The 57,671-nt window shown below is 37.3% G+C and carries 61 protein-coding genes, 1 pseudogene and 1 other annotated feature (1 of these 63 running past the window's edge); of the genes and pseudogenes, 4 read left to right on the top strand and 58 right to left on the bottom strand.

The window, feature by feature from the left end; all coding sequences use genetic code 11:
• The 41 genes and pseudogenes from carB to GX497_15085 all read right to left on the bottom strand — a co-directional run.
• A protein-coding gene (carB, locus tag GX497_15285; protein HHY74554.1) for a carbamoyl-phosphate synthase large subunit crosses the window boundary here: on the bottom strand, positions 1–1,335 show its start. It extends 1,878 nt beyond the left edge of the window; 1,335 of the gene's 3,213 nt are visible here — the first part of the coding sequence; its start codon is at positions 1,333–1,335; its stop codon lies beyond the left edge, outside the window.
• On the bottom strand, positions 1,320–2,420 hold the full coding sequence (carA, locus tag GX497_15280; GenBank protein ID HHY74553.1) for a glutamine-hydrolyzing carbamoyl-phosphate synthase small subunit: 1,101 nt from the start codon (positions 2,418–2,420) through the stop codon (positions 1,320–1,322). Before carA ends, carB begins: the two co-directional genes overlap by 16 nt.
• Positions 2,420–3,706 (bottom strand): dihydroorotase, encoded by a 1,287-nt coding sequence (locus GX497_15275; protein HHY74552.1) that lies wholly within the window; start codon positions 3,704–3,706, stop codon positions 2,420–2,422. The genes carA and GX497_15275 overlap by 1 nt, the downstream gene beginning before the upstream one ends.
• A gap of 44 nt (positions 3,707–3,750) precedes the next feature.
• Positions 3,751–4,659 carry an aspartate carbamoyltransferase catalytic subunit gene (locus GX497_15270; protein ID HHY74551.1) on the bottom strand — a complete coding sequence of 303 codons (909 nt, stop codon included), beginning with the start codon at positions 4,657–4,659 and terminating at the stop codon, positions 3,751–3,753.
• 155 nt (positions 4,660–4,814) lie between these two features.
• The gene (locus GX497_15265; protein HHY74550.1) at positions 4,815–6,128 is read right to left on the bottom strand and encodes a uracil permease; all 1,314 of its coding nucleotides are present in this window, start codon (positions 6,126–6,128) and stop codon (positions 4,815–4,817) included.
• Between the two features lie 35 nt (positions 6,129–6,163).
• On the bottom strand, positions 6,164–6,709 hold the full coding sequence (pyrR, locus tag GX497_15260; GenBank protein ID HHY74549.1) for a bifunctional pyr operon transcriptional regulator/uracil phosphoribosyltransferase PyrR: 546 nt from the start codon (positions 6,707–6,709) through the stop codon (positions 6,164–6,166).
• A 204-nt stretch (positions 6,710–6,913) separates the two neighbouring features.
• Entirely contained in the window at positions 6,914–7,828 is a 915-nt protein-coding gene (locus tag GX497_15255) for an RluA family pseudouridine synthase (protein ID HHY74548.1), read from the bottom strand.
• Complete coding sequence (lspA, locus tag GX497_15250) at positions 7,821–8,300, bottom strand: signal peptidase II (GenBank protein ID HHY74547.1); 480 nt, start codon at positions 8,298–8,300, stop codon at positions 7,821–7,823. Before lspA ends, GX497_15255 begins: the two co-directional genes overlap by 8 nt.
• A 30-nt stretch (positions 8,301–8,330) precedes the next feature.
• Positions 8,331–8,711: a molecular chaperone DnaK gene (locus GX497_15245; GenBank protein HHY74546.1), complete on the bottom strand. Its 381-nt coding sequence runs from the start codon at positions 8,709–8,711 to the stop codon at positions 8,331–8,333.
• A gap of 120 nt (positions 8,712–8,831) precedes the next feature.
• Complete coding sequence (gene ileS, locus GX497_15240) at positions 8,832–11,597, bottom strand: isoleucine--tRNA ligase (GenBank protein ID HHY74545.1); 2,766 nt, start codon at positions 11,595–11,597, stop codon at positions 8,832–8,834.
• Between the two features lie 43 nt (positions 11,598–11,640).
• Positions 11,641–11,894 (bottom strand) — a binding site (T-box leader).
• Between the two features lie 72 nt (positions 11,895–11,966).
• Entirely contained in the window at positions 11,967–12,470 is a 504-nt protein-coding gene (locus GX497_15235) for a DivIVA domain-containing protein (GenBank protein HHY74544.1), read from the bottom strand.
• 87 nt (positions 12,471–12,557) lie between these two features.
• Positions 12,558–13,331, bottom strand: a complete 774-nt coding sequence (locus GX497_15230) for an RNA-binding protein (protein ID HHY74543.1) — start codon at positions 13,329–13,331, stop codon at positions 12,558–12,560.
• Between the two features lie 67 nt (positions 13,332–13,398).
• On the bottom strand, positions 13,399–13,659 hold the full coding sequence (locus GX497_15225; protein HHY74542.1) for a YggT family protein: 261 nt from the start codon (positions 13,657–13,659) through the stop codon (positions 13,399–13,401).
• Positions 13,660–13,663: 4 nt separating this feature from the next.
• Positions 13,664–14,095 (bottom strand): cell division protein SepF, encoded by a 432-nt coding sequence (locus tag GX497_15220; protein HHY74541.1) that lies wholly within the window; start codon positions 14,093–14,095, stop codon positions 13,664–13,666.
• An 11-nt stretch (positions 14,096–14,106) separates the two neighbouring features.
• Complete coding sequence (locus GX497_15215; protein HHY74540.1) at positions 14,107–14,784, bottom strand: YggS family pyridoxal phosphate-dependent enzyme; 678 nt, start codon at positions 14,782–14,784, stop codon at positions 14,107–14,109.
• Positions 14,785–14,809: 25 nt separating this feature from the next.
• The gene (pgeF, locus tag GX497_15210) at positions 14,810–15,637 is read right to left on the bottom strand and encodes a peptidoglycan editing factor PgeF (protein HHY74539.1); all 828 of its coding nucleotides are present in this window, start codon (positions 15,635–15,637) and stop codon (positions 14,810–14,812) included.
• Between the two features lie 80 nt (positions 15,638–15,717).
• Positions 15,718–16,011, bottom strand: coding sequence for a YlmC/YmxH family sporulation protein (locus GX497_15205; GenBank protein HHY74538.1), 294 nt, complete (start codon positions 16,009–16,011; stop codon positions 15,718–15,720).
• Positions 16,012–16,109: 98 nt separating this feature from the next.
• On the bottom strand, positions 16,110–16,886 hold the full coding sequence (gene sigG, locus GX497_15200) for an RNA polymerase sporulation sigma factor SigG (protein ID HHY74537.1): 777 nt from the start codon (positions 16,884–16,886) through the stop codon (positions 16,110–16,112).
• Positions 16,887–17,098: 212 nt separating this feature from the next.
• The gene (sigE, locus tag GX497_15195; GenBank protein ID HHY74536.1) at positions 17,099–17,818 is read right to left on the bottom strand and encodes an RNA polymerase sporulation sigma factor SigE; all 720 of its coding nucleotides are present in this window, start codon (positions 17,816–17,818) and stop codon (positions 17,099–17,101) included.
• Positions 17,819–17,854: 36 nt separating this feature from the next.
• Entirely contained in the window at positions 17,855–18,772 is a 918-nt protein-coding gene (spoIIGA, locus tag GX497_15190; protein ID HHY74535.1) for a sigma-E processing peptidase SpoIIGA, read from the bottom strand.
• A gap of 212 nt (positions 18,773–18,984) precedes the next feature.
• Positions 18,985–20,130 (bottom strand): cell division protein FtsZ, encoded by a 1,146-nt coding sequence (ftsZ, locus tag GX497_15185; protein HHY74534.1) that lies wholly within the window; start codon positions 20,128–20,130, stop codon positions 18,985–18,987.
• Between the two features lie 40 nt (positions 20,131–20,170).
• On the bottom strand, positions 20,171–21,448 hold the full coding sequence (gene ftsA / locus GX497_15180; protein ID HHY74533.1) for a cell division protein FtsA: 1,278 nt from the start codon (positions 21,446–21,448) through the stop codon (positions 20,171–20,173).
• A 94-nt stretch (positions 21,449–21,542) separates the two neighbouring features.
• A complete protein-coding gene (locus GX497_15175; protein HHY74532.1) occupies positions 21,543–21,893 on the bottom strand; it encodes a small basic family protein in 351 nt (116 codons plus the stop codon).
• On the bottom strand, positions 21,894–22,622 hold the full coding sequence (locus tag GX497_15170; GenBank protein HHY74531.1) for a DUF881 domain-containing protein: 729 nt from the start codon (positions 22,620–22,622) through the stop codon (positions 21,894–21,896).
• A 27-nt stretch (positions 22,623–22,649) separates the two neighbouring features.
• The gene (locus GX497_15165) at positions 22,650–23,351 is read right to left on the bottom strand and encodes a DUF881 domain-containing protein (protein HHY74530.1); all 702 of its coding nucleotides are present in this window, start codon (positions 23,349–23,351) and stop codon (positions 22,650–22,652) included.
• Positions 23,335–24,114: a cell division protein FtsQ/DivIB gene (locus tag GX497_15160; GenBank protein ID HHY74529.1), complete on the bottom strand. Its 780-nt coding sequence runs from the start codon at positions 24,112–24,114 to the stop codon at positions 23,335–23,337. The genes GX497_15165 and GX497_15160 overlap by 17 nt, the downstream gene beginning before the upstream one ends.
• 151 nt (positions 24,115–24,265) lie before the next feature.
• Positions 24,266–25,174: a UDP-N-acetylmuramate dehydrogenase gene (gene murB / locus GX497_15155; protein ID HHY74528.1), complete on the bottom strand. Its 909-nt coding sequence runs from the start codon at positions 25,172–25,174 to the stop codon at positions 24,266–24,268.
• A gap of 107 nt (positions 25,175–25,281) precedes the next feature.
• On the bottom strand, positions 25,282–26,382 hold the full coding sequence (gene murG, locus GX497_15150) for an undecaprenyldiphospho-muramoylpentapeptide beta-N-acetylglucosaminyltransferase (GenBank protein ID HHY74527.1): 1,101 nt from the start codon (positions 26,380–26,382) through the stop codon (positions 25,282–25,284).
• A gap of 185 nt (positions 26,383–26,567) precedes the next feature.
• Positions 26,568–27,668 (bottom strand): stage V sporulation protein E, encoded by a 1,101-nt coding sequence (gene spoVE, locus GX497_15145; GenBank protein ID HHY74526.1) that lies wholly within the window; start codon positions 27,666–27,668, stop codon positions 26,568–26,570.
• 46 nt (positions 27,669–27,714) lie between these two features.
• Complete coding sequence (locus tag GX497_15140; protein HHY74525.1) at positions 27,715–29,073, bottom strand: UDP-N-acetylmuramoyl-L-alanine--D-glutamate ligase; 1,359 nt, start codon at positions 29,071–29,073, stop codon at positions 27,715–27,717.
• Positions 29,074–30,048: a phospho-N-acetylmuramoyl-pentapeptide-transferase gene (locus GX497_15135; protein ID HHY74524.1), complete on the bottom strand. Its 975-nt coding sequence runs from the start codon at positions 30,046–30,048 to the stop codon at positions 29,074–29,076.
• 17 nt (positions 30,049–30,065) lie between these two features.
• Complete coding sequence (locus GX497_15130; GenBank protein HHY74523.1) at positions 30,066–31,424, bottom strand: UDP-N-acetylmuramoyl-tripeptide--D-alanyl-D-alanine ligase; 1,359 nt, start codon at positions 31,422–31,424, stop codon at positions 30,066–30,068.
• Positions 31,421–32,899: pseudogene (locus GX497_15125) on the bottom strand (UDP-N-acetylmuramoyl-L-alanyl-D-glutamate--2,6-diaminopimelate ligase). The gene GX497_15130 and the pseudogene GX497_15125 overlap by 4 nt, the downstream one beginning before the upstream one ends.
• A gap of 170 nt (positions 32,900–33,069) precedes the next feature.
• Entirely contained in the window at positions 33,070–34,986 is a 1,917-nt protein-coding gene (locus GX497_15120) for a stage V sporulation protein D (protein ID HHY74522.1), read from the bottom strand.
• Positions 34,987–35,047: 61 nt separating this feature from the next.
• The gene (locus GX497_15115; protein HHY74521.1) at positions 35,048–37,306 is read right to left on the bottom strand and encodes a PASTA domain-containing protein; all 2,259 of its coding nucleotides are present in this window, start codon (positions 37,304–37,306) and stop codon (positions 35,048–35,050) included.
• Positions 37,307–37,328: 22 nt separating this feature from the next.
• Positions 37,329–37,688 carry a cell division protein FtsL gene (gene ftsL / locus GX497_15110; protein ID HHY74520.1) on the bottom strand — a complete coding sequence of 120 codons (360 nt, stop codon included), beginning with the start codon at positions 37,686–37,688 and terminating at the stop codon, positions 37,329–37,331.
• Positions 37,689–37,709: 21 nt separating this feature from the next.
• A complete protein-coding gene (gene rsmH, locus GX497_15105; protein ID HHY74519.1) occupies positions 37,710–38,642 on the bottom strand; it encodes a 16S rRNA (cytosine(1402)-N(4))-methyltransferase RsmH in 933 nt (310 codons plus the stop codon).
• Positions 38,643–38,690: 48 nt separating this feature from the next.
• Complete coding sequence (gene mraZ / locus GX497_15100) at positions 38,691–39,122, bottom strand: division/cell wall cluster transcriptional repressor MraZ (GenBank protein ID HHY74518.1); 432 nt, start codon at positions 39,120–39,122, stop codon at positions 38,691–38,693.
• Between the two features lie 163 nt (positions 39,123–39,285).
• Positions 39,286–40,911 carry a bacillithiol biosynthesis cysteine-adding enzyme BshC gene (gene bshC / locus GX497_15095; GenBank protein ID HHY74517.1) on the bottom strand — a complete coding sequence of 542 codons (1,626 nt, stop codon included), beginning with the start codon at positions 40,909–40,911 and terminating at the stop codon, positions 39,286–39,288.
• An 81-nt stretch (positions 40,912–40,992) separates the two neighbouring features.
• The gene (locus GX497_15090) at positions 40,993–41,376 is read right to left on the bottom strand and encodes a DUF3397 domain-containing protein (GenBank protein HHY74516.1); all 384 of its coding nucleotides are present in this window, start codon (positions 41,374–41,376) and stop codon (positions 40,993–40,995) included.
• Positions 41,369–42,283 (bottom strand): 2-dehydropantoate 2-reductase, encoded by a 915-nt coding sequence (locus GX497_15085; GenBank protein HHY74515.1) that lies wholly within the window; start codon positions 42,281–42,283, stop codon positions 41,369–41,371. Before GX497_15085 ends, GX497_15090 begins: the two co-directional genes overlap by 8 nt.
• A 202-nt stretch (positions 42,284–42,485) precedes the next feature.
• On the opposite strand from GX497_15085, the gene GX497_15080 reads away from it, so the two are divergent.
• The gene (locus tag GX497_15080) at positions 42,486–42,959 is read left to right on the top strand and encodes an N-acetyltransferase (GenBank protein ID HHY74514.1); all 474 of its coding nucleotides are present in this window, start codon (positions 42,486–42,488) and stop codon (positions 42,957–42,959) included.
• Positions 42,960–42,991: 32 nt separating this feature from the next.
• On the opposite strand, the gene GX497_15075 is transcribed toward GX497_15080, so the two are convergent.
• The 4 genes from GX497_15075 to GX497_15060 form a co-directional block, all read right to left on the bottom strand.
• Complete coding sequence (locus GX497_15075) at positions 42,992–43,627, bottom strand: RsfA family transcriptional regulator (GenBank protein HHY74513.1); 636 nt, start codon at positions 43,625–43,627, stop codon at positions 42,992–42,994.
• 110 nt (positions 43,628–43,737) lie between these two features.
• Positions 43,738–44,499 carry an enoyl-CoA hydratase/isomerase family protein gene (locus GX497_15070; protein ID HHY74512.1) on the bottom strand — a complete coding sequence of 254 codons (762 nt, stop codon included), beginning with the start codon at positions 44,497–44,499 and terminating at the stop codon, positions 43,738–43,740.
• A 153-nt stretch (positions 44,500–44,652) separates the two neighbouring features.
• On the bottom strand, positions 44,653–44,826 hold the full coding sequence (gene rpmF / locus GX497_15065; protein ID HHY74511.1) for a 50S ribosomal protein L32: 174 nt from the start codon (positions 44,824–44,826) through the stop codon (positions 44,653–44,655).
• Positions 44,827–44,849: 23 nt separating this feature from the next.
• On the bottom strand, positions 44,850–45,374 hold the full coding sequence (locus GX497_15060) for a DUF177 domain-containing protein (protein ID HHY74510.1): 525 nt from the start codon (positions 45,372–45,374) through the stop codon (positions 44,850–44,852).
• 114 nt (positions 45,375–45,488) lie between these two features.
• On the opposite strand from GX497_15060, the gene GX497_15055 reads away from it, so the two are divergent.
• Complete coding sequence (locus GX497_15055; protein ID HHY74509.1) at positions 45,489–46,724, top strand: nucleotidyltransferase; 1,236 nt, start codon at positions 45,489–45,491, stop codon at positions 46,722–46,724.
• An 80-nt stretch (positions 46,725–46,804) separates the two neighbouring features.
• Here the strand turns inward: GX497_15055 and GX497_15050 are convergent, their stop codons facing one another.
• The gene (locus GX497_15050; GenBank protein ID HHY74508.1) at positions 46,805–47,884 is read right to left on the bottom strand and encodes a PDZ domain-containing protein; all 1,080 of its coding nucleotides are present in this window, start codon (positions 47,882–47,884) and stop codon (positions 46,805–46,807) included.
• Positions 47,877–48,668, bottom strand: coding sequence for a patatin family protein (locus tag GX497_15045; protein ID HHY74507.1), 792 nt, complete (start codon positions 48,666–48,668; stop codon positions 47,877–47,879). The genes GX497_15050 and GX497_15045 overlap by 8 nt, the downstream gene beginning before the upstream one ends.
• A gap of 152 nt (positions 48,669–48,820) precedes the next feature.
• Here GX497_15045 and ylbJ point away from each other — a divergent pair, with 152 nt between their 5' ends.
• Positions 48,821–50,047 carry a sporulation integral membrane protein YlbJ gene (gene ylbJ, locus GX497_15040; protein ID HHY74506.1) on the top strand — a complete coding sequence of 409 codons (1,227 nt, stop codon included), beginning with the start codon at positions 48,821–48,823 and terminating at the stop codon, positions 50,045–50,047.
• A gap of 12 nt (positions 50,048–50,059) precedes the next feature.
• Here the strand turns inward: ylbJ and coaD are convergent, their stop codons facing one another.
• The 3 genes from coaD to GX497_15025 all read right to left on the bottom strand — a co-directional run bounded on the left by coaD (position 50,060) and on the right by GX497_15025 (position 52,897).
• The gene (gene coaD, locus GX497_15035) at positions 50,060–50,542 is read right to left on the bottom strand and encodes a pantetheine-phosphate adenylyltransferase (protein ID HHY74505.1); all 483 of its coding nucleotides are present in this window, start codon (positions 50,540–50,542) and stop codon (positions 50,060–50,062) included.
• A 25-nt stretch (positions 50,543–50,567) separates the two neighbouring features.
• The gene (gene rsmD / locus GX497_15030; protein HHY74504.1) at positions 50,568–51,143 is read right to left on the bottom strand and encodes a 16S rRNA (guanine(966)-N(2))-methyltransferase RsmD; all 576 of its coding nucleotides are present in this window, start codon (positions 51,141–51,143) and stop codon (positions 50,568–50,570) included.
• A gap of 290 nt (positions 51,144–51,433) precedes the next feature.
• On the bottom strand, positions 51,434–52,897 hold the full coding sequence (locus GX497_15025) for a hypothetical protein (protein ID HHY74503.1): 1,464 nt from the start codon (positions 52,895–52,897) through the stop codon (positions 51,434–51,436).
• A gap of 151 nt (positions 52,898–53,048) precedes the next feature.
• On the opposite strand from GX497_15025, the gene GX497_15020 reads away from it, so the two are divergent.
• Entirely contained in the window at positions 53,049–53,438 is a 390-nt protein-coding gene (locus GX497_15020) for a methylthioribose kinase (GenBank protein ID HHY74502.1), read from the top strand.
• A gap of 56 nt (positions 53,439–53,494) precedes the next feature.
• On the opposite strand, the gene GX497_15015 is transcribed toward GX497_15020, so the two are convergent.
• The 8 genes from GX497_15015 to GX497_14980 all read right to left on the bottom strand — a co-directional run.
• Positions 53,495–53,773, bottom strand: a complete 279-nt coding sequence (locus GX497_15015) for a YlbG family protein (protein HHY74501.1) — start codon at positions 53,771–53,773, stop codon at positions 53,495–53,497.
• A 103-nt stretch (positions 53,774–53,876) separates the two neighbouring features.
• Positions 53,877–54,317, bottom strand: coding sequence for a YlbF family regulator (locus tag GX497_15010; protein HHY74500.1), 441 nt, complete (start codon positions 54,315–54,317; stop codon positions 53,877–53,879).
• A 105-nt stretch (positions 54,318–54,422) separates the two neighbouring features.
• On the bottom strand, positions 54,423–54,788 hold the full coding sequence (locus tag GX497_15005; GenBank protein ID HHY74499.1) for a hypothetical protein: 366 nt from the start codon (positions 54,786–54,788) through the stop codon (positions 54,423–54,425).
• A 91-nt stretch (positions 54,789–54,879) separates the two neighbouring features.
• On the bottom strand, positions 54,880–55,125 hold the full coding sequence (locus GX497_15000; GenBank protein ID HHY74498.1) for a hypothetical protein: 246 nt from the start codon (positions 55,123–55,125) through the stop codon (positions 54,880–54,882).
• A gap of 23 nt (positions 55,126–55,148) precedes the next feature.
• Positions 55,149–55,559 (bottom strand): hypothetical protein, encoded by a 411-nt coding sequence (locus tag GX497_14995; protein ID HHY74497.1) that lies wholly within the window; start codon positions 55,557–55,559, stop codon positions 55,149–55,151.
• Between the two features lie 72 nt (positions 55,560–55,631).
• The gene (locus GX497_14990; GenBank protein HHY74496.1) at positions 55,632–56,675 is read right to left on the bottom strand and encodes a CAP domain-containing protein; all 1,044 of its coding nucleotides are present in this window, start codon (positions 56,673–56,675) and stop codon (positions 55,632–55,634) included.
• Between the two features lie 128 nt (positions 56,676–56,803).
• Positions 56,804–57,232: a CBS domain-containing protein gene (locus GX497_14985; protein ID HHY74495.1), complete on the bottom strand. Its 429-nt coding sequence runs from the start codon at positions 57,230–57,232 to the stop codon at positions 56,804–56,806.
• A 17-nt stretch (positions 57,233–57,249) separates the two neighbouring features.
• A partial coding sequence (locus GX497_14980; GenBank protein HHY74494.1) for a hypothetical protein occupies positions 57,250–57,671 on the bottom strand: 422 nt, incomplete at its 5' end.

The raw sequence follows: 57,671 nt of genomic DNA, 5'->3' as shown, positions 1-57,671 counted from the left end.
GACTGTAATGCCGCGGCGGAACGCTTCAGCAATGACAAATAGTCGTTCATCGTCAGCCACTTCAATCCGTTTTTGTAATGTCGCGTCATCAAGGTCTGCCATCGCCTCAATTTCGATATGATACACTTTCGCTTCTAGTGAACGAACCGCTTTTAATATGGATTCTTCAAAGCTACGGCCAATCGCCATTACTTCACCAGTTGCTTTCATTTGCGTACCAAGCTTACGATTTGCTGCCTCAAATTTATCAAACGGCCAGCGAGGTATTTTCGAAACAATGTAATCAATCGTTGGTTCAAAGCACGCATAAGTTCTTCCAGTTACTGGATTCATCATTTCATCTAGCGTTAAACCAATAGCAATTTTCGCGGCAAGCTTCGCAATTGGATAGCCTGTTGCTTTTGAAGCAAGTGCCGAAGAACGGCTTACCCGTGGATTTACTTCGATAATATAGTACGTATAGCTATGTGGATCTAGTGCTAACTGAACGTTACAGCCACCTTCAATTTTTAAAGCACGAATAATTTTTAAAGACGCATTTCGTAATAGTTGGTACTCACGGTCAGTTAATGTTTGGACTGGAGCAACAACGATTGAATCACCTGTATGGACGCCCACTGGATCAAAGTTTTCCATACTACAAACGACGATTGCATTGTCATTTGAATCCCGCATCACTTCATATTCAATTTCCTTGAAGCCGGCAATGCTTTTTTCAATTAAACATTGTGTTACAGGGCTGTATTTTAAGCCGCTTGCAACGATTTCCTTCAATTCTTCTTCATTTGCACAAATTCCGCCACCCGTTCCACCTAATGTGAAGGCAGGACGGACTATAACAGGGTAGCCGATTTCTTCAGCAAATGTTAACGCCTCTTTCACCGTATGAATAATCGCACTTTCAGGAATCGGCTCGCCGAGTTCATTCATTAGCGTACGGAATTCGTCACGGTCTTCCGCCTGTTGAATCGCTGATAGTCTTGTTCCTAATATTTCAACGCCACATTCTTCTAAAACACCTGCGTTATGAAGCTCTACCGCCATGTTTAAGCCTGTTTGTCCGCCAAGTGTAGGTAGTAATGCATCTGGACGTTCTTTGCGAATGATTCTGCTGACAAATTCTAAAGTAAGTGGTTCAATATAGACTTTGTCAGCAATTTCTGTATCTGTCATAATTGTTGCTGGATTTGAGTTTACAAGAATAACCTCATAGCCTTCTTCTTTTAAAGCTTGACAAGCCTGTGTTCCAGCATAATCAAACTCAGCAGCTTGTCCAATTACGATCGGGCCAGAGCCGATTACTAATATTCTTTTAATATCTACGCGTTTTGGCATACAGCTTCGCCTTCTTTCTTATGAGTTTCAATTAAGTTCATAAATTCATCAAATAAATAGTTTGAATCCTCTGGTCCTGGGGACGCTTCAGGGTGAAACTGTACCGTAAAGGCTGGATAGTCTAAATGCTTTAAGCCTTCAATTGTATCGTCATTTAGTGCGACATGTGTAACTTCAAGACGTGTATTTGTAATCGAATCGATATCAATTGTATAACCATGATTTTGTGCTGTAATATCAATGGCACCTGTCTTAATATTTTTCACTGGATGATTGCCGCCGTGATGACCGAATTTCATTTTGCTACTCTTTGCACCACAAGCTAAAGCAAATAGCAGATGTCCTAAACATATTCCAAAAATCGGTGCTTTTCCTAACACAGCTTTAATCATTTGAATTGCTTCAGGAACGTTCAATGGATTTCCAGGCCCATTTGATAATAGAATGCCATCAGGTTTTAGGCGTAGTACTTCTTCAGCCGTCACATTATATGGAACAACAGTTATATCGCAATTGCGGCTGTTTAGTTCTCGCAAAATTCCATGTTTCATTCCAAAATCAACGACTACAACACGATGCCCTCTACCTGAACTTGGATACGCTGATTTTGTCGAAACAGTTGCCACTTGGTTCGTTGGTAGTGGCTGTTTTTTTAGATTTGCAACAACCTCATTTACATCAACGTCGATTCCACAAATGGCCCCTTTTAATGTTCCGTGCTTACGAATGATTCGCGTTAATTTTCGCGTATCAATTCCTTGTAAACCTGGGATGTCCTTATTTTTCAAAAATTCATCTAATGTTTCCGTACTTCTCCAATTAGAAGGTGTTTCAGCTACTTCCTTTACAATTAAGCCGTGAATCGAAGGAGTAATCGTTTCAAAATCATCACGATTAATACCGTAATTACCTATTAGTGGATAAGTTAATGTCACAATTTGTGCACAGCAAGATGGGTCTGAAATGACTTCTTGATAACCTGTCATCCCTGTACTAAATACAACCTCACCGCTTGTATCTTTATTGCTACCAAATCCTTTTCCTATAAATACAGTGCCATCTTCTAAAATTAATTGCCGTTTCATTATGCTCGACTCTCCTTCTCCCAAACAATTTTGCCATTTACAATTGTTGCAGTATTCCAGCCCTTGCAATTCCAACCATTGAATGGAGTATTTTTTCCTTTTGATAAAAAGTTTTCGCGATCAATCGCTTCTTCTTGTTCTAAATCAATGATTGCTAAATCAGCAATACTGCCAACTTCTATTTTCCCATACGGTAAATTAAAAGTCTCGCATGGTTTACTTGCTAAGTAATCCACTAATTGTTTTAACGTCATTTTTCCAGATTGTACAAAATTCGTATAAAGCAATGGAAAGGCTGTTTCTAAGCCAACGATGCCAAATGGCGCTTCTGTTATTGGCCATGCTTTTTCTTCTTCTGTATGCGGGGCATGGTCTGTGGCGATGAAATCAATCGTCCCATCTAATAGCCCCTCTATTAAGACGTCACGGTCTTCCTTCCCACGTAAAGGAGGATTCATTTTGTAATTTGTATCTAGACTAGGGATATCTTCATCACATAATAGTAAATGATGAGGTGTAACCTCTGCTGTCACATTGATTCCCGCACGTTTTGCATCTCTGACAACCCGGACGGACTCCTTCGTACTTATATGGCAGACATGATAATGGCAGCCTGTAGCTTCAGCTAACAGTACGTCTCTTGCAATTTGCACTGATTCACAAACAGAAGGAATCCCATTCATTTGATGTTTTTTCGAAAATTCTCCTTCATGGACAGCACCTTTATTAATAAGCGAATTATCCTCACAATGGGCGACAATTGCCATGTCTAACGCCGCCGCATTTTTCATCGCTTGAAGCATCATACCAGCACTTTGCACGCCAACACCGTCATCTGTAAAAGCAAATGCTCCCGCTTCTTTTAATGCTAGAAAATCTGTCAATTCTTCGCCAAGCTCACGGATTGTAATCGAAGCATACGGAAGCACTCTAACATTTGCTGTTTCCTTGATGCGATTGTTTAGCCATTCTATTTGTTCCTTCGTATCTGGTACTGGGCGCGTATTCGGCATGGCGGCAACAGTCGTAAATCCACCTCTTGCCGCCGCTAACGTACCCGTTGCAATTGTTTCCTTCTTTTCGCCGCCAGGCTCACGCAAGTGCACATGTAAATCAACAAAACCGGGAGTGACAAGCTTTCCAACAACATCAACTATTTTGTCTGCATTTTCATGTTGAATTGCATCTGCAATTTGTGAAATCACACCATTTTCAATGAGTAAATCTTTTTTTACAAGCTCTCCAGTAGAATTTAATAATGTACAATTTTTTAATAATAATGACAATCAATACTCCCCCTTTATACCACTTTTTTCCTCTTTTATCGTTATTATAAATAAATTTGCTGAATATCTTCACATAGTGATTGAGTTTCGATTGCCCGTTTTAATACGGCCATTCTTGCAAACACACCATTTTGCATTTGTTTAAAAATACGGGAGCGTTCACATTCAACTAATTCGCTGGCAATTTCAACATCACGGTTAACAGGCGCTGGGTGCATAATAATACTCCGCGGTTTCATCATTTTTTCCCTTTCAATCGTTAAGCCGTAAGCCTGATGGTATTCTTCTTTTGTATTTCCCATCATTCCTTCATGGCGTTCATGTTGAATTCTTAGAAGCATGACTACATCGGCCTCGCGAACGGCATCATCAATTGGAACAAAAACACCGTTATCATCCTGCCATTCCTTTGGACCTGAGAACACTACGTTGGCACCTAATCTTGTTAAAGCATCATAGTCTGAATGCGCGACACGGCTATGGCTAATATCACCAACAATCGCTACTGTCAAATCTTTAAATGTTTGAAATTCTTGTTTGATTGTTAATAAATCTAAAAGGCATTGCGTTGGGTGCTCCCCTGCACCAGCACCTGCGTTAATGATGGGTATGTTCACTTTTCCTACAAGTTCTTGGAAGAAATTATTTTCTGGGTGGCGGATGACTACACCATTCATTCCTATTGATTCCAATGATTTTACTGTATCATATAAAGTTTCACCTTTTTGAACACTAGAGTTTTCCGCGTAAAAATTTAATACATCTAATCCTAACTTCTTTTCTGCTACCTCAAAACTATTCCTCGTCCGTGTACTATGTTCAAAAAACATATTGGCAACAAACATTTGCTTGTCAACCTTCCATTGATCACCGTTTGAAAATCGCTCGGCATCGTAAAGGATTTGCTCAATTTCAGTTAAAGTTAAGCCTGTCATCGTTAATAAATGTTTCATCATTTTTTCCCCCATTTGGAAATATGTGATGCCTTTTTTACAAAAAAAGCACCCAATTTGTATATACAAGGGTGCTTTGAAAAACAGGCACTCATGATCCTGTCATTCCAAAATGAACACCCTTCAAAGCCTCTCTGGACCTTCATTAAAGTGTGTTATTGTTCATTGTTTGCTTGCTTTAAGATTGAATCCTCATTTTGATTCTTTTCTCTACCTGGTAATACTATGTTTAAGATTGCTCCAATAATAGCGGCTAATGCCATTCCTGAAATTTGTACTTGTTCATTTACTTGAATAAAAGCACCGCCAATTCCAATGACTAAAATGACAGAAGCAATCATTAAATTACGATTTTTACTAAAATCAACTTTATTATCAATTAACATTCGCAAACCTGATGAAGCGATAATCCCGAACAAGAGAATAGATACACCGCCCATTACATTTGTTGGTATGGAGCTGATAAGAGCACTAATTTTGCCAACAAAACCGAAGATAATCGCGAGGACCGCAGCTCCAGCAATGACAAACACACTAAATACTCTCGTAATCGCTAAGACTCCGATATTTTCTCCATATGTTGTATTCGGCGGGCCTCCTAATAAGGAAGCCATTGTTAACGCAAATCCGTCACCTGCTATAGCGCGGTGCAATCCTGGCTTAACTAATAAGTTTCGATTAATAACTTTGCTAAGTACCATTTGGTGCCCGATATTTTCAGATAATGTAACAATGATTACCGGCAACATCGCCGCGGCAACACCCCATTTTAACTCTGGTGTGTATGTTACAAATGGGATTAATAACTCTGGTGGTGCAAACCACTTTGCTAGCTTTACTCCTGTAAAATCAACAATACCGACAATCAAAGCATAGCTGTAACCGCCAACGATTCCGATTAAGACAGGTATGACACCAAAGAAACCTTTAAAAAACATCGTAGCGATAATCGTTAGAAAGAGTGTTACCAATGCCACTGAAAAATGTAATGAACTATACGTTGCTGGATCAGTTGGATCGATTCTCATTGCCATATTAACCGCTGTTGGTGCAAGCCCTAGACCTATTACCATAATGACTGGTCCAACGACGATGGGCGGTAAAAGATTTAATAACCATTGTACACCAAATTTTTTAAGCAATAAGGCAATGATTCCATAAACAACCCCTGCCATAAAGCCAACTAGCATCGCCGTACCAGGCCCACCACTAGCCTTTGCTGCCATCACTGGTGCAATGAATGCAAACGAAGAACCTAGGTACGCTGGAATTTGACCTTTCGTAATAAGTAAGTAAGCCAATGTTGCCAATCCACTTGTAATTAGCGCAACTGCGGGGCTTAATTCTACTAGAAAAGGTACTAATATCGTCGCTCCAAACATTGCGAACAAATGCTGAATACTTAGAGAAATCCATTGCAGTGCTTTCGGTCTTTCATTTACGTCTAGAACGATTGCTTGTTTCTCCATATGCTCTACCCCAATCTTCTTGATGTCAACCTAACTTATTCATTTTCGCAAATACTAACTTGATCGATGCCGTCTACCTCTTTTAATTCAACAAAAATAACCTCCGCACCTGAAGTTGGGATATTCTTACCAACAAAATCTGCCCGAATTGGCAGCTCACGATGCCCCCTGTCAACAAGAACAGCTAATTGAATTTGTGATGGGCGGCCAATATCCATAATTGCATCCATTGCTGCTCGTACCGTTCTACCTGTGTACAAAACATCATCAATTAAAATCACCGTTTGGTCTTTAATATCAACTGGTATATTTGACCCATGCAACTCTGGCTCATTATTTGGTGTTGTTTTCGTTAAATCATCGCGATAAAGAGTAATGTCCACTTCGCCAACTGCTATTGGCTTTCCCTCAATTTGGGCAATTCTTTCCGCTAAGCGGTTAGCTAAATAAATACCGCGGGTTTTAATACCAACTAAGAGACAATTTTCTATTCCTTTATTTCGTTCAATGATTTCATGTGCAATTCGTGTTAATGCACGGCGAATTGCTTGTTCATCAAGGACGATTGCTTTTTTCTTCATCAAACATTCACCCCATTTATGAATAGTTTTTCCGAAAAATAAAAATCCTCTCACCGTTTAGCGAGAGGATTTTTTTGCACGCGCAGATAAGAGGATACAACTCCCCCTATTTAAACATCACGTCTTCCTTCTCAGCCTCACGGGACTGTAGTTAAAGGACCTATTCATTTGTTGAAAAAATTATCTCACTACGCGCGAATTTTGTCAATCGGCTTTTCGAAGATTGTTCAGCAATTGTTCGAAATACACTGGAAGCGGTGCCTCAAATTGCAAAAATTCTTTTGTGCGTGGATGGCTAAATCCTAAAATACCGGCATGTAGAGCCTGCCCACCAATCTCAAGTGTTTTCTTTGGACCATATTTCGGATCACCAACAAGTGGAAAGCCAATATATTTCATATGAACTCTGATTTGGTGCGTTCTTCCTGTTTCGAGTTGACATTCGATATATGTATAATCTTTATATCTTTCAAGGACACAAAAATGAGTGACAGCTGTTTTACTATTTTCATCTGTAACGGTCATACTTTGCCGATCATTTTTATCACGACCAATTGGCGCATCAATCGTTCCATTATCATGGGGAATGACACCGTGGACAATCGCTTTATATTTTCTTAGAACAGTTTTGTTAACAAGCTGGTCTACTAATGATTCATGAGCCATATCATTTTTAGCAACCATCAGTAGGCCTGATGTATCTTTATCAATTCGATGAACGATTCCGGGTCTAAGAACACCATTAATACCAGATAAATCCTTACAATGGGCCATTAAACCGTTGACAAGCGTTCCTGTTAAGTGACCAGGTGCAGGGTGAACGACCATTCCTTTCGGCTTATTAACGACAAGAACATCGGAATCCTCATAGTAAATATCCAAATCCATTTCTTCTGGCAAAACATCTAAAATTTCTGGCTCTGGTATATCCACTTCGATATAGTCACCACGTTTACATTTATAATTCCCTTTAACTTCTTTGCCATTAACAGTAACTAATCCTTCCTTAATCCACTCTTGCACTTGGCTTCTTGACCAATCTTCTTGAAGAGATGATAAAACTTTATCTATTCGCTCTTTTTCGTAAGCATCCGTTATTGTTGCTTCAAATCTATCCATTTAATTTTTTCTCCTTTTTGCCTTCCAACAATGTATGTATTAATAATAAGATAACACCAACAACAAGGGCAGCATCAGCAACATTAAAGATTGGATAGTGATATTGAAAGAAATAGAAGTTTAAATAAAAATCAAAAAAATCGACGACTTCTTTTCTAACAAGCCTGTCAATGAAATTTCCAATCGCTCCGCCAAGAATAAGACCGAGCGCTGAGCCTATTAAACGGCTTTCACGAGCTAATTTCCTGATGTAATAAATGATAGCGACAATGACAATAATAGTGATGATATAAAAAAACCACATTTGCCCTTGTAAAATCCCCCATGCTGCCCCGCGATTGCGGTGGGAGGTTAAATAAAAAAACTGATCAATAATTGCAATGCTTTCGGCGAACTCCATATTTTTCACAACAAGCCATTTTGACAATTGATCAATAAAAATAACAATGATTGCAAGTAAATAATAAATCACAATGCCCCTCCAATCTGCCATGAATAAAATTTATTCCTGTAAAATTGTAGCATAATCATTCAAGTTTCCACAACTTTTGGAGAATCTCATATATGGAAATTGCGTCATTGCCTCAGCTTCAGCATTCGTTCTTACAGTCGGGATAATCGTTAAATGTTCATATGGAATCCTTTCTCCCGTTTCTTCGCAAAAACCATAAAGACCAAATTCCATTTTTAATAAAGCCCGTTTGACATCATATAATTCGGCTTGAATATGTTGATTCAAGATATAGTTTTTATCACGTTCAAACAATTCAGCAACTGATTGAATATGTTCACGATCATAACACGAGTCTCTGTTTAATCTTTCCTCAAGCTCTAGTCTCATTAATTCGAGTTCTGATTTAAGCTTTGCATAGTGATCGGTCATTATCAAGCTACCTCCTCGTTCAATTGTAATCTTTATTGTGACCAGTAAAGATTAATTTAGACAGGCAACATTTTCATATGGACAAGAAAAGGCACACATCATGTGCGCCTTTTCTTATTATTAATTTACATAATGTTCTTGCACAATCGTTCCACAGTCTTTACATAGTGTTGGATGCTCTTTCACGGCTCCAACCGTTGGTGTGACAACCCAGCATCGTTCACATGTTTCGCCTTCCGCAGGTTTGACAACAACAGACAATGTATCAAACTTTTGAGCATCTTCTGGAGCATTGTCTTGTGTTCCAGCGATTTCTAAATGCGATACAATAAATAGCTTGCTTAAACCATCAATTTTATCAAGCAATTCCTTGTAGTTCGCATTTGGATATAATGTTAGCTTTGCTGTTAATGATTTACCAATTACTTTTTCATTACGGGCATTTTCTAACGCTTTTAGGATATCATCACGAATCTTCATAAATGTATCCCATTTTTCTTCGATTGCCTTAGCATTTTCAATTTCGGAAGCTTGTGGCATATCAACAAGCTGAACGCTCTCTTCTGTGACACCTGAGATAAAGGCCCAAACTTCTTCAGTTGTATGTGGCAAAATTGGCGTTACTAATTTTGTTAAAGCAAGCAATGTTTCATAAAGAACAGTTTGAATTGAACGGCGATTTTTGCTATCTGCTGCCTCGATATATAAAACATCCTTGGCCACATCTAAGTAGAACGAGCTTAACTCTATCGTACAAAAATTATTGACAGCGTGATAAATACCGGCAAAATCATAATTTTCATAAGATGTAAGCACCTTGTCAATAACTTTATTCAACTTCACTAAAATATATACATCAACCTCACGAAGGTCGCTCGATGCAACTTTATCTGTTGCTGGATTAAAATCACTTAAGTTTCCAAGCAGGAATCTAAAGGTATTCCTAATTTTCCGATAAACTTCTGCTACTTGCTTTAGAATGGCATCAGATACGCGCACATCTGCTTGGTAATCAACAGAAGCAACCCACAAGCGCAAAATATCAGCACCTAATTGATCCATAACTTTATTAGGTACAACAACATTTCCTAAAGATTTACTCATTTTTCGGCCTTCTCCATCAAGAGCAAAACCATGGCTTAAAATTCCTTTATATGGTGCTTTTCCTGTTACCGCCACCGCTGTTGATAAAGATGAATTAAACCAGCCGCGGTATTGGTCAGAACCTTCTAAATAAAGGTCAGCTGGGCGCTGCAATTCTTCCCGCTCAATAAGAACAGCCTGATGAGAAGAACCTGAATCAAACCATACGTCCATAATGTCATTTTCTTTCGTAAATTTACCATTTGGACTATGTGGTGATGTAAAGCCCTCTGGCAATAAATCTTTCGCTTCTCTTTCAAACCATACATTTGAACCAAATTGTCTGAACAAATTCGATACATGTTCAATCGTTTCATCGGTAATAATTGGCTCGCCATCTTCACCATAAAATACAGGGATTGGCACACCCCATGCCCGTTGCCGCGAAATACACCAATCTTCACGCTCTTTGACCATGTTAAATAATCTTATTTCACCCCAATGTGGCACCCATTTTACTTCCTTGATTGCTTGTAAAAGCTCTTCACGAAAATCTTTAATCGATGCAAACCATTGTGCAGTTGCTCGGAAAATAACCGGCTTTTTCGTTCTCCAGTCATGCGGATAAGAGTGCGTAATAAAAGTAAGCTTTAATAACGCGCCAACTTCTTGCAATTTTTCAGAGATAACTTTATTGGCGTCATCATAGAATAATCCTTCAAACCCAGGCGCTTGAGTCGTAAAATAGCCTTTATCATCAACCGGATTTAAAACATCTAGCCCATATTTTTTTGCAACAAGGAAGTCATCTTCCCCGTGTCCTGGTGCAGTGTGAACGCAACCAGTACCGGCTTCAGTTGTAACATGCTCACCGAGCATTACCAATGAATCGCGCTCATAGAACGGATGACGAGCAACAACATGTTCTAGTTCTGCACCCTTTAAAGTTTTAATAACTTTCACATTTTCCCATTCAATTGTTTTTGTTACTTCCTCAAGTAATGCTGAGGCAATGACATATTTTGCATCATCCACTTCAATAACGCTATATTCTAACTCAGGATGTACACAAATACCTAAGTTAGCAGGGATTGTCCAAGGTGTTGTAGTCCAAATGACAATTTTTTCATCGCCGGAAAGGACATCTTTGCCATCTTTAACTGGAAAAGCAACATAAATAGAGGCGGAGCGCTTATCTTGGTATTCAATTTCCGCTTCCGCTAAAGCAGATTCAGATGATGGTGACCAATAAACCGGCTTTAAACCTTTATAAATATAGCCCTTCTTCGCCATTTCACCGAAAACCTTAATTTGTTGGGCTTCATAATCGTTCGTTAAAGTAATATAAGGATTTTCCCAGTCACCGCGCACACCTAATCTTTTAAATTGCTCACGCTGACGGTCAACTTGCTCATAAGCATACTCCTCACAAAGCTTTCGAAATTCCGCGACGCTCATCTTTTTTCGGTCAACTTTTTTGTTTTTCGTCAAGGCCGTTTCAATTGGCAAGCCATGTGTGTCCCAACCTGGTACATATGGAGCATGGTAGCCGCTCATCGATTTAAAACGAACGATGAAATCCTTAATGATTTTATTAAGGGCATGGCCCATATGAATATCTCCATTTGCATATGGCGGTCCATCATGAAGCACGAATAAAGGGCGGCCTTCTGTTCTTGTTTGGACAAGCTTGTAAATATTTTGTTCATTCCATTTTGCTTGGATTTCCGGCTCACGCTTCGGTAAATTCCCTCTCATTGGAAAATCTGTTTTTGGCATTAATAACGTATCTTTATATTCCATTATTTCTTCCTCCTTTATAAAATAAAAAACCTCCTCATCCCAAAATAGGGACGAGAAGGTATTCCCGCGGTACCACCCAAAATTAGCTCAAAAGTAGAAAAAAATCCTACTAAATATGTAAGCCCACTTAATCATTCGTAACGTGAATGAAGCGCCGCCACCTACTTTCATCAAGCAATTTCAGTTTAGGAACTCAAGGGTGATTTTCATCATTACTTCTTCCACCAGGCTTCCACCATCCCCGGCTCGCTTACTAAGAAGAAAACGTAAGATTACTGTCCCTATCATTGTTTACTACTTTATAAACATTTAACCATTATGTTAAAAGATTATATGCAAACACGAGGCTTTCGTCAAGTTCGCAACGATTTAAGCTTCCACTATTTCTTCTGGCTCTTCATCAATATCTTTATACTGCATCAGATGCTCCCAATCATCACTTTCAATCATTTCCAGCTGGGCTTTAATTAACATACGGAAACGATTGCGGAATACTTTTGACTGCTTTTTAAGTTCATCAATTTCAATTGCAATTTTTCGTGACTTCGTTAAGGCTTCATTTATAATTCGGTCAGCGTTTTTTTCAGCTTCTTTTACAATAAGCTTCGCTTCTGTTTGCGCATTTCTTTTTACTTCCTCGGCAGCCTCCTGCGCTACGATAATCGATTTATTTAACGTTTCTTCAATATTAGAAAAATGAGTTAATCTCTCCGTTACATTTTTCACTTTTTCTTCAAGCTCTTTTTTCTCGCGAATAATCAGTTCATAATCTTTGATAACCTGATCTAAAAATTCATTAACCTCATCTTCATCATACCCACGAAATCCGCGGCTAAACTCTTTATTATGAATATCTAACGGTGTTAATGACATTGGTGGCACCTCCAACAGTAAGTATAGTAAACGAAAGTTTTACTACTTTCTTCGACATATTCTTTTTATTTCCTGCTTAATTTTAGATTATTTTCCTTTCACGACCACAATTCGCCATTTTTCTTTCTTCGTTTGACCTTCCATCCTTTTCAACTTACACCTTCCAAACCCCCGCATTGATAGCGTATCACCTTGATGACACGTAAAGGAGGGATCGTCAATTACCTTCCAATTCACTTTCACGAATTGATTATGAATATACGGCAAAACTTTTTGCCTTGAAAGCTTAAAAATCTCTGCCAAAATAACATCCATCCTCATGGATGACACTGTTACAGTTTGTTCCTGCCACTCTTCCTTAACAGTGATGATTTCTGCAAATGGAATTTGATTAAGCGTGATATTCGTTTTTCCGATTTGATTTAAATGAAGCTTTACATATTCAGCAACTTGGCCCGCGACAATGATTTGCACTTTATTGTCAGCAATTAAAATATCACCAAATTTAGCCCGTTTTAAGCCTAATCCCATCATCGAACCAAGCACTTGACGATGCTCTAACGTAACAAACTTAGAAGGAAATTGAAGAGAAAACAAAATAAGATCAAAATCCTCACGGGTTGGTTCATAGTACTCTGGATAAAGGATTACTCTTTTCCGTTCAGCTTGTTCATAGCCGCCCCAAAAGGCACATTTTATATCCTCTTTTGTCCCGATGATGCTTTCTACAATCTCCATTTCACGTGGGTCAAGAAAATCGAGGAGCTTGTATGTATAATTAGCTTTTACTTGTTCTTTCCATTCTATGATTTGATCAATAAAAGCATGCTCTTCCTTCCGGAAATGTTGGTATATTGACATGTAAACCACCTTTTCTATGAAAAAAGCATAAAAACAGGGACCTGCTTGCGATCCCTGCATGTGGCCTTTAAAACATATTAATTAAGAAATACGCTCCAGATCGAGCAAATTGTAAAACTAAAATTGCCACAATTGGTGAAATATCAATCATTCCTAAAGGAGGTATAATCCGTCGGAAAGGATCTAAATATGGTTCTACGATTCTCCCCATAAATTGTCCAATCGACGATTCCCTAGCTCCAGGAAACCATGACATGAAAATATAAATAATAATAATCCAAATATAAACTTCAATGAGCTGTGATATGATTCCAGCAATTACTCCCACTACATCACCACCTATTCTCTGTTGTCTCCAATGTCATATCAGAAATGGAACCTGCTATATCGACATTTTCAGGTGTACATATAAATGTATTCGGACCTAACTTGTTGATATCTCCACCTATAGCATAAACTGTACCGCTTAAAAAGTCGACAATACGCATGCCTTGATCACTATTAACCCTTTGCAAATTGATTACAACGGTCTTGCGGTTTTTTAAATGGTCAGCAACCTCTTGTACTTCATCATATACACGCGGCTCACATAAAATAACCTTTGATGTTTGCTGAATGCTTTGTAGACTGACGACATTTTGTTTGGCAGACCTTGTAACACGGCGGGGGACTTCATGTTCTTCATCTTCATAATTTCGTTCCTCAATATATTCGTCCTCGTCATCTAAAGCGAAAAAACTTCTAAATTTTGACTTAATGCTCATTGTTACACCCCCTAAAATTCCTTTCCGACTAAAGAAGTGCCGATTCTAATCATCGTTGCTCCTTCTTCAATCGCGATTTCGTAGTCATTGGACATCCCCATTGAAAGCTCTTCACATGGAGCATAAGGAAGTTGTAAAGCTTGTACATCTTTTTGCAATCTTTTAATTTTCTTAAAAGTATCTCGGAGCATTTCTTCATCATCAGTAAAAGGGGCCATCGTCATCAGTCCTACTACCTTAATAGTAGGAAAATCCTGTAAACTTTTCACAAATGAAACGACCTCATCGATAGCCAATCCTTGCTTAGACTTCTCATTCGCAGCGTTGACTTGAACAAAACATTGAATGATTTTATTCGTGCGCTTATTTATTTCCTCAGCTAAGCTCAAGCGGTCTAAAGAGTGAATAAAATCTACTTTGTCAATAATATTTTTAACTTTTCTTGTTTGAAGCGTACCGATAAAGTGCCAAACCGCAGCGCTTCCAATAATTTCTCGCTTTTCAAGAAAACCGCTATCGCGATTCTCTCCGATGTGCTTAATGCCAGCATTGATTGCATTTTGAGCTGTTTCAACAGAGACATATTTTGTTACAGCGATAATCTTTATTTCATTTGAATCACGATTTGAGCGACGACAAGCTTCAATTATATTTGCTTGAATTTGTTGTAAATTTTCTTTTACTGACAAAATCTGCTACCTCCATTTTCTTAAATCAGGCACCCCTCATACCGATAAAACTTAGCATTCTTCCTGCTTTCCCTTGATCGCGTCGATGCGAAAAAAATAAGTTTGAATGGCAGCTAGTACAATAATTAGAAACTTCGATATGAGCAGGTATTACTCCAGCTATTTTAAGCAATTCAACATTCACTTGTTTTAAATCAAGCTTATATTGACCGCTAGATATTTTTTCATAAATATGATTATTGATTTCACCATGTAAACGATTTGCCACTTGGTCAATTACATAATCATCGACAACATAGCAGCACTTTCCAATCGAAGGCCCGATGCAAACATATAGATCCTCTATAGAAATATTTTCTTCCCTTTTCCACAGTTCAACCATTTCACCGGCAATATTAGCTACAGTGCCGCGCCAGCCAGCATGAGCAACACCAATGATATTTTGCGATTTTGCAAAAAAATACAATGGGACACAATCGGCATAAACAGTAAAAAGAAATGTATCATTTTCTCTAGTATATAATCCATCCACACCCTTGATGGCCGTTTCCATCTGTATAGAACCTTTGCCAGCATCTTTATTTGTCACTTTCGCTATTTTTGCACCGTGAATCTGTTCAGCACAAACCCATGTAGTTAATGGGGCATCAATAAGCTCGGCAAGTTTTTCCCTGTTACGGGTGACAGCTTTCTTTTCATCATTAACATGTAAACCAAGATTCATGGAATGAAAAGGCTCTTTGCTAACACCGCCTTGGCGCGTTGAAAAACCAGCGACTACATTTTGATTAAAAGAATTCCACGTGTCAATAAATAGTACCGTATCTTTAAGCAAAAATGGTTCCTTTTCCATTTCGAACCCCTTCCCATAAAATGATGACATATTCACTCATATTTTACCATATCAATCTTAAAAGTAGAGAAAAATCTCTTTTAATAATATATTTTTGGTGCATTTGTACTATCTTGAACTGAATCATCTTTATAGGAAGTGCTAAAATAACGAACGAGAATGACGTCTGTACCAATTTTCACGATATTGCTCCAAGGAATAACGACCTCATCATTTCTACCAAATAACCCCATCATTTTTGAACCAGTTTGAATAATAATCGCATCAATTTTTCCTGTCACTAAGTTTATATCAATATCGGTAATATTCCCTAACTTTTTTCCATCTGCTATATTCACGACATCTTTTATTTGAAAATCAGTAATCGTCATCATCAGTCATACCTCCCTTTACCATACAAATATATGTAGCATGAAGCTTGGACTATGAATAGCGTCCAAACAAAAAAAGACTTGCATTCTTGCAAGCCTAATTATTGTATATTTTTATTCATTTGTTTTATTGCCGCTTTTTCTAAGCGTGATACTTGCGCTTGTGAAATTCCAATTTCTTCAGCAACTTCCATTTGTGTTTTTCCTTGAAAAAATCTTTTCGTTAAAATGAGTTTCTCTCGTTCATTAAGACGTCTCATCCCTTCTTTCAGTGCAATTTCTTCAATCCACTGCAAATCTTTGCTCTTTTCATCACTCAGTTGATCCATTACATAAATTGGATCACCGCCATCATTATAAATTGGCTCGAATAATGAAACAGGATCTTGAATGGCATCTAAAGCAAAAACAATTTCTTCGTGTGGTACGTCCAATTCCCTGGCAATATCTTCGGCTGTCGGCTCTCTTGAAGTCATACTTATTAACCTTTCTCTTACTTGCAATGCTTTATAAGCGATATCTCTTAAAGACCTTGAAACACGAATTGGATTATTATCGCGAAGATAGCGACGAATCTCTCCAATAATCATCGGTACAGCATATGTTGAAAATTTCACGTTTTGACCTAAATCAAAGTTATCAATTGATTTCATCAAACCGATACAGCCAACCTGGAATAGGTCATCGACATATTCCCCTCTGTTGTTGAAACGTTGAATTACACTGAGAACGAGACGTAAATTGCCATTCACTAGTTTTTCTCTTGCGCTTATGTCACCGCTTTGCATTTCGCGGAACAATTTGCGCATTTCTTCATTCTTCAATACTGGAAGCTTTGATGTGTCTACACCACAAATTTCTACTTTGTTTCGTGTCATTCTTTCCCTCCTTGCCTAAGAGGTTGCTGTATTAGAAAGACACGGCTTACCGCCCACAATGGCGGAAGTCCCCGCGGGGATGACCTAAAGGCCCTCGATGTCTTTTCTTATACTATCATCCATAAAAATGGAAATAGTGATAGTACAAGTAAAGTATCTCCTCATGAGGGAAATTTATGCACACGGTTTCATATGAAATGTAGACGTAATTTTCAGACCATTTTATTAAATTCTTTACGCAATCGTTTAATAATGCGCTTTTCTAGGCGAGAAATATAGGACTGTGAAATACCAAGCATATCTGCAACATCTTTTTGTGTTTTTTCTTCACCACCTAAAAGTCCAAATCGTAGCTCCATAATTTGTTTTTCACGTTCATTCAACTGCTCTAACGATTTTAACAGTAATTTTCGATCAATGCTCGCATCTAAATCCTTTGTAATAATATCCTCATCCGTTCCTAAAACATCCGAAAGTAATAGTTCATTCCCATCCCAGTCAATATTAAGGGGTTCATCAAATGATACTTCTGAACGAATTTTATTATTTCTCCGTAAATACATGAGAATCTCATTTTCAATACATCTTGATGCATATGTAGCTAGCTTTATTTTTTTCTCCGGGTTAAAAGTATTGACCGCTTTTATAAGACCAATCGTCCCTATACTAATTAAATCTTCAATATTAATGCCAGTATTTTCAAACTTTCTCGCAATATAAACAACTAATCGTAAATTTCTTTCAATCAACATCGACTTTGCCGCTTTATCTCCTGTTGGCAGCTTTTGGAGAAGTTGCTCTTCTTCTTCTTTAGATAATGGCGGTGGTAGTGCTTCCTTTCCACCAATGTAATAAATCTCATCTGCTTTTAAACCAAATTTCATTAATAGTTTGTACCAAATAAGTGTAAGTTTCATTTTTATTTTCGCCAATTTTCTTCCCCCTACTAAAGTTTTTGTTGATTTGTTTTATGCCGATCTATGAGTAGAATTAGTAAACATCTTCGGATGGAGGATGCAATCGTATTCCCCAGTTGAAGATAAAATAGTTTGACCAATACCAACCAAAACTTTTTTTACGATTATTTCCTCTCCACCTGTATGAATCATGACCTTATCAGGTTTTACTGCTAATAAGAATTGCTGTTCGGAGCCAACACCTCTATATGGGATAAGGCGAATTCGCTTCGCCCAATGAGAATCTAATGAGCTATAATCAAGTTGTTCTATTTTTTGTGATTGCATCATAATTTCATCTGGAAAATAAGCTAGTGACTTCTGAACATCAAGAATCATAACTGGCGTTTGTGTCATCGGATCATAAAGCTGATTGCCACTATCAATTAAGCCCTTTACATTCATGATTACTTCACCGATTTTAATTTGAACAGAAACAAGTTGTTCAAAATTAATTTTTGTCATTTCGATTTCTTCAATATGATGCTTTGAAAAATACCAGACAAGTGGAAAACCAATCAGCACCGTTACCCAGCTTACAGGATCGCCAAACCCTGTAGCCCTCGTTATAGTCATACCATTTATGAATGCAATATCTGTTTGGAAAAAATAATGTAACCCCAGCATGCCTCCCCCAACCATAAAAGTAATAAAATAAAAAGTTGTGAGATTTTTAATAAAGGTTCGAAATTTTCGGAATCCAAACGCTGTATATACAATAAATATAGAATAGAGAAGCTTCATCACAGGATGTGTAGCCATTGGTTGAAACGGCGTAAAATAAAAAAGAACGATGGTTGATCCTATAAATGCCCCCAAAAACAAACGCCATTTTTTTATTCTTTGCTTTAAAATAAGCGAAGTTAACAATAGCAATAAACCGTCAAAGAAAAAGTTTAATAACCATATAACATCTAGATAAATGGTCAATAAGTTTCTCCTTTCAATATAGTAATAAACGTATTTTGAGCCGCTATGAAACTAGTATATACACATTCTATTTTGAAGTCTGTCATACCATGACACTTATTCTATAGAGTTTTTGACATGTTTTTTCGCAAATTGTCGACCTAGAATGCGGAAGCACAAAAAAAGAGCACATACCTAAATAGGTACATGCTATCTTCTTATTTTTGATTAAGTTATCGATTACGGTTGCGGTTTCGCAAAAATGTCGGAATATCTAACGTATCCTCAACAGCAAATTGACCATTGTTGCTTACATGCTGCTCTACTTGCTGAATAGGTTCTTCCTTTCTAGCTGGACGGTTTGGCGCAGCACTATTACGATTACCAACAACGCTTGGGCGAGTTGGTTGAGCCTTATTCAATACTGATTCCTTAAATCCTGTAGCAATTACAGTTACAACAATTTCATCATTTAAGTTCTCATTAATGACAGAACCGAAGATCATATTAACCTCTTCATCTGATGCTGATGCCACAATATCGGCGGCCTCCTGAACTTCATATAAGCTTAAGTTCATGCCCCCCGTAATATTCATCAAGACCCCTTGTGCACCATCAATAGATGTTTCAAGAAGCGGACTTGAAATCGCCTTTTTCGCTGCCTCAGCCGCTCGATTTTCCCCAGTAGCAATACCGATTCCCATTAATGCTGATCCCTTATCCGACATAATCGTTTTCACATCGGCAAAGTCTAAATTAATAAGTCCTGGTACAGCTATAAGATCTGAAATACCTTGCACACCTTGACGGAGAACGTTATCAGCTTCACGGAACGCTTCTAACATTGGCGTGTTTTTATCAACGATTTCTAATAATCTATCATTTGGAATTACAATTAAAGTATCTACATTTTCCTTGAAAGATGAAATTCCACTTGCGGCTTGTGTTGATCTTTTACGGCCTTCAAAGGTGAATGGCCTTGTAACAACACCCACTGTTAATGCTCCTAATTCCTTTGAAATTTGCGCAATTACCGGGGCTGCTCCTGTTCCAGTTCCACCACCCATTCCGGCAGTTACAAAGACCATATCAGCACCTTTAAGAGCTTCTTCAATTTGCTCTCGGCTTTCCTCGGCTGCTTTTTTTCCAACTTCGGGATTTGCTCCAGCACCAAGTCCTCTTGTCAACTTCAGACCAATTTGTAGTTTTATTTCCGCTTTTGATAAATTTAAAGCTTGGGCATCCGTATTTACAGCGATGAACTCAACACCTTGAACCCCGTGCTCAATCATTCGATTGACAGCGTTGTTACCGCCACCGCCAACCCCAATTACTTTTATAGTAGCTAACTGATCCACATGCGTATCAAATTGCAACATCTAAAATCCTCCTATATATCCAAATTCCCATCCATATTCCTTATTCAAAAAAGGATTTAAATAAATTTTTTGCTTTCTTTACCATTTCCGCATTGTTCTTTTTCGGCTTTTTTATCACATGTTGAGTTCTTTTTTGTGACCGATCAGCTTCTTGATTAGAAGCTGCAGCAGCAACCTCAGCACCCTGTAGTTTTGCATTTTTAAATGCGTATTGGATTAAACCAACACTAGTTGTATAGATAGGATCCCGAACGCCAATGTAATCAGGCTTCGCAATTCGCAGATTATGTTGAAGCACTAGCTGAGAAAGTTCTAAAAGGCCTGGCAAATTTGCTACACCACCTGTAAAAACATAACCTCCAGGTAAGTCCCTATAGCCTAATTTTTTAATCGTCTCTTGTACCATGAGAAGGATTTCTTCTAATCTAGCTTCTATTATATCAGAAAGATCAAGCTGACTATATTGTTCTTGTTTATCACTTCCGATAACAGGAATAGAAAAGACCTCATCTTCTGAAGCATGATCATAAAAGGCATAGCCATGCTTTATTTTTATTTTTTCTGCCTCTTCTGTCGATGTACGCAGGCCAATCGCAATGTCATTTGTCATATGGTCACCACCTACAGGTAGGATTGTTGTTACTTGCAAGTGACCATGTTCAAAAATAGAAATCGTTGTTTGCCCACCGCCGATATCTACAAGGGCAACACCGATATTTTTCTCATCTTTCGATAAAGCGATGGCACCTGTTGCCAAAGACTGTAAACAAATATCAGTTATATTAAGGCCAGCTTTTTCTACACATCTTAATAAATTATGTAAAATCGTTCTTGATCCTGTAACAATCGTCCCCTCTACCTCTAAACGAACACCAATCATCCCCCGAGGATCATTAATGCCTTCCAACCCGTCAACAATAAACTGGTGTGGAACGACGCCAATAATTTCCCTTTCAGGAGGGATTGACATCACTTGTGCCGCATCTATGACGCGAGCAATATCCTCATTACCAATCTCTCTGTTCTCACTTGAAACAGCAACAACTCCATGGCATGGTATGAGCTGTACATGATTACCAGCAACCCCCACGACAACATGTCTTATATCCATACCTACCATTCTTTCTGCTTGGTCAATAGCCCTTTTGATGGATTGTACCGTTTCATCTATATCAACAATTGAACCTTTTTTTATGCCTTCAGATTTCACATTACCCACACCTATAATGTTTAGGGAATCATTTGACACTTCCGCAATGATTACCTTAACATTGGATGTACCGATGTCCAGACTTACGATTAACTCACTGTTGTTCATACTTTGGCACCTCCTTTAAGTTACTCCTATTTTATTCAACATTAAAATTATTCAACGTGAATGACCATTTCCCTTTAAATTATAATAATTTTTTCTATTTTTCTCGTGATGTTGTCCATTTTGACAAAAGTATTCTCCGAATTACCGCAATATTATTAAACAAACGGACTCCAAATGCAAAGACAGCCGCTAAGTATAAGTCTACACCAAGATGGACACCTAGAAAAGATAAACTTGCAGCAAGTAAAATATTGGAAAAAAACCCTGTCACAAAAACTTTATCATCATACGTATTTTGCAAATGAGCCCGTATTCCCCCAAATAAAGTATCAAAAGCCGCTAAAACAGATATGGAAAGATAATTAGAATATTCTTCAGGTATTCTAATATCTGTTAAAAATCCTAAAAAAATTCCAATAAGTAAGCCTAAAACAGGTAACCACATTTAACCGTTCCCCTTTTCAATATTAGCAGGTTCAACAGGCTCCATAAACTTATTTCTTAAAACCTCATCATAAGCTGGTAATGTAACCTCTTCTTCTAGTGTTGATGTTAATTCCAAATTTTCTAAAGCAAAGAACTCATCAACGATTTGCGAAACCTGCATTTGATTTTGCAGTTTTTCTGCATTCTCTGCTATCACTTTAATTTCTATTGGCAATGGACCTAGTGGGGTATTATTAATATACGTTTTGCCATTAACATCACGAATCGGAGATGTGACAATAATTCTTTCATTGTCAACAGCAAGAGCCAAAGCTTTATAACGGTATAACTCGTTAATTAAACGGATGAGAAGGTCAGGCGGAACAGTTTGATAAGTCTGTCCAACAAGCGACTGATTAAATGATGGACTAATCTTTAGAATAATACCAGAGCCTTTTAGCTCAGTGAGCCCAATTTTTTTCTTCAATTCATTTCGTTGTTCCGTAATTCCTTCGTACTTACTGTTATATGGTGCTTCTTCATATTTTCTTAACGTCTCTTCCTTCGTTCTAATTTCTTTATAAAGCTCTGTAATTAGCTGTTGTTCACGCTCAATATCTTCGCGAATTTCCCAAATATCCCTTGTATCCCGAACGACAGGTTCTTTAATTGTTTGAAATTGTATAGCCATCATAAAACCTAAAATAGCCGTAATAATTGTCAGTGTTACTTTACTTTTGTTCCGCATTCTATCACCCTTTGTAAGTCAAGCAACCTACTCTTGTGTTAACCCAAAATATGGGTCCATTATAATTTCACTTTTTTTTTCGATTTTCACTTCGATATTATCCATCACAAGTTGATCCTTAACTCCATTTAAAATAATTAAAGAACTATATAAAACCCCCTGGTCACCAATAGCAGAAATAATAAAAGGAGCATTATATTCAGTACCGTCCACACTAATGACTGGTCCAATACAGGCAATATAACTATTTTGGACAAGCCTTTGCCCGTTGATAGCAATCGCTTTCGCACCTGCTGTTAGAAGCTCATTGATTACTTTGTGGACATGGCCCTCATGAACAATATAATTATTAGCATTGTCCACAGCCTTCATATAGGATGCGTCCTTTAGCGTTACTTCGACGCCTGGCCCCTTCACTCGAACTTCCCCAGCGAACATGCGAAGCTTTTCAATATCTTCTACTATTGATTTAAATGATTTTTCTTGGTTTGCCAAATTCGCTTCAATATCACGAACACTTTGTTGTTTTTCTGATAATTCCTGCTGTAGCCTTCTTGTCGTTTCTTCCAAGCGAATTAACTTTTCCCGGTATTCAAATTCTCTCTGCCATTGCTTTCCTTCAGCAATTGTACCTGTTTTGCTATTTGTAAATTGATAGGAGAATGAAAGTAAAAATCCTAAAACAATCGCTACGAAAGAGAGAATTACATGTTTACCGCTCACTCTCAATTTCTTCATCCCCTAACTTTTTATATGACTTGAAATAAGAGCCAACTTCAAGGTGAATGACACCATGATGTTCTTCCGACAGCCGTTCAACGATGAGTGGATAATTCTTTATCTTTTCTGAGAAATCACGAATAGTTGCACTCACCTCATGCCCATCATTCATATACAACGTAATATGAAGTGGATCGGAATCTTCCGGGGTGAGATGAATTTCAGAAATTCGATTTAAAATACTCACTGGAACAAGACGGAGCTCTGCAGCCATTTCCTGAAGCTCCTCACTTTGCGACCAATTTAGCAAAATTGGTGCGTCTGCCGGTATATTTTCAAGCTTGTCCTTTTCAAGAATTTTCCCTGTCTCAAGTATCGGATAATAAGATGTCCCTTCTATTAAATACGCTACCCTTGCATACTCGCTTACATGAATGTTTATTTGATTAGGAAACTTCCGAGCTACCTCTGCCTTAGCAATCTGTTCATGTTCCTTGATTTTCTCAGCAACTTTTTCCGGATCTACTTTCCAAAAACTCATTTCTTTTTTAAGACCACTTTCTTCGATAATAGCATCTTGTGTTACGTGAACATTTCCCGAAACAGAGATCTTTTGAACCTTACTTAAAGGGGATTGAAAATAAAGAATGAACAGAACTAGAACAAAGAATAATGAAATATATAATACAAACCTGCGGTTTGCTTTTTGTTTTCGCTGTTGTTTTAATTTTGGAATGCGATCTTCAATATCAATAACTTTACTATTTTTCATTCAATTTCCCCCATAGCGTGAGCCTAAAGCAAACGCCATATTTACCATAAAAGAAACAAGATAAACGGCACATGAAATATGCCGTTTGCGCTAATAAAATAGTTATTTTCTATTATAACAAAGTTTACATTTTTTTTGTTATGAATTCTGTTTAGTTTTTACCAATCACTTCAACCTCAGTTTCAAGCTTTATATCATATTTTTCTAATATAACTTTTTGGATGTATTTTATTAAATGTAACACATCAATGGCAGTTGCTGTACCTGTATTGACAATAAAGTTGCCATGCATTTCCGAAACTTTTGCTCCACCAATTGTATATCCTTTTAATCCTGCTTTTTCAACGAGCTGACCAGCATAATTTGGCAATGGATTGCGAAAGATACTTCCTGCACATGGATAATTCCATGGTTGGGTTTCACGGCGATAATCCTTATTTTTTTGCATTTCTCTAACAATTGTATCGCGGTCACCCGTTTTTAGTTGGAAAACAGCTTCTACGACAATACCCGGTTTTTCCTTCTGCAAAACTGAGGTGCGGTAAGAATATTTCATCTCCTCATTTGATAGCCATTCATAGCTTCCATCACGAAATACAACAAGAGCTTTTTCGAGAATTTTCGAAATATCCGCACCATGTGCTCCGGCATTCATATAGACCGCCCCACCAACAGAGCCCGGAATCCCGCCGGCAAATTCTAACCCAGATAGGCCTTTCTTGCTTATTGTAGAAGCTAATGAGACAAGCGAGTAACCACCACCCACACGAGCAATCGTTCCTTCAATCTCAAGGCGGCTCAATCCTTCGCCAAGTTTCAAGACAACGCCACGTATACCACCGTCTAAAACTAATAAATTAGAACCGCGTCCAATTGGAGTAATCGGTAATCCCGCTTCTTGAATTAGTTTGATAGCTTTGATTACTCCCTCAACACTCGTCGGTTCAATAAAAAGATCTGCAGGGCCGCCTACTTTCATTGTTGTATGATTTTTTAACGGTTCATTTACTAAAACCTTCCCAATATCGGCTTCTTGAAGTTTCTTGATCAGCTCCTCCATGATGCTCCTCCTTAAGACTGTATATATCATGGCCTAACTAGCCATTTGCTCATCCATTTATCATCATGATGTTTTCCCTATAATTTACATTATGCAATGTAGGCTTGTCATGTACGATTTCTTACCAATTCTTCAGCTACGTCAAATAAATTTTTGGCTGCAAGCGGCATGCCTAACAATAAGGAAGCTTGTTTCATTTTTCCTAGCGTTTCCTCATCTAAAAGGATGTGATCAATGTCATTTAAAAGCATTTTACCACTCATATCCTTTTCCAAACGAACAATCGCAGCCCCGTTATTGCCTAATGCGCGGGCATTTTTTTCTTGATGATTATTAGTGACATAAGGGCTCGGAATTAAAATGCTTGGAATACCAAGCGCGGTAATCTCTGCTAAAGTTGTCGCACCTGCTCTAGCAACAATTAAATCAACCCCGGCTAAAACCTCAGGCATATTATGGATAAAAGACTTAATTATTACGTTTTCTGGACTTCCGACCTTTTTTACTGCTTGTAAAACATTTTCATAATGTACTTCACCAGTTACATACAATACTTGATAATCTTTTTTAGCTACAAGTGGTAAAACTTCTAAAAAAGCATCGTTAATTGGCTTTGCTCCCCTTGAGCCACCAACAATTAAAACGACTTTTTTTGCAGGGTCAAGACCGACAGATTGTTTTCCACGATTGCCATCAATCCCTACAACCTCGGATGCTCTTGGATTCCCAGTTAAGACTTGTTTTTCTTCAGGAAAAAATTGGCCTGCTTCTTCAAAACAAAGCGCTACCTTATCAACATATTTACTCAAAAACTTATTTGTTAAACCTGGTACACTATTTTGTTCATGAATCATCGTTGGCACTTTTAGCTTTGCTGCTGCGTAGACGACTGGACCACAAACATATCCACCTGTACCTAAAACGATATCAGGCTTGAATTCTTTTATATATTTTTTACTTACAACCATTCCTTTGAAAAAGCGAATAATCGTTTTTATGTTTTCAAATGATAACTTCCTCTTAAATCCTGTAATTTCTATCGATTTAAACGGAATATTTTCTCGTTCCACGATTGACTTTTCTAAACCATTTGCGGTGCCAATATATAAAAATTCCGCCTTTGGGTCGTGTTTTTTAACCTCTTTAATAAACGCAATCGCAGGATAAATATGACCACCTGTTCCCCCACCACTAACTACTATTTTCATGGCCATCCCCCTATTAGAAAAACACGTTATTTGCCCATAATAGCAAATTACGATGTTTTTTTTATACTTTAATCCTTAAAATTTTATACTTTTTAAAGTGTACAAAAAGATAACCCTGTTTTTCACAGGGTTTTTGCTTCTTTTATTACAACTAAAAATGAATAAATTGTCAATTATTAGTTTCGTTAATATCGAGAATAACGGCTAATATTTAAAAGTACACCAACAGCCATCAGCATTAACGTTAACGATGAACCACCATAACTTAAAAACGGTAGCGTAATCCCCGTAACAGGCATTAGCCCTGTTACAACTCCGATGTTAATAATTACTTGAATGGCTATCATCACAATAATTCCAATCCCTAAAAAACTGCCAAATAAATCTGGTGCACCAAGAGCAATTCTTACACCACGCCATAAGAGTAGACTAAATAATAAAATGACAAAGGTTCCTCCGATGAAACCGAGCTCCTCTGACAAAATCGAAAAGATGAAGTCCGTTTGTGGCTCTGGTAAATAATAATGCTTTTGCCTGCTTTGGCCTAGGCCAATACCAAGTAACCCTCCAGGTCCAATAGCATATAAAGACTGGATAATTTGGAAACCGCTTCCTAAAGGGTCTTGCCACGGGTCAAGGAAAGCTGTAATCCGCTTTATGCGGTAGGGTGCTGACGCAATTAAGGCAACAAAACCGGCTAAACCTAAGAGCCCTAACCCGATAAAATGGCTAATTTTCGCACCAGCTACAAAAATCATCACCACACAAGTTCCGACCATGACAACCCCAGTTCCTAAATCAGGTTGTAGCATAATCAGTCCAAATGCAAAAAACACTAATGCTAAAGAAGGAACTAACCCCTTTCGAAAGGAGGTGACTAGCTTTTGATGTTCCGATAGAAATTTCGCCAAAAAGATAATCATCGCAATTTTCATAAACTCTGAAGGCTGAATGGAAAAAGCACCGATTCCCAACCAACTTCGTGCCCCACCACGAACAAGACCAATGCCGGGGATTAACACAGCAACTAGCAATATAAAACATATGAGCAGGATTGCTTTAGACCACGTGCGCCATGTCCAATAATCAATGTTCATAATTACAAACATTGCAATTACGCCTACTCCCGCAAATAATAATTGCCGTTTTGCAAAAAAGAAGGAATCATCAAATTTAAAATTGGCCCAAACAGCACTGGCGCTATAAACCATAATCATCCCTATTGCGAGTAGGGACATCGTCGCAAGAATAAGAATAAAATCGGGCGTAGATTTATTTATCTGCAACTTACCACACCTCTAATTATTTTCTATGCAGCATATCGTAAGAGGACTAGTCTACTTCCAGTTTATGCACAGAATTTACAAACATGTCTCCCCGTTCTTCAAATGTTTTGAATTGGTCCCAGCTTGCACATGCAGGCGATAACAAAATCACATCACCTTCTTCCGATAAGTTATAAGCCTCCTTTACAGCCTTTTCCACATTATCGACATGTTTTAAAAGATTAATTCCTGCCTTTTTAGCGGCATCCAAAATTTTCTCCGCGGTTTGTCCAAAAGTGATTACGCCCTTCACTTTCTTTAAACTTGGGATTAACTCATCAAAGCTATTGCCGCGGTCAAGACCGCCAGCTAATAATATAGTAGGCTCCTTAAAAGCTGCAATTGCTTTTTGTGTAGCCAGTATATTCGTTGCTTTCGAATCATTATAAAATTTACGTCCATTAATTGTTTCAACATATTGTAAACGGTGTTCTACACCTGTAAAGGTTTGCAGCACTTCTTGAATGGCCGCATTTGATGCCCCGTATAGCTTCACTGCCGCAATTGCTGCCAAAATGTTTTCTAAATTATGCTGTCCAGGTAAAACAATATCATGAACATCAATGATTGGCTCATCGATAAAATATATTTGATCAGCTTTTATATAAGCGCTACTTTCTAAAACCTGTGTGGCTGAAAAAGGAACTAAGTTGGCCTTTGTATCCTTTGTAAGCTCCATAACAAATGGGTCATTTGCATTGACTACGGCAAAATCATCTTCAGTTTGATTTTTGAAAATATTTGCTTTTGCTTTTCCATATTCTGCTTTTGTGCCGTGGTAATCTAAATGTGCATCAAAAAGATTTAATAAAACTGAAATCTTCGGTTTAAATTTTTCCGTGCCCATAAGCTGGAAAGAAGATAACTCCATGACAATGACATTTTCGCTTGTTGCTCTTTCGGCAACTTCACAAGCAACAGTACCAATATTTCCTGAAATGAGTGGGTTTTTATTGGCTTTTTTTAAGATTTCATAGATTAGCGTTGTTGTCGTTGTCTTTCCATTGGAACCCGTGATTCCAATAATGTCTGCTTCGGATATCGTATAAGCTAACTCCACTTCAGTAATGATTGGGATCTTTTTTTCTTTGGCCTTTTGAAGGACTGGATTACTGTATGGGATTCCTGGATTTTTAACAATTAAATCGAGCGCATTTTCCGTTAAATGGGAGGGATGGCCGCCTCCAATGACTTCTATACCATGTGATAGAAGCTCACTACCTTCTGGACTCTCCTCAATTGGTTTTTGATCATTTACTGTTACGGCTGCTCCTAGGCCATTGAGTAATTTTGCCGCCGCAAAACCACTTTTAGCTAAGCCTAGGACGACTATTTTTTTATCTTTATACTCTATTGTCTTTTTCAATTAAATCCACACCTCTAAATAAATTGCAATGCCTGCAAACAACAGCCCCATTAACCAGAATGTTGTCACAACCCGCCATTCCGACCACCCAATAAGCTCATAATGATGATGCAGAGGGCTCATTTTAAAGACACGTTTTCCTGTTGTTTTAAAAGATATAACCTGGATGATGACCGATAGCGTTTCAATGACGAACACACCACCAATAATAACTAGCAATACTTCTAATTTCAAAAGAATGGCAACTGCTGCGATTGCCCCGCCCAACGCTAATGATCCAGTGTCCCCCATAAACACTTTTGCTGGGTGGGCATTAAATACTAAGAATCCTAGCACAGCTCCGACAACAGACACTGAAAATAGAGCGACTTCATATTGGGAGCTGTGCCATGCAAGAAGGGCAAAGGCTCCGAATGCAATCGCTGCGGTTCCAGCCAATAAACCATCTAATCCATCTGTTAAATTTACGGCATTAGAGGCACCGACAAGCATAAAAATTAACAGGACAATATATGTCCAGCCAATGTCTATAGAAAAGTTTGTCCCCGGTATCATTACATATGTAGAAAAACCCATTTTATTTAAAAAGGAAAAGAAAATAATAGCAACGATAAGCTGTCCAAACAGCTTCTGCTTAGACGTTAATCCTAGATTTCTTTTCATGACCACTTTAATAAAATCATCAAGAAAGCCAATAATTCCATAGCCAATCGTAACGAACAAGAGCAAATAAGTTTCCATCGACGGCGCGGAAAACTTTCCTGTCATTACCAATGTTGTAATAATAATCGAAAGTAAAATCATAACGCCACCCATCGTAGGTGTTCCTGATTTTTTCTGATGGGATTTTGGACCTTCCTTACGAATACTTTGCCCAAATTTCAAGCGGCGTAAAAAAGGAATGATGATTGGTGATAATAATGCTGCAATTAGAAAAGCCATGACAATTGTTAGTAACATACTACGTTCAAGCATGCGAATCCCCCTTTCTGCTATACTTTTAACTCATTCACAAGCGATTCTAGCTTAGCGCCGCGTGAAGCTTTAAATAAAATGACAGTGTCCTTTGATAATAATTCCATAATAAAAGGCAGTGCTTCCTCTTTTCTTAAAAAGCTAAAGATATGAACTGGAGTCCCGCGCTCTTTCGCCTCATCAGAAATCCATTTGCCTTTTTCACCAATCGTTATAAGGTCTGTAATTGGGGCTGCAATGGCAGCGGCAACGCTTCGATGCAAAGCTTCTTCATCACGCCCAAGCTCATACATATCACCTAAAACAAGAACTTTTTTATCGTATTCTTGAAAATCTTTTATTGTTTCAATTGCTGCTTTCATTGAAGTAGGGCTGGAATTATAGGCATCATTAATAATGAGCGCATTATTTTTACCAATACTGCGCTCAAGCCGCATTCCCGTTAACTCAATTTCAGAAAGTCCTGCTTGTATTTGTTTTATTGATACATCTAATTGAAGACCAACTGTGATTGCATAGCTGGCATTTTTTACATTATGCCGACCAAGAAGAGGAAGCTCATATTCATTTTCATTAATCGTAAAAAAGTGACGTTCATTTTCAAATTTCACATTGTCAATCACTACATCGTTATGAGATTCAAATCCACTCCGAATGATAGAAATACCTTTTCCATTATCTTTTAATAACGGTTCATCCCCATCAACAATCAGCTTGCCATCTGGCCGTAACCCATCAATCATTTCAAGCTTTGCCTTGGCAATTCCTTCGCGATTCCCCAAAAACTCAATATGCGATTCTCCAATATTTGTTATAATTGCAAAATGAGGCTCAGCAATACGACTCAACAAAGAAATTTCCCCAAAATGATTCATGCCCATTTCTAAAATGAGTACTTCCGTTTCTTCTGGCATCGCTAAAATTGTTAGCGGCAAACCAATATGATTATTGAAATTCCCTTGTGTTTTATATGTTTTATATTTCTTTTGCAAAACAGAAAAAACCAAATCCTTTGTCGTCGTTTTTCCATTTGAACCAGTGATACCAATGACAATAGGCTTAATCTTTTGTAAATAATGTTTAGCCAATGTTTGTAAGCCAGAAGTTGTATCCTTCACTAAAAATAACGGAAAATCATTCGGGACAAAAGCTGGTTTTTCTTTATTTTCCTGCCACAAAGCAGCAATTGCCCCGTTATCAATGGCATCCTTTAAAAAATCATGTCCATCAAATTTGTCTCCGACAATCGGAATAAATAATCCTTTATCCGCTTTTTTCCGACTATCTGTAACGATTTCGTTAATAAAAATCGTCGCAGCTTTAGTCCCTGTGTTAGACGGGAAGATTTCAGAAATCTCAGCTAACGAGAGCCTCATTTTCCTCTCTCCTTTATCGCATCTCGCGCAACTTTTCGATCATCAAAATCAAGAACCTGTTTTCCGATGATTTGGTATGTTTCGTGTCCTTTACCAGCTATTAAAATGATATCATCTTTTTTCGCTTGCAAAACAGCATAGTAGATTGCTTCTTTTCGATCAACGAAAACTTTGTAGTTTTCCCCGTGGACGCCAGCTTCCATATCTTTTAATATTTGGACAGGGTCCTCCGTTCTCGGATTGTCCGACGTAAAAATAGCCTCGTCACTATATTTAACAGCTATTTTTGCCATAATTGGCCGCTTTGTTTTATCACGATCACCGCCGCAGCCGACAATTACAAAAATTCTTCCATTAGCAAACTGCTTCACAGTTGTTAAAGCATTTTCTAAACTATCTGGTGTATGAGAATAATCAACGATAACTGAAAAATCTTGATTCTCATTCACGACCTCGAAGCGCCCTGCCACACCGTCGATTTTTTCAATTGTATTTACAATGATTTGGAGTGAAATATTAGCTGCAAGAGCTGAGCTAACTGCAGCTAATACATTGTATACACTGAACTTGCCAACAAGCTTCATCGAAATAAAGGCTTCTCCAACTGGTGTTGTTAATGTAAACGTTGTTCCTTGTGCAGTCATCTTAATATTTGTTGCTCTTACATCACTATTTGTATCAATTCCATAAGTTAAAATATGGGCACCAGCTATTAATTTCTTATACATGTCTGAGATGGGGTCATCTTGATTTAAAATCGCAAACTTCGGCTTTTTGTAATCAATACAATTGCCAAGCTGACTAAATAAAAGTCCTTTTGCACGGCCATATTCTTCCATTGTTTAATGATAATCCAAATGATCCTGAGTCAAATTAGTAAATACAGCTATATCAAAATCACAGCCACGGACACGGCCCATGTCAAGGGCATGGGAGGAAACTTCCATTACGGCAGTCGAAACATTTTTGGCAATCATCTCGGCGAATGTCTTTTGTAAAACTAATGATTCTGGTGTTGTGTTTTTTACATCAATCGTTTCGTTACCAATTTTTATATACATTGTTCCAATCAAGCCCGTTTGTTCCCCATTGTCTTTGAAGATTTCATCAATAATATGCGTTGTTGTTGTCTTCCCATTTGTGCCAGTAACACCAATTAATCGAAGCTTTCTTGTTGGCTCGTTATAAAAATAATCGGCCAATTGTGCCAACGCTCTTTTTGTATCATTCACAATTATATATGGGATTGTTTGATCGATAGTGATTATTTCCCGTTCTGCCAAAATCGCACTTGCACCATTCCGAAGCGCCTGCTCTATGAAATCATGACCATCAACTGTATAGCCGCTAATGCACACAAATAAACTACCTTTTTGAACTTGTCTTGAGTCCATTTCTATGGTTGAAATAAATGGATTTCCATTATGTATTTTCTTATAATGCGATAAACATGTAAGTAAAGTAGTAAGATCCATTTTGGAGGATTTCCTTTCTATAAAAAATCATTTCAAGAAGTATAAAATCACTTCAACCATTATATCAAAAGAGAGGTTGTCTTTAAAATCTTGTTTTTGAAAAAAAGTGCAAGCGCCTAGCTTTATCCTTGGCTAGGCGCTTACGGCAGATTCCATGGTTTAATACCTTCTTACTCTCCACCTAATAATATGCGAATCGTTGCACCTGATTCAACTTTTTCACCAGGCTCTGGTGTTTGATCTATGACAATCGGACCTTCGCCGCTTTTTTCTATTTTTAGGTTGACAAGATAATTTCGTAGTTCATTTGTTTTTAAGCCGACAATATTCGGAACTTCAACCATCAATGGATCTGGCCATGTATATTTTTTCTCAATTTGGCCACTTCTTTTCTTCACTTTCAGTGCTCGCAGGCTATCCTCTATTATATTGCCGACGATTGGCGCTGCAACGATTCCCCCAAATTGAAGAGTTCCCTTTGGATTATCGATAGCAGTGTAAACAACAATTTGTGGATCATCGGCAGGGGCAAAGCCAATAAATGATACGATATGATTATTTTCCATATACCGGCCGTCTTTAACCTTTTGAGCTGTACCAGTCTTTCCGCCAACACGATAACCATCAACAAAGGCCCCTTTTCCGGTTCCTAAGGCAACAACACTTTCGAGAGAGCGCCTTACCTCATTCGAGGTTTCTTCGGAAATGACCCTCCTTTTCATAATAGGCGTGTTGCGGCTAATAACCTTCCCAGTAGCAGGATCAACCCATTCTTTCGCGATATACGGTTGGTACAGAAAACCGCCATTGACAGCTGCTGCAACAGCTGCCACTTGTTGAATCGGCGTTACCGACACCCCTTGACCAAAAGCAGTTGTCGCAAGCTCTACAGGACCAACCCGGTCCATTTTAAATAAAATTCCTGTCCCCTCACCTTGAAGGTCGATTCCTGTTTTTTGACCAAACCCAAAATTTTTAATATATTGGAACAAGCGATCCTTGCCTAATTTTTGTCCTAACGTTACAAACCCAGGGTTACAAGAGTTTTGCACTACTTGTAAAAAAGTCTGGGAGCCATGGCCACCACGTTTCCAGCATCGTAAAGTTGCTCCTTCCACTTTAATAGCCCCTGGATCATTAAAATGATCATGATCAAGATTGACTAATTTCTCTTCTAAGGCAGCTGCTAATGTAATGATTTTAAAAGTAGAACCAGGCTCATATGTACTCCATACGGGGAGATTGCGATTATATACCTCCTGAGGGACGCTTTGGTATTTCTCAGGATCAAAATCTGGTCTTGAAGACATCCCCAAAATTTCTCCCGTATTAGGGTCCATCGCAATTGCTATCGCACCATCAGGATTGTACGTAGCCTCAGCGATGTCCAATTCGCGCTCAATAATCGTTTGCACCCGTGAATCAATCGTTAACTTCATATTTAGACCATCAATTGGGGGAGTATAAGTATCTGTGGAATTTGGCATTTTCTTCCCCTTCGCATCAGAAATATAAGACACATGCCCTTTTTGTCCACGTAGCTTTTCATCATAAAAAAGCTCTAAGCCCATTAATCCTTGATTGTCAATACCGGTAAACCCTAAAACATGCGATAAATAGCTCCCAAACGGGTAGTGTCTTTTTGAGTCTTCGGCGATATAAACACCTTTCAAATTCAGAGCGCGAATCTCATTGGCTTTTTCATTCGAAATTTTCCTTCCTTCCGGAATCCGTTCATTCAATGAATTTTTCATAATATAACGATAAGCTTTTTCTTCGGACATATTTAAAACAGCCGCTAGTTTTTTGGCTGCATCCGCAGGATTTTCAATTTGTCTTGGTATAACATAAACAGTCGGTGCACTCACATTCGTTGCTAATGGAATTCCATTGCGATCAAGAATTTCCCCCCTTTCCGCTTCGAAAGGAATATTTTTCCCCCAAGAATCCATCGCTTTTTCACTAAGCCAATTGCCCATAATTAATTGGACATATCCTAATCTCACATCTATTACGATAAAAAGCAATAATCCTATTAATAAAACAGTCACTAATCGTTTCCGTACTGTAACATTTGAAACCCTCAAGTCGTCTTACCTCCTTGATTGTAGCTTGTTTCATCATATGCTTGTACGGAACCGATTAGACCTAATCTCTAACACTATTTAACAGCTCAAAAATTTCTTTATCTTCTTTATTTTTTATTTGGAGCTTCTCCTCTATTTCAATAGTTGGCACATTTTCCTGAAATGGAGGACTTAATTCTACCACTAAATAATCATCACGTTTTACTTTTGAGCCAGGTTGTATATTTTGTTTTGTTACATAACCCTTACCAATTACGTTTAGTTTCAAATTTAGAAGCTCTGTCAACTTTGTCACATCTCTTAATGCCCAACCTGATATATCAGGCATAGTCAACTCACCCTCTGTTTTTACTAACACTTTTTCACTTGGCAATACTTTATCATTTGCTATAGGATTCTGCGCTATCACATTCCCGCTTTTACCTAATGGAATCACTTTCAACCCTAGTACAGAAAGATCCTTATTCGCTTTTGTAATCTCTTGGCCAATTACATTCGGCAATTCAATCCCAGTTTTCGCAACTGGTTTTTTATTATTGTTTTTTTCCGAAGGCATAATGTTCATGTAATGCAAGCTATTTTTCATTACGTTTTTAAAAACATAGGCTGCGGGTGCAGAGCCAAGTTCAGTCGCTTCTAATTTTGGTCTTTTTACTGACACATACATGATTAACTGCGGATCGTCCTTTGGCGCAAAGCCTATAAATGAAAAGATATTATTTCCGTTCCCTGTCATATATTTACCTGTTTTTGGATCAGGAATTTGCGCTGTACCCGTTTTTCCAGCAATTTTATAGCCCTCAATTCTGTATGGTTTACCTGTTCCTGCTTCTGATGAAACAACGGTTTCCAATATATCAAGAACTTGTTTTGCTGTTTTTTCTTTTATCGGCTCGTTGACAACGGTTGGCTCTTGCTGTTTAATGACTTCACCTGTTTTTGGGTCGACTATTTTTTTGATGATATAAGGCTTCATCATTTTACCACCATTTGAAATCGCCGTAGCCGCTTGAATTTGCTGAATCGGTGTAACTGCTGTACCTTGTCCATAGGCGGTTGTTATTTTTTCGATTGGGTACCTAAATAAAATATTTCCGGGCACTTCATTAGGTAAATCAATTCCTGTAATTTTATCAAAATGAAATCTTTGTAGATATTCAAGAAATTTATCCGTACCAAGTTTCTCATTGACAAGCTTTGCAAAAGCAACGTTTGAGGATCGTTGTACGCCCTCAAGATAAGTGATGGTTCCCCAACCAGATTTATTGTGGTCCCTAATAGCCTTATCTTTTTTTGAAATTTGATATGAACCAGACATATATGTTTCATTCGCATTAAAAGCACCAGCATCAATCGCCGCGGCTAGTGTAAACACCTTCATCGTTGAGCCTGGCTCAAAGCGCGATGAGATTACCTCATTCATATAATTGGAAATTTCCCTTGTATTTGGATCAAAGCTTGGCCTTGTTCCCATCGCTAATATTTCGCCTGTTTTCGCATTCGCAACAATTCCAATAATATTTTCAGGCTCATACTCTTTATCTGCATAGGTTAAGGCGTTTTCCAAGAAAGTTTGGATTTTCTGATCTAATGTTAAATAAATATCCTTTCCATTTTCTGGTTCTTGAATCATTTCTTTTGGATCTGGAAGCTTCAACCCGCGACGGTCACTTTGGAACGTTAACAGTCCATCCTTCCCGTGAAGAATATCGTCAAACGTTTTTTCAACACCCATCATCCCAACTATTTTCCCATCATCATCCGCTTGCGCAAAGCCGATAACATGGGACGCAAAGATGCCATTCGGATATAAGCGCTTTTTCTCGCGGCTAAAGAAAATGCCGGGAAGATTCAGTTCTTTAATTTTCTCCATTAATTGATGATCGATATTTTTACCTTTTGGCCCTAATTCTACTTGAACGGTATTCGGTTTAGCAGGGTTTAATCTTCTTTCAATCTCAGAAGCTTGCATATTTAATAATGGCGCTAATTTTTCTGCCGTTTCATGTTTATCAATAACATGTTGAGGTTCAACAGCATTTTTGGAATATTTGTCACTAATAACAGCATACAATGTATATGTAGGAACATCTTTTGCAATTACTTCTCCGTTTCGGTCAAGAATTTGTCCTCGAGATGCTTCAATCGTTCGTTCTTTTCCCCATTTTTTTTCCGCTAACACCGAAAGATTATGTCCATCGACTTCTTTGACGGTTTGCAAGTAAACAAACCGCCCCGTCAAAATAAAAAAGAGGAGGACAAATAGCAATGACAATATCCTCGCTCCTATCTTAATATGTACAGTTTTTCCTTTATCCATATTCTCACCACGCTAAATGAAACTAGTTGCCGATGACCTGAACATTATTATCAATAATCGTTAATCCTTGTTCACCCGCAATTTTTAAAATGCGTTGTGGTCTCGATAACTCCGTTATTTCCTCTTCTAAACCACTATTAATCCTTTGTTGATTTGTAATATTTGTCCCTAATGCTTGAATATCATTATTTAGCTCATAAATGGCTGCTTGCTTCGATATAATCATTATACAGCCTATTGTACCTAAAATGAAGAATAGCGTAACTAGTATTTTTTCTCCAGTGGTAATACGACTTTTCTTTTTTACTTTAACTTTTGGCTTTACGTTTGGTCGTTGTTGCTCGTGTCTTTTTGGTTGAACTTGATAAGCAAGATTATTCAAAAAAACCACTCCCACATCGCATTATTGTTTTTCGGCCACTCTTAATTTTGCAGACCGCGCCCGTTTATTTTGTTCCATTTCTTCTTCAGAAGGTAAAATAGGCTTCCTCGTAACAAGCTTTAGCTTCGGTTTATATTCGTCTGGAATGATAGGAAGTCCTGGTGGCAAATCTGGCCCTTTACTCCATTTATTAAATGTTGTTTTGCATATCCGATCCTCTAATGAATGAAAAGTAATAACAGCAATTCTACCGCCCGGCTTTGTCATTGTAATCGCATCCTCAATCGCTTTTTCGAAAACTTTAAGCTCATCGTTAACGGCGATACGAATCGCTTGAAAAATGCGTTTTGCAGGATGCCCTCCTGTTCTTCTAGCCGCTGCTGGAATTCCTTCTTTTATAAGCTCAACTAATTCCCCTGTAGTCTCAATCGGCTTTTCTTTGCGATGGCTTTCAATTTTCCTTGCAATTTGTTTAGAAAATTTCTCTTCACCGTATTGGAAAAAGATTTTAACAAGCTCACTGTAATCCCAGTTGTTAACAACATCATAAGCGGAAATGGGCGCTGATTGATCCATTCTCATATCAAGTGGTGCATCTTGGTGGTAACTAAAGCCTCTTTCTGCGATATCTAATTGCGGTGAAGATACACCTAAATCAAATAAAACACCATCTATCTCATAGACATCACGGGCTTCTAACTCTTCTTTCATATAGCGAAAATTGCTTTTAATAAGAACAACTTGATCCTTATACTGCCCTAGTTTTTCTTTCGCATAGTGTAAGGCCATTTCATCTTGATCAAAGGCATACAGTCGCCCTGTTTTTGATAATTTCGATAAAATTAATTCACTATGTCCAGCACCACCTAGGGTGCAATCAACATATATTCCATCTGGCTTAATATTTAAGCCATCAACCGCTTCATCTCTTAAAACTGTAATATGTTCAAACATGTTGACACCTACTTCAAAATATATAGATATATTTCATTTAGTTTGCCTCTACATATCAAAATCAATCATGCTTTCAGCAATCTCCGCAAATGATTCTTCTGCCATGCCAAAATAGCTTTCCCAATTAGCCTTGCTCCAAATCTCAAAGCGATTTGAAACGCCAATGATGACGCAGTCTTTATCAAGATTAGCATAGTCCCTAAGCGGCGCAGCAATATTGACTCTTCCTTGCTTGTCCACTTCACATTCACATGCACCTGAAAAAAAGAAACGTGTAAAAGCGCGAGCATCCTTCTTTGTAAAAGGAAGGTTTTTTAATTTATCTTCTAGCGTTTTCCATTCGTCATGGGTATAACCAAACAAACATTGATCAAGACCTCTTGTAAGCACAAAGCTATCACCTAAAAGCTCTCGAAATTTGGCCGGGATAATCATACGGCCTTTTGGATCAATGGTATGATGGTATTCCCCCATAAACATGACTCACGCCCCACTTTCTGACACTATCATACCATAAGTCACCACTTTCTACCACTTACTAAAGAACTATTCATAAAAAAAATAAAAAACCTGCATCAACCTGCAGGTTTTCGCTCGACAATTTAATTTTTGTTTTGTTTCTACACGTTAGCTTTTGGATAACTTATACGAAAATCAACTTATGTTGATGATTCCACTCGTAATCAAGCGCTATTAATTCTTCGATAAAATGATAGCCATATAAATTAAGATAACAAAAAATATTCCATACTCTTTCTTGCGGAGCTCCTAGCGGTTTTAAAGAATAATTGAGATAATCAAATTTATCAAGTTCAACTTTATGTTTAAAACGAAGCTTCTTTTCCATTTTCTTTTTTAAAAAATGAATTTGCGATTGAATCATCAACGCATTTTTTTCCGCGATTTCTGTAAGGTTCGCATCGATTTCTTTAGCAAGCTCTTTTAATGGCTGATGCGCCTTCATAACCCCTGCTAAAACTTCCTCTACCGCTTGATCAATTGGATAGGGCGGTTGTTTTTTCAGCCAACTCTCCTTCTCTTTTTCACAGCCATGCTGGATCATTTGTTCAATATTCAAACCTAGCTCCCGTAAGTACTTATCCGCCCTTCTATCTATAATCGACATCATTAATCTAGGAATGACAGGCGGCACTTTGAATCCAAACAAATGAAACGCTTCCTTTAAAACGGCCCAATAAGCGATTTCACCAGGCCCTGAAATAAACGCTAATGTCGGAAAAACATACTCTTGCATGAGCGGCCTTGTGACTACATTATTACTTACTAATTCCGGTTTTTCCTTGATAATAGCTAAAAGTTCACTTTCTTCAAACTGACACTCTTTGTTCTTCCCAACAAAAAGCCCGTTGTCTCTTTCTAATAAAACGCGCTCACCGTTTTGTAAATAAAAGAGATGAGCATTGTTTTCATTCATTTCGATTGGCTCTCCATAACCTAACTCTTTTACTGTCAATTGCTTCTTTAGTACATTTTCCGCTAATTCTCCATTCTGATGTATCATCGTCTCTGTAAATGAGGCACCAATTTTTCGAAAGCCTTGATCCCCTGAATCAACAACAATAAGTCCATGTCCTTTAAACAATGTAAAAACAAGATTAATAAAAAAATCAACATATGTATCAGAGTTGTTTATATCCTCATTTAAGCGCTCTAACAGATTTTTTGTATGAACGGTCTCCTCAAACGTGCTGACAATTTCGTTAATCCAGCTTTTAGCAAGTTGTTTATCAAGGCTAAGGGAGGAAGCTGGCAACTTATGATAATTTTTTTGTTTAATAGGCCGTTTCTCTATTCTGCCTTCATGTAAAACAAAAGCGTGATTGATTTCTGCAAAATCATGATCTTCCCCTGCCACCCAAAAAACCGGCAATACCGGCACTTTCAGGAGCTTTTCTTGTTTATGTGCAAACTTTAAAATGGAGATGATTTTATGTATCGTATATAAGGGACCTGTTAATAACCCTGCTTGTTGGCCACCAATGACAACAACGCTTTTAGGATTTAGTAGTTTATTTATATTTTCAAATGTTTTTTCATCAGCATTAAATTTCTTATGGTATTGTAATAAATAACGAACAAGTGATTCCCTTGGGAATTGTCGATTTGATAACTCCTTTATGCGCATTTGATATGTCTTATCTTTCTCGATTGCAGGGTAGTCAAAAAAAGCAGCTACCTCATCATCCTGTTCAACATACCGAAAGGCAATTTTATTCGTTAAGGGCGCGTGGACGTCCTGTACTTCCATGTGGATACATCCTTTCTAATCTACGTAAAGAACTTTCATAACGAGTATAGCAAATAATTGCGATGATAAAAAAAATATTGCTCACAAATGATATAGTCGTTGATATAATCCATAAATGACAAGTGAAAAATAACTGAAAAAGAAAAGCAGAAAACTAAAACGCCAAAAACCCTTCCATACTTTTTTAAAAATAATTTCATTGTTAATTTTCCATTGTAAAAAAACAAATACTGCAGCTATAAATATTAATAACAGAAGAATGATCCATAAAAATGATTTGCCCCAAATAACACTAATTAAATAATGAACGGCTATGATAAAAAAAAGCGTCGATACATCAACTGAAATATGAAGTGATTTCTTATTGTTTTTTGTAAGGAAACGCGCAATCCAATATACGATAAAAATAACAAGGATTGGAATTGTGACAATCGTTGCTACAAAGGTCGCAAATAAATTAACCATTCCTCTCTTCCTCTCTAATGTTCTCCATCCCTTTAATACTATAAAACAAAAACGTAGACAAAGGCATCAATTTTTTACTTTTTTTCCCTTCTTCAAGTAAATACCCTAAAATAGCCTGAATTTCTGTTTGCCGCATCATTTCAAGATCTTTATACATTGAAGAATAGTTGTTACCGGTTTTTTTACAAATTGAAACAACTTCTTCCCATAAACTTTCAACATCGGCAATCGTAACGACCTGGATAACCTCGTCAAAAACAGCTTTCATATTTTTAAAATAAAAATCATTGTTTAATAAACTACCATTTCGAATCTTATAAAGGGCTGTTAACGGGTTTATGACAGCGTTAGCCACTAATTTTTTCACAAGCATTGGATACCACTCAGCCTCAGAGCGAATAACGAATCCGACTGAATTTAGCGCCTGCGCTATCGTTCCGAAATTCCCTACAGATCCTTGATACTGCGCAATTTTGATTTGCCCTTCTCCAGTGTGAGTAATACAAACATCAGAGTGTTTGAGAACGCCATGTTCAACAATACCTAAAAAAAGAGAATTTGCATATAATTTTGATAATAGAGAAATATGCCCCATCCCATTTTGTAGAAAAAGAAGCGGTGTTTTGACACCGTTTTCAATGAAAGCAGCAATAATTGGAGCTAAATCATATTGTTTTACAGTTATTATAATTAAATCTTCATCATTCATTAACCCGTTTGAAAAAGGGTAGGCTGTAACTGGATATTTCTCGCTTATTCCATTTTTCATCATTTCGATTCCAGTTTCATTGAGAAGAAATGCCTGCTCTTCTCTTCTAGTGTAAACAACCGACGTTATGTTAGCTCTGTATAAATAAGCGGCGACAAGGAGACCGACAGCTCCCCCGCCAATAACTGCAACTTTCATTATACCCCTCCAAGATGAAACCAGTGATTGTAGCTATGTATTTATTTATTTTACCAAAAATTAATCAATGATTGTGCCAATAAATGCTAAAATTCCCTTTAGAAAAATGAAACTTTTTTTAAAAAATATTTAATTGAGAAGAAATTTTCTCTTACATATATTATAATAAAATTAGAAAAGTACGAAAAGGAGGGTACCATTTATGGAAATCATACCGATTGAAAAGTTATCCGTTAATTTTAAAACATTGGAAGATTTTAAGAGTTTTAAAGAATTAGGCAATTACGAGCTCCAAATGTTAGATGATTTAAAAGGCAGCATTGTTGAAAACGATTGCAATTCGCCCTTCTATGGTATTTATTATGGTGATAAGCTAGTTGCCCGCATGAGTTTATATCATACAGAGAAAAAATTTGATTATTTATTTGATGACACAAGGGACTACCTCTACTTATCAAAACTTGAAGTGTTACCTCAATATCGTAAGCGTGGGTTTGGTAGTCAGCTCATTGATTTTGCAAAAAGCTTTAACCTTCCGATTGTCACTAGTCCTAAAGTTAAATCAGAGGGATTTTGGTGTAAAGTAGGGTTTATACCTTTTAAGCCAATAATGGAGGTTTCTGAAAAACTATTAGTTTGGGATCCTGATTTCTTATTAGACAATAAAATGAATTAAATTAAAAGAAGCTGACCTTTCTTAGTCAGCTTTTATTTTTTCACTCTTTCTAGATTACCATTTTTGTCCATTTGAAATTTAAACTTCGAGCCTTCGTCTTCCTGAAGGACAATCATTTTCCGTGCTCTTTCCATAATCTCAATTAACGCCTTGTAATCCTCTTCAATTAAATGATAATTTTCCGTTAGCTTTTCTATTTTTTGAAGCAGTTCAATTCTCTCTTGTTTTAAAGAAGCTAGTTCATTTCTCAATGACTCGTTTTCTTCCATAAGACGATCCGTGCTTTTCATCGTCGATTCAAGCGACGATAAAAAGTCGATAATCGCATGAAATGATATTACACTTTTTTTCTCACTATCGTTATCGTTATTATTCTCAACATTATGACCTTCTTGTGTTGTGTCAACAATAGGTGGTGCTAATTGCGGCGATTCTACAACTTTCTCGCCCTTTCTCTGTTTCTTCGCTATCTCAATTGCAGATTTATATTGTTTTCTAATGGCTGAGTTCCATCTAAAGCCACAAGCCGCCGCTGTTCTTGAAAGCCTTTGACCTACTTCATCAAATGCGGCTAGTTGCGTACTCCCATCCCTAATATGTCGCAATACGACCTCAGCAAGCAACAAATCTTCATCTTGCGTCCATGCATCCTGTCTTAATGTTGTCATTTCTCTATCTCTCCTAATGTTTTTTTATTATTTTTATGCAACAAATAGAAAAGATAGAATCTAAAAATCTAGTGAAAATACCCGAATAGTTATGTTTTATACTATTTGGACTAGGCATCTAGAAAGGATTTTACAGCTGCATGATGCTCATCAGATTCCCAAAGAATAGCACATTGCTCGATTTCCTCAAACATCCTTTCCCGTAAATTTGTACGTTCCCATTTCCTGATTGCTGTCCTTTTATACGCTTCTAACACTCCTGTGCTTTGGCTAATGTAAGCCTCTAACCATGCCTCACATTGTTCTTTTAAATTTTGGTCAGCTAATAATTTATTAATAAAGCCAAGCTCATAGCCTTCTTGAGCTGTAAATCTGTGCGCTGTCATAAGCAGGGTCATCGCTTTATCATGTGGTAATTTCTCTAAGAGCATTGATGCCCCTCCCCACCCTGTTGTAATCCCTAACTTTCCTTGCACAAAACCGAACTTTGCCTTTTCACTTGCAAATCGAAAATCACAGGCTGAAGAGATTTCACAGCCCCCCCCAATTGCTGCACCATTTAATAGAGCAACCGATGGTTTAGGTAACGTTACTAAAGAATATAAAATTTCGCCCATTTTTGAAAGCATGCTGTAAGCTTCATCTCTTGTATGAAGATTATGAAATTCCGATAAATCCCCACCTGAGCAAAACGCCCGATGGCCTGCACCTGTTATGACTAACATCTTATCTTTTTTATTGTGCCGAACCTCATCTATAACTGTTTTAAAGTGATCCATCACATCAAAATCAATTGCATTCCTTTTTTCTGGACGGTTGATTGTCAGCCATACAATTCCATTTCTCTTTCTTTCTAGGATAACCTTTTCCATTCCCTTTCCCCTTTTCTGTCAAAAAATTATTCATTTATACTATTGAGCGTTCGCTCAGTATAGTAATAACTATTTGCTTTTTAATTCAAATTTCCTGCTTCTTTTTCAAAAATAAAAAAAAGCGCAGAGAATTATCATCTCTACGCTTTTTTATTAGTCGTTAACTACTTCTTTACCTTTGTAAGTACCACATTCCTTACAAACGCGGTGAGCAAGCTTCATTTCTCCACAGTTTGGGCATGTTACCATACCAGGCACTTGTAATTTATAGTGTGTACGACGCTTTCTTTTTGCAGTTTTAGATGTTCTTCTAAAAGGTACAGCCATTTATTCCCACCTCCTTAAAAGGTTTACTGTTCATTGTTTTTGTCTTTAAAAAAATCTTTCAAGGCTGAAAATCTCGGATCAATTTTCTCCTTCTTTTCAGCTTCTGTAATAACTTCCCATCCGTTTCCTGATTGCGGTGCACCACCCTCTTGTGACGGGTCATCACAATAGATTTGCATAGGAATCTCTAAAATAATATTTTCCTTGACCATTGGCAATAAGTCAAGAACTTCTCCCTCAACTAAATGAAGATTTTCCTCATCAAGTTGACCATAACCTTCGGGTGATAACAAATATGTTTCGGTCGTTTCAATTGTAAATGAATGCGTAGCATCCTTTAAAGTACGAGTACAAGGTAGAATCATCTTCCCTTGAATCGTAATGGTGAATGTAATTTTATTAGATACAAAATCACCATGCCCTTTAACATGAACAGGTGAAATCCTTCTAATTTCAGATGTTTTTGTCAGTTCACTTACATCGACCATTTCATCAAGAATGATTCCTTTTGTCCGCAATTGGTTTAATTGAGTCATATACCATTTCATTCATCTCACCTCAAGGCAACAATCGTAATTATAGCTTTCGCTAACCTGTTTGTCAATATTTTTTCTTTACACTATACTATAGAAAACGCAAACTATAAAGAGGGGAAAAGTTCTATGAAGAGTGTTGGAGTCATTGTTGAATATAATCCCTTTCATAACGGGCATTATTATCATATCCAAAAATCAAAAAAAGTAACGGAAGCGGATATAGTGGTCGCTGTGATGAGCGGTAATTTTCTACAACGTGGGGAGCCTGCCTTAGTAAGTAAATGGGCACGAACAAAAATGGCGCTTGAAAGTGGTGTTGATGTTGTCATTGAACTTCCCTATGTATTTGCCACCCAAAAAGCCGAGGTTTTTGCACATGGTGCTGTCTCCTTGCTCCATGCCTTAAAAGTTGATAATTTGTGCTTTGGTAGCGAAAATGGTAGCATTCAATCATTTCAACAAACTTTGCATATAATGGAAACAAAAAAAGACGAATTCGACAACTTTATTCAACCTGCTCTTAAGGAGGGGACAAGCTATCCAAGAGCAGCCGCTGAAGCTTTTCAGTCATTAGGCATTATTGATTCAATGGTTGATTTATCGGAGCCGAATAATATTTTAGGATTCCATTATCTTCAAGCCATACATCAACTTAAAAGCAATATTCAACCGTACACAATTAAACGAACAAAGGCAAATTATCATGATGAGCATATTGAAGATGAACAAATCGCTAGTGCTACAAGTATACGCAAGACATTGTTTTCTGGAAGTACTAATCTTGTGGAAATCCAAAATGTTATTCCAGATACTACATTCACCCATTTAGAATCATATAAAAATAAATATGGAATGTTTCATCAATGGGAAGATTACTTTCCATTCTTAAAATACCGCTTGCTTTCAACAACAGCTGCAGAGCTGAAAGAAATTTATGAAGTCGAAGAAGGGCTAGAAAATCGTATTTTACAATTGATTACAGAAGCCGCTACATTTCAAGAGTTTATGGAAAAAATAAAAACAAAGCGTTATACATGGACAAGGTTACAAAGAATCTGCCTTCATATCCTTACTAACACAAAAAAGCAGACGATGAAAAACAATAATAATCAGCCTACCTATATTCGCTTACTTGGTATGTCTTTATTAGGCCAAGAATACTTACATAAAATCAAAAAAAATCTTGAACTTCCAATTGTTTCAAGACCCTCTACATTTTCAAATGAACAAATGATGCTTGATATTAAAGCGACAAATGTATATGCATCATGCCTTAAAGAACCATTTCGGACAAATATGATTAAAAGTGAATATGTAAATCCGCCAATACGGTATGATCAAAATAATCGACAGTTTTTATAATAACACCCAAAAGCTGATATTGTGTCCAATCAAACCCGATCACAATATCAGCTTTTGAAATATATAAATTAACACTGTTTTTATTTTTTTGGCGACAATTTTTCCAAATACTTTACAGCCTCATCAAATGTATTGACCGGAATAATTTTCATATCCGTTTTTATATTCTTTGCCGTTTCAAGTGCTTCCTCATAATTTGTCAAAATAGCCTTGCCGTTTTCATCAAGCCGTTTTTTCCCTCTTTCATTTGGTGCAAAGAAAATCTCTATACTTGATTTATCAGCCGCGACGATTTTTTGCTGAATACCACCAATACGGCCTACTTCTCCTTCATAGCTAATCGTGCCTGTACCGGCGATTTTATAGCCTTTTGTAAGATCTTCGTCAATCAGTTGATTGTATATTTCAAGTGAAAACATCAATCCGGCAGAAGGACCGCCAATTTTGTCTGTTTTAATTTCCACTGGTGGATTTACTTCCACTATACGATCCGTTACAAGCAGGATACCTAAGCCTACTTTGTCTTTCTTCTCCCCTGTCTTTTCTTTTGGAAAAACAGCTAATGGTACCTTTACCTCCATAGTCTTTCCTTTTCGTTCTAATTTTAAAGTGACAGCATCCCCTTGACCCTTATTAGAAACATATTTAATAAATTCCTCAGATGATTTCATTTCGCGATTGTCCACTGAAAAAAGACGATCACCAACCTTAAGGAGCTTTTCCGCAGGCATTCCTGGAATAACGCTCATAACGTAAACGCCATTATAGTTGATTTTAATATCCTTTTTAGCTTTCGTATAAGCAACAACAGTGGCCTGTTCTTTTGAGCTTTCCATCATCTGTAGCTGGCGATGCGAATACTCATCCTCTGTTTCACCCTCTGGACGGATATATTCCTTTGGATAGATTTCATAATAATCATTTACCTTGGCCCAAGCATACTGGATTACATTTGCTTTGCCAATCCGAACGGTTGTTAATGAAAAGCTACCTCTTTCTTTATTTCCCCCTTCTACCTTTACAATCGGTGCTAATTCTGTAGCCGCCCCTGGTGAGGAAATATAATATGGTAATTGAAAAAATGAAAGAAAAAGTGAAAGAAAAAGTGTAATTAAAACAACTAAGATCCAGCTCTTTGTCATGTTTCTTCGTTTATTCATGACGTGACTCCTTCCACTTCTCGATAGCATCTAAGATAAAAGGAATTTGCTTCACCGTTTCCTCTTCGCCTAAGCGGATAATATCTTCAGTATTCGTGAATGCCTTAGAACTATATTGTTCAACATATGGTTTAATTACAACGTCTGCATCATATTGTTTTAACCGTGCTAATTCATCCTGCATAATATCAATGCTTTGCAAAATTACGTCAAAAATTGAAGAAACCTCCACATTACCTTTCAGTTGTGAAACATCAACAGCTATAACAATATCTGCTCCCATTTCTTTTACAACAGAAATAGGCACCCTGTCGACAACCCCCCCATCCACAAGCAAGCGGTCATCAATTTTTTCAGGGACAAATATTCCTGGTATTGATATACTTGCTCTGATTGCTTCTGCAAGAGGACCTTCCTTAAAAATAACCTTTTCACCCGTATGAATATCAGTTGCCACAATCCAAAGCATAGGGGAAAGTTGTTCAATCGTTTTTCCAAATGTAAACATCCTAATAAATTCTTTGATTTTTTGGCCATTTATAAAGCCCATTTTCGGAACGGTAAAGTCAAGGTAATACTTTCGTCTAAATGCTTTTGCTAACTTTTGAAGACGCTCAAGATCATGTCCGGCTCCATATAAACCTCCCACCAACGCTCCCATACTGCTGCCTGCCAGCAACTCAATTGGTATATTGGCTTCATTTAATGCTTTTAATACACCTAGATGAGCAAAACCTCTAGCTCCACCTGAACCGAGAGCTAAGCCTATTCTTGGTTTTCTCAAAAATCCCCCTCCATTACCGTTTCCTTATTTTAGGTCTATTCTAATCTTAAAATCGTATATTAGTAATAGGACTAGATTGGTTTGACCTTATTTTACCATTCTATTTTCTTCAAGTATAGAATTAAGACTCATCAATAGTTGGAGGGCTATATGTGACACGTTCTAAATTACATACAATCCTACTGGCAATCTCAATTACACTTATTGCCACCGGATTGATTTTTTTTCCAAAAGAATCACTAGAAGCTTCTAAACGAGGATTAGAAATGTGGTGGGGAGTTGTCTTCCCTTCCTTATTGCCATTTTTCATCGTCTCAGAATTATTAATCGGCTATGGTGTCGTAAAATTTATTGGAATACTATTAGAACCTCTTATGCGCCCATTATTTAAGGTCCCTGGCATTGGAGGAGTTGTTTGGGCAATGGGAATGGCTTCTGGCTTTCCTGCTGGGGCAAAGCTTACAGCACGGCTTCGCCAAGAAAATCAGCTAACAGCAATCGAAGCAGAGCGTTTAGTCTCTTTTACGAATTCATCAAATCCCCTTTTTATTTTTGGAGCCGTTTCCGTCGGTTTTTTTAATAACGCCAATATCGGCGTATTATTAGCGGCAGCCCATTATTTAGGTAATTTTTGTGTTGGGCTTTTTATGAGATTTCATGGATATAAAGATTCTGTAGACGAGCCCCACACTACAAAGCGATTTTTTTCATTAAAGGAGGCCTTTCATTCTCTTCATGAAACTAGATTAAAAAACTATAAACCAATTGGCAAAATGTTAGGGGAAGCGGTTACCTCCTCAATCCACACATTATTAATGATCGGCGGCTTTATTATTTTGTTTTCTGTGTTTAACCGATTACTTTACATAGTAGGAATCAGCGAGCTATTTTCTGTATTTTTCAGCTACATACTCGCGTTTTTTCAAATCCCAGTTGAATTAGCTTTGCCGCTATTATCAGGCATGTTTGAAATAACGTTAGGAAGCCAATTAACGAGTCAAACTGAAGGCGTGGATTTATTTTATAAAGTTATTATTACAAGCTTTATTTTGGCGTTTAGTGGTTTTTCAGTTCAAGCGCAAGTGGCTAGTTTATTAGCAGAAGCTAACATTCGTTTTCAACCTTTTTTTATGGCTAGAATGATGCAAGGGATCTTTTCCTCTATTTTTGCTTATTTATTATGGAAGCCATTATATGCAAATTTGTATTCAATCAACAATAAAGAAGTCATCCCAGCTGTTGCAAATGATGGCGGGCTGTCCTGGGTCAATGTTTATTGGGAGTTTTTATTACAATACGGCGCGCTCATCACGATTGCGTCACTCTTCTTATACATCATTCTTTATGCAAAAGCCAATGTTCAAATTGAAAAAAGCTGATCACTCGTTCGATCAGCTTTCATATTTTTCCCTTAATGCCCTTTCAACTTCTTTCGGAACAAGGCTTGAAATATCTCCATGATATTTCGCTGCTTCTTTCACAATACTTGAACTTAAAAAAGAATATTGATTATTTGTCATAATAAAAAAGGTTTCTATTTCTTCCCCAAGCGTTCTATTCATCGATGTAATTTGCATTTCATACTCAAAGTCTGAAACCGCTCTTAAGCCTCTCAGAATTGCCGTTGCATTTTTTGTTCGAGCATATTCAATCAACAATCCATCAAATGCTTCAACGACGACATTGGGGATATCGCGTGTAACCGTACGGATTAGCTCTATTCTTTCATCAACTGAAAAAAGCGGATTTTTTGATGAATTATTTAATACACAAACATAAAGCGTTCCAAATACTTTGGCGCCGCGTTTAATAATATCTAAGTGTCCAAGTGTAATTGGGTCAAAACTTCCAGGACAAACAGCAATACTAGCCATTGATTCCTCTCCTTTCTAATTCCAATTATATTGAATTTTCAGTATTTTCATTGCGTTTAAAAATAGAAACTGCCGTTGTACTCCCGTATATTTCTCTTCTTACTAATTGGAGAGTACCTATTGCAATTGAAAGCGCAATATCAGCTCCATGTTCAGCAATAACAATACCATCTGCCGTTAGCAAGTTGGCTTCTGCAATGACAGAAATAATATTTTCTAATTCTTTTACTTTATAAGGCGGATCTAGAAAGATATACGAAAATTTCAAGTCACGCTTTTTGATTGCACTTAGTGCTCTCGTTGCATCATTGCAAAATACTTCGGACTGTTCACGAAAACTACAGAACTCAATATTTTGCTTAATAATTTCCACAGCTTTCCTATTCCGATCAACAAAAATAACTTTGTCTAAGCCCCTGCTTAACGCTTCAATGCCAAGCCCGCCACTGCCACCAAACAAATCAAGCCCTATGCCACCATCAAAATAAGGGCCGATTATATTAAAAATCGATTCCTTAATTTTATCTGTCGTTGGTCTTGTCTCCATCCCTGGGACAGCCTTAAGAGGTCTACCTTTACACTTTCCTGCAATTACCCTCATTACATCACCTATGAATTTTTTTCGAATCCAAGTTTCACTTTATCCTAACATAAAAATAGAACTAGCAACAATAAATATGAATCAAAATTCAATGTATAGAGAAAAAAGTTTTGGTCATAATGGTTAGTAACAACATTATTTTATGATGATGTTGTTGCCAACCGCGGAGAAGACTTACGTTTCCCCATAAGTTCTTCCTCCGGTTTCTCCTCTCCCTTTGCCTTCTTGACTTAAAGGCCAAACATGACCTTCAAGAAAAATAGAAGGACCCTGCGAAAGCAGGGATTTTTTTATCTTAAATAAATCGTTTGTTCTCGTTTTATGACTTCTATTTTTAATAAACTCTCAATCATTTGTTCTGAAATATAGACGTTCTCACCAATCTCTTCAAGCGGAAGATTTGTCAACATGAATTCTTGTTGATTATAGTTATATTTTTTCTCATTCAAATAAAATTTCCAGCTGTTTTCTTCTTTCGTTAGTAAGTAAACTTGGGATTCTGGGAAATACTGAATCTTGAAACCGATACGTTCCATTGTCTCAACGAACGGGAAATAAATTTCCTTTTTCTTTATGATAGTATTCCAGTCCGTCCCGATTCTTCTTTGTCCGTAATAAACTTGGCGACGATCTACGTAATAGAGTGGTACTGCTCTTTCATCCTTATTGTCATTTTCTGTAAAGTACATCGTTTGTAATTGTGAAAACTTCGAAAGCTGTTCATCAAGATTTTCGAGGCTGATTTCTGTATAATTATTATTATTTTTAAGCAACCAATCAGCAAAAGCCATTTTTACGTCTTGCTTCAAATTTTCCAGCAACTCTTTAGACATTTCAAATTCCTTATTTTGGCCAACAGGACGCTCCAAAATAAACGCCGGCAGTACATTCCAAACCCAGCTTATCTTATCAGTTTTCGGTTTTTTATAATTTAGCAAGTAGGCTTGAATAGCCAGCTCTTCAAGCTTATCTTTATCAATATGTTTTGGAACGACTACTAATAAAGGTGCCAAATAAACTTGATCATCATTAGCTTGAATGATGGTCAGGCCATTTTTATCAGGTAAGCGCTTATACCAATCTTTAAAGCTAGTAAAAAGAGACTCATCACCGCTACGATTTTGGATAAACAAATAAATATTAGGCTCATATACTTCTATTTTTTTAAGCGGTTCTTTCGACATATAAAGCGGGAATTCAGTTGTATTATTTTTTGTCCAGGCAAAATAAGTAAGATATTCTTTATCAACTTGAGCCTCACTTACAGCACCTGAAATCCACGTAATCGACTTATCCGTCTCCTCTGACACTGTTACGTGAAAATTCGCCGCTATTGCTTCTCGGTCATCTGTAAAAAATTGAACAAATCCCGTTTCAAACCAACCATAACTTTTGCTTTCATCTACAGGCAACTTGTAATTAAACGTAACGAAGCTGTTCGCGCCAACATCGATTCGTTGTAGTGATGCGCCATCTTTTAAAGTAAGCGTTTCTTTGTCTGCCAAAATGCATTCGACAGATTTAGCGTCTAAAGGAAGACGAATTAAAAAATGATTTTGAGCTAATTTTGATACTGTTTGCGTTACAAATAATTGACCGTTTTTATGTACAAGTCCCGTTTCAATTTCCAAATTAATATTCTGGGTTTTCTCAGTGTTTTTGGCATCCTTATAAAATACAATCCATTGAATCCCCACTAATCCACCAATAATAATCATTAACCCAATTAAGCCTATTACAATTTTCTTTATCATCTATACTCACAACCTTATATGTCATTCCACTTTAAGATACCAAAAAAATCTAAAAATTTATATGAAAATAAGCAAAAATTTTTGACGTTTCTTCACTCAATTGGTAAAGTGAAGACGATTATTGTATTATTGTGCGAAGGGAGTTGGAACGATGATCCAACGATTTATTGAACTTGGACAAGGATATTCTGACCTTTATGAGTTACTAGAAATTGCTAAATCAAACAAACATCGTCTTGTTCACTTAATGGCATTTCATACCGTTATAAATGACAATGATGTCACTTCGTTAGCTGTCGTATTAAAACCGACGTCATCTGGAGATTTTCAGCCAATCTATATTTGCCGTGAAGGCATTCCGAATCGTGAGAAAAAGCCGAATAAACGCTACGATTTATTTAAAGAGTTAGCTCAGGAACTCGGAAAAGAGATTATTTCCATAGAGGTTAAACCATCTACAAATTTTGCGGAAACTGAACTTTTCTATCAGCATTTAATCGGCATTCTCCGCATGAACCGTTTTATACCGCCAATGGGATAAATGGCAACAAAAAGCCCTTAGCAATTTAAAAATTTGCTAAGGGGCTTATTATTAGATTAAATTCCGATTTTATAATCATACTCTTTCGCTTTATCTGGCTTAGAGTTTTCAAATTCGGTTTTGAGAAAAGGCTTATAAGAAAGATCAACATTCTTCACAAACGACAAGGATTTAATCCGATTTACAGCATCTTCTACCCGATTCATATCCATATAGATCACTACATATTTAAGCTTTTTGGAAACATAGTGAATATTCCCAAAGCGCTTTAATTGCTTTACTTGTTTTAATGAGTGCACCCAAACAATTACACCTTGTCGATTCCCAAAATTCATTTGTAAATCTCCTTTTTAAAATACTTACGAAAAGCTTTTGCCTGCTATATCCTAGTCAGAATAGCATGAAAATAGATTGAATGGCAAGCATAAAGCTCAAACACTACCCACAGCTATGCCCACTACTAGTGCCGCAGCCACTACAGCCTGAAGACTCAAAAAAAGGATCACCAGTAGGTACTTTAATTTGTTCTGATACGGAATGACCGATTAAAACACTAACTTCATCTAAAAGGGTTTGCAATGCATTTTCAGCCTTTTTAAATTCGTAAACAGTTTCAAGAAAGTCGATATCCCTTTTTAATTCCCGTGTTTCTTTGATTACCTTTAAATAATCGGGATGATACTGTCCGAAACGGTGTACTTCTTCATATCTTTCCTTTTGCTCCGTAAATGCTTTAATTAAGCTCATTGCCTTTTCGTCATTTCGTAATGTATTTAAACTCTGATAATAGTTTTCCACTACATCAGACTGAAGAATCATCTTGGACAATTCATCTGCTAAATCAAGAATGTATATCCTTTCTTCTGTTGCAAGCACAATGAACACCTCCGCTACAATAATAACATAAGGAACGATTTTAAGCGAACACTCACAACTATGAAAGAAAATACTGACCTATACAAAGGTACAAGTCAGCATTTTTTGTTAAATCGCAACATCAAACTCTTTTTCAACTTTATATGGTGTGCCATCATTCTGGACTAACTCAAGCTTAATTTCGTGCTTGCCAACGGGAAGCCCTTTAATAATAAAGGCTGCTGTATAAATATTGTCAATTTTTTTGCCATTCAAATAAAGCTGAAGATAACCATAACCACTTTTGTTAATTTTTAAGTCATCTTTTTTGGAAAAAGTGAAGTTTTGAATCACGCATTCAACATAAATGTCATGACCCTTAACTTGGTGTTTCACTGAGATTGGATTTACCGGTTCTATATTAGTTTTTGCCAGCGCTGAATAATCAAACATAAAGAATAGAAAAGAGGTTATGACAAGGATGTATTTTGTCATACTATGTCCCACCTTTTATTTTGTATTTGCAATCTTATTGTTAACCTCGCTGGCTAAAATTAATCGAAAAAAAAAAGGCCTACGGCCCTTTTCATTGTTGTTCATGATTGCCATTTGAGATCATCATCCCAAGTAATAGGTTGGCTAATTGGATATGCTGCTCCAAGCGGTCAATTCTTTGCGGAAATGTCCGACCAAAAAAAATTTTTGCTTCCTGTTCAATCTCAAACACCTTTTCAGGGTTTCGACTTAAGATTCGATACCAAATTGGATTTTCTCGAATAAAAATCAGTAAATCACGTCTAGTTGCTAAATAATTTTGAATTTCATGACGCATTTTTTACCAACTCCAGACAGTCTCTAGTCTTTTTGATAAAAAAATGGATTATGCGGATTTCTTGGCCCAGGTATCATCTGATTATTATTTGGTCTAAAGCCTTGAAATTGCTCAATAATTTGTTGGACGTTGGCAATTGCACCACTGACACTATTAATATGCTTTTGCACTTCATCCACATCAATATTTTTAACAATCCCCATGATTTGCGCTAAAAAATCGGACTCCAATCGTAAGCGTGACTTTTTAGGAACTACCTCACTCTTACTTTCCGTTTTATATTGATCCCACATCGCATCATCATCTCCAAACATGTACCAATCCTCAAATAATTCCTGCCAGCTTTTCTCCTTGGCGCGCACTTCCTTCACAATACCTGGATGCTTTGAAACGAACTCTTTAAATTCTAAAACTTTAGGATGTAGCTTCCCCATCGTATTCACCTCAACATATTTGGCCTACTATACTATAGGTTACTAACCATTCAAAAGAAATGTCCGCCCATTTTACCATGCTTTTATAAAATTTTGCGTGTAATATTTTTCATAAACACCGACCCCTAAATGAGTAAAATCTTTATTTAAAAGTGTTTGACGATGTCCTTCACTATTTAACCAGCCTTGAACGACAGAAATCGCATCTACATAACGGGCAGCGATATTTTCACCAGCGCTCGAAAAATGAACGCCACCATTTACTAGCCGGTCTAACAAATCACCACTTGTGGGTGAGCTATGGGAAAAATATTCTTCTTCGAACATTTCGCGTGAATGGCTGTAGGCAACAACAGCTGCTCTATCGTCCCAATTAACATGACTTAATCCATTTCGTTCTCTTAATACATTCGTCATATCTAAGATTTGCAGTGCTTTTCCTTTTTCAATTTCATTCCATATCGTTGGGTCTGTTTTTTGCGCCGATATTAATTCACCACGATAAACGAGCTCATATGGCCTTATTTTCACTAATGTTCGTGCATCTAAAAATCTAATACTGGAAACCTTTTTCGTAAATTGATCAATATTTATTTGGGCCCAAACATTTTTATATTTAACAAGTGGATTCGTCCTCAGTTCTTCCGCCGTTAGTTCAAATCGGTATAAATTACGTTCGACTTCAAAGGAAATTTTTTCAGAAATCTTGCTACTATTTTTTAAAGTATGTAATGATTGTTCAATTTGAAAAGGAGCAATATCAATATTGTCCCCCATTACAAATACAGTTACAACCTTACCGCCTTCAATACCAATTTGACAATAATGTGAAAGTGGTTGATTGTATATCCACCAATCATAATCATATTCTGAAATGTCAATTCTTGATGGTTCGCCTAGAGCTTCAATCACTGTCTGACTGTCCTTGCCAATAAGCTCGTACAATTTTACTCTTTTTCCATCATTCTTACCTTTTTCTTGCTCTTCTTTTTCATTATTCATTGACTGAATTGCTATAGTATGTATTTTTTCGCTTGATAGAGGAGCGAGAAGTTTTTGAAAATAAATACCTCCTACAATAAGCGCCATTAATAGTATTAAAATGTTTTTCTTCATTAATAGCCCTCCTGCTTGTCCTGACTTTTATATCATTATATTGATGGGCTATTAAAATATTCCTATTGCGCAAAAAGAAAGAAACTGATCAAAATACAATCAGTTTCTCTTATCATTACCACTAACAACTATGATTGAAATTCTGTAGGTTCGGATATTTCACTTAAAGCGTACCCCGCTTTTTGATCTGATTGCTCTTCAACCGCTAAATCACCTAAGGAAACAATGCCAACTAATTGTCCATTTTCTACAACCGGCAAGCGACGAATTTGTTTTTCAGCCATTAAGTGTGCTGCTTCATGAACAGAGGCAGTAGGGGCAATGGTAACCATCTGCTCACTCATTAATTCTGTAACAGCATTGGAACCGGAGCGTTTCTCGGCAATTCCTCTTACTACTAAATCCCTATCAGTGATCATACCTAATAAATTCCCATTTTCAACTATAGGAATGGCACCGACATTCAAATCCTTCATTTTTGTCGCTACCTCAAATGCATTATCGACCGGTGTACAATATTCCACATTCGTTGACATAACATCACGAACACTTTTCATTGCTGTCCCTCCACTTACTATTTTTTGATAAACATTTGTGTCCAGTAATGGCGATAGGACCCTCCCTTAGCATAACCAACCCCGATATGAGTCATTCTCGAATCTAAAATGTTTTGGCGATGACCTGCACTATTCATCCAAGCGTTGACCACTTCCTGTGGTGTTGCTTGACCTGCCGCAATATTTTCAGCTGCAGCGGAATAGTTAATTCCAAAATTTTTCATCATCGTAAATGGTGATCCATACGTCGGTGAAGTATGACTAAAATAATTTTTATCTCTCATATCAGCTGATTTGTACCTAGCAACCCTTGAAAGTTCCCAATCCGCGGCTAATGGAGGCAACCCATACTTTGCTCTTTGCGCGTTTGTCAATTGAATTACTTGTGATTCAATACTCTTTGTTTCGTTTATAACTGGGATCGTCAATTTTTGACCGG

This window comes from Bacillus sp. (in: firmicutes) (assembly GCA_012842745.1).
GTDB lineage: Bacteria > Bacillota > Bacilli > Bacillales > Bacillaceae_J > Schinkia.
This window is presented reverse-complemented; position numbering and strand designations above follow the sequence as displayed.

Bases quoted from the DNA above. Each gene is read 5' to 3' on its own strand.
- GX497_15175 (HHY74532.1), bottom strand. From the start codon at position 21,893: ATGTGGTTACCTGTTTTAGGCTTACTTATTGGAATTTTTTTAGGATTT.
- GX497_15075 (HHY74513.1), bottom strand. From the start codon at position 43,627: ATGACAACATTAAGACAGGATGCATGGACGCAAGATGAAGATTTGTTG.
- GX497_15205 (HHY74538.1), bottom strand. From the start codon at position 16,011: ATGATGACGATTACTGATTTTCAAATAAAAGATGTCGTGAATATAGCA.
- GX497_15130 (HHY74523.1), bottom strand. From the start codon at position 31,424: ATGAGGCTCTCGTTAGCTGAGATTTCTGAAATCTTCCCGTCTAACACA.
- murB (HHY74528.1), bottom strand. From the start codon at position 25,174: ATGGAGGAGCTGATCAAGAAACTTCAAGAAGCCGATATTGGGAAGGTT.
- GX497_15270 (HHY74551.1), bottom strand. From the start codon at position 4,659: ATGAAACATTTATTAACGATGACAGGCTTAACTTTAACTGAAATTGAG.
- bshC (HHY74517.1), bottom strand. From the start codon at position 40,911: ATGGAAGTACAGGACGTCCACGCGCCCTTAACGAATAAAATTGCCTTT.
- GX497_15135 (HHY74524.1), bottom strand. From the start codon at position 30,048: ATGCTTGAACGTAGTATGTTACTAACAATTGTCATGGCTTTTCTAATT.
- GX497_15060 (HHY74510.1), bottom strand. From the start codon at position 45,374: ATGAAATGGTATATGACTCAATTAAACCAATTGCGGACAAAAGGAATC.
- GX497_14990 (HHY74496.1), bottom strand. From the start codon at position 56,675: ATGAAGAAAAACATTTTAATACTATTAATGGCGCTTATTGTAGGAGGT.
- rsmD (HHY74504.1), bottom strand. From the start codon at position 51,143: ATGAGGGTAATTGCAGGAAAGTGTAAAGGTAGACCTCTTAAGGCTGTC.
- GX497_15170 (HHY74531.1), bottom strand. From the start codon at position 22,622: ATGCGGAACAAAAGTAAAGTAACACTGACAATTATTACGGCTATTTTA.
- pyrR (HHY74549.1), bottom strand. From the start codon at position 6,709: ATGAAGAAAAAAGCAATCGTCCTTGATGAACAAGCAATTCGCCGTGCA.
- GX497_15255 (HHY74548.1), bottom strand. From the start codon at position 7,828: ATGGATAGATTTGAAGCAACAATAACGGATGCTTACGAAAAAGAGCGA.
- murG (HHY74527.1), bottom strand. From the start codon at position 26,382: ATGAAAATAGTAGTTAGTGGTGGGGGAACAGGTGGTCATATTTATCCT.
- GX497_15025 (HHY74503.1), bottom strand. From the start codon at position 52,897: ATGATAAAGAAAATTGTAATAGGCTTAATTGGGTTAATGATTATTATT.
- GX497_15115 (HHY74521.1), bottom strand. From the start codon at position 37,306: ATGGATAAAGGAAAAACTGTACATATTAAGATAGGAGCGAGGATATTG.
- GX497_15230 (HHY74543.1), bottom strand. From the start codon at position 13,331: ATGTCAATATACCAACATTTCCGGAAGGAAGAGCATGCTTTTATTGAT.
- sigG (HHY74537.1), bottom strand. From the start codon at position 16,886: ATGACACGAAACAAAGTAGAAATTTGTGGTGTAGACACATCAAAGCTT.
- GX497_15020 (HHY74502.1), top strand. From the start codon at position 53,049: ATGATCCAACGATTTATTGAACTTGGACAAGGATATTCTGACCTTTAT.
- ileS (HHY74545.1), bottom strand. From the start codon at position 11,597: ATGGAATATAAAGATACGTTATTAATGCCAAAAACAGATTTTCCAATG.
- GX497_15090 (HHY74516.1), bottom strand. From the start codon at position 41,376: ATGGTTAATTTATTTGCGACCTTTGTAGCAACGATTGTCACAATTCCA.
- GX497_15015 (HHY74501.1), bottom strand. From the start codon at position 53,773: ATGAATTTTGGGAATCGACAAGGTGTAATTGTTTGGGTGCACTCATTA.
- GX497_15005 (HHY74499.1), bottom strand. From the start codon at position 54,788: ATGACAAAATACATCCTTGTCATAACCTCTTTTCTATTCTTTATGTTT.
- GX497_15160 (HHY74529.1), bottom strand. From the start codon at position 24,114: ATGAAAAATAGTAAAGTTATTGATATTGAAGATCGCATTCCAAAATTA.
- GX497_15070 (HHY74512.1), bottom strand. From the start codon at position 44,499: ATGGAAAAGGTTATCCTAGAAAGAAAGAGAAATGGAATTGTATGGCTG.
- GX497_15245 (HHY74546.1), bottom strand. From the start codon at position 8,711: ATGACCGATCACTATGCAAAGCTTAAATCAGAACTCGAATTAATGAGA.
- rsmH (HHY74519.1), bottom strand. From the start codon at position 38,642: ATGTTTGAACATATTACAGTTTTAAGAGATGAAGCGGTTGATGGCTTA.
- GX497_15085 (HHY74515.1), bottom strand. From the start codon at position 42,283: ATGAAAGTTGCAGTTATTGGCGGGGGAGCTGTCGGTCTCCTTGTCGCC.
- GX497_15220 (HHY74541.1), bottom strand. From the start codon at position 14,095: ATGAGCATTAAGTCAAAATTTAGAAGTTTTTTCGCTTTAGATGACGAG.
- rpmF (HHY74511.1), bottom strand. From the start codon at position 44,826: ATGGCTGTACCTTTTAGAAGAACATCTAAAACTGCAAAAAGAAAGCGT.
- GX497_15080 (HHY74514.1), top strand. From the start codon at position 42,486: ATGGAAATCATACCGATTGAAAAGTTATCCGTTAATTTTAAAACATTG.
- GX497_15235 (HHY74544.1), bottom strand. From the start codon at position 12,470: ATGTCATTAACACCGTTAGATATTCATAATAAAGAGTTTAGCCGCGGA.
- GX497_14985 (HHY74495.1), bottom strand. From the start codon at position 57,232: ATGAAAAGTGTTCGTGATGTTATGTCAACGAATGTGGAATATTGTACA.
- ftsA (HHY74533.1), bottom strand. From the start codon at position 21,448: ATGAACAACAGTGAGTTAATCGTAAGTCTGGACATCGGTACATCCAAT.
- pgeF (HHY74539.1), bottom strand. From the start codon at position 15,637: ATGGAAAAGGAACCATTTTTGCTTAAAGATACGGTACTATTTATTGAC.
- ftsZ (HHY74534.1), bottom strand. From the start codon at position 20,130: ATGTTGCAATTTGATACGCATGTGGATCAGTTAGCTACTATAAAAGTA.
- GX497_15055 (HHY74509.1), top strand. From the start codon at position 45,489: ATGAAGAGTGTTGGAGTCATTGTTGAATATAATCCCTTTCATAACGGG.
- GX497_15050 (HHY74508.1), bottom strand. From the start codon at position 47,884: ATGAATAAACGAAGAAACATGACAAAGAGCTGGATCTTAGTTGTTTTA.
- GX497_14995 (HHY74497.1), bottom strand. From the start codon at position 55,559: ATGGGGAAGCTACATCCTAAAGTTTTAGAATTTAAAGAGTTCGTTTCA.
- mraZ (HHY74518.1), bottom strand. From the start codon at position 39,122: ATGTTTATGGGGGAATACCATCATACCATTGATCCAAAAGGCCGTATG.
- coaD (HHY74505.1), bottom strand. From the start codon at position 50,542: ATGGCTAGTATTGCTGTTTGTCCTGGAAGTTTTGACCCAATTACACTT.
- carA (HHY74553.1), bottom strand. From the start codon at position 2,420: ATGAAACGGCAATTAATTTTAGAAGATGGCACTGTATTTATAGGAAAA.
- GX497_15000 (HHY74498.1), bottom strand. From the start codon at position 55,125: ATGCGTCATGAAATTCAAAATTATTTAGCAACTAGACGTGATTTACTG.
- GX497_15265 (HHY74550.1), bottom strand. From the start codon at position 6,128: ATGGAGAAACAAGCAATCGTTCTAGACGTAAATGAAAGACCGAAAGCA.